At 62.0% G+C, this 41,904-nt stretch carries 37 protein-coding genes; 7 read left to right on the top strand and 30 right to left on the bottom strand.

Translation table 11 applies throughout. The annotated features are described in order from the left end of the window. The first annotated feature begins 407 nt into the window (after positions 1-407). From QT386_RS22280 to hxsA, 5 genes are all read left to right on the top strand, one after another. A complete protein-coding gene (locus QT386_RS22280) occupies positions 408-1,787 on the top strand; it encodes a DEAD/DEAH box helicase (protein WP_289275954.1) in 1,380 nt (459 codons plus the stop codon). A gap of 138 nt (positions 1,788-1,925) precedes the next feature. Next, positions 1,926-2,243 (top strand): His-Xaa-Ser system protein HxsD, encoded by a 318-nt coding sequence (hxsD, locus tag QT386_RS22275; protein ID WP_289275953.1) that lies wholly within the window; start codon positions 1,926-1,928, stop codon positions 2,241-2,243. Further along, positions 2,243-3,721 carry a His-Xaa-Ser system radical SAM maturase HxsB gene (gene hxsB / locus QT386_RS22270; RefSeq protein WP_289275952.1) on the top strand — a complete coding sequence of 493 codons (1,479 nt, stop codon included), beginning with the start codon at positions 2,243-2,245 and terminating at the stop codon, positions 3,719-3,721. Before hxsD ends, hxsB begins: the two co-directional genes overlap by 1 nt. A 3-nt stretch (positions 3,722-3,724) precedes the next feature. After that, on the top strand, positions 3,725-4,912 hold the full coding sequence (gene hxsC, locus QT386_RS22265; protein WP_289275951.1) for a His-Xaa-Ser system radical SAM maturase HxsC: 1,188 nt from the start codon (positions 3,725-3,727) through the stop codon (positions 4,910-4,912). After that, complete coding sequence (hxsA, locus tag QT386_RS22260) at positions 4,909-5,556, top strand: His-Xaa-Ser repeat protein HxsA (protein ID WP_289275950.1); 648 nt, start codon at positions 4,909-4,911, stop codon at positions 5,554-5,556. Before hxsC ends, hxsA begins: the two co-directional genes overlap by 4 nt. Positions 5,557-6,191: 635 nt before the next feature. Here the strand turns inward: hxsA and QT386_RS22255 are convergent. Continuing rightward, complete coding sequence (locus QT386_RS22255; RefSeq protein WP_289275949.1) at positions 6,192-6,842, bottom strand: hypothetical protein; 651 nt, start codon at positions 6,840-6,842, stop codon at positions 6,192-6,194. Positions 6,843-7,507: 665 nt separating this feature from the next. Here QT386_RS22255 and QT386_RS22250 point away from each other — a divergent pair. Continuing rightward, complete coding sequence (locus tag QT386_RS22250; RefSeq protein WP_289275948.1) at positions 7,508-8,086, top strand: lipopolysaccharide assembly protein LapB; 579 nt, start codon at positions 7,508-7,510, stop codon at positions 8,084-8,086. A gap of 19 nt (positions 8,087-8,105) precedes the next feature. After that, on the top strand, positions 8,106-8,483 hold the full coding sequence (locus QT386_RS22245) for a hypothetical protein (RefSeq protein ID WP_289275947.1): 378 nt from the start codon (positions 8,106-8,108) through the stop codon (positions 8,481-8,483). 1 nt (position 8,484) lies between these two features. On the opposite strand, the gene QT386_RS22240 is transcribed toward QT386_RS22245, so the two are convergent. From QT386_RS22240 to QT386_RS22100, 29 genes are all read right to left on the bottom strand, one after another. Beyond that, positions 8,485-9,237, bottom strand: coding sequence for a sigma-70 family RNA polymerase sigma factor (locus tag QT386_RS22240; protein ID WP_289275946.1), 753 nt, complete (start codon positions 9,235-9,237; stop codon positions 8,485-8,487). A 15-nt stretch (positions 9,238-9,252) separates the two neighbouring features. Then, the gene (fliP, locus tag QT386_RS22235; protein WP_289275945.1) at positions 9,253-10,035 is read right to left on the bottom strand and encodes a flagellar type III secretion system pore protein FliP; all 783 of its coding nucleotides are present in this window, start codon (positions 10,033-10,035) and stop codon (positions 9,253-9,255) included. Continuing rightward, positions 10,032-10,379 (bottom strand): hypothetical protein, encoded by a 348-nt coding sequence (locus QT386_RS22230; RefSeq protein ID WP_289275944.1) that lies wholly within the window; start codon positions 10,377-10,379, stop codon positions 10,032-10,034. The genes fliP and QT386_RS22230 overlap by 4 nt, the downstream gene beginning before the upstream one ends. Before the next feature lie 36 nt (positions 10,380-10,415). Beyond that, complete coding sequence (locus QT386_RS22225; RefSeq protein ID WP_289275943.1) at positions 10,416-10,748, bottom strand: FliM/FliN family flagellar motor switch protein; 333 nt, start codon at positions 10,746-10,748, stop codon at positions 10,416-10,418. 27 nt (positions 10,749-10,775) lie between these two features. Continuing rightward, positions 10,776-11,516 carry a FliM/FliN family flagellar motor C-terminal domain-containing protein gene (locus QT386_RS22220; RefSeq protein ID WP_289275942.1) on the bottom strand — a complete coding sequence of 247 codons (741 nt, stop codon included), beginning with the start codon at positions 11,514-11,516 and terminating at the stop codon, positions 10,776-10,778. After that, the gene (gene flgF, locus QT386_RS22215) at positions 11,516-12,751 is read right to left on the bottom strand and encodes a flagellar basal-body rod protein FlgF (protein ID WP_289275941.1); all 1,236 of its coding nucleotides are present in this window, start codon (positions 12,749-12,751) and stop codon (positions 11,516-11,518) included. The genes QT386_RS22220 and flgF overlap by 1 nt, the downstream gene beginning before the upstream one ends. 13 nt (positions 12,752-12,764) lie before the next feature. Further along, positions 12,765-13,175, bottom strand: coding sequence for a flagellar hook assembly protein FlgD (locus QT386_RS22210; protein ID WP_289275940.1), 411 nt, complete (start codon positions 13,173-13,175; stop codon positions 12,765-12,767). Between the two features lie 34 nt (positions 13,176-13,209). Further along, a complete protein-coding gene (locus QT386_RS22205) occupies positions 13,210-13,809 on the bottom strand; it encodes a hypothetical protein (protein WP_289275939.1) in 600 nt (199 codons plus the stop codon). Continuing rightward, on the bottom strand, positions 13,806-14,237 hold the full coding sequence (locus tag QT386_RS22200) for a hypothetical protein (RefSeq protein ID WP_289275938.1): 432 nt from the start codon (positions 14,235-14,237) through the stop codon (positions 13,806-13,808). Before QT386_RS22200 ends, QT386_RS22205 begins: the two co-directional genes overlap by 4 nt. After that, positions 14,234-15,553: a FliI/YscN family ATPase gene (locus tag QT386_RS22195; protein ID WP_289275937.1), complete on the bottom strand. Its 1,320-nt coding sequence runs from the start codon at positions 15,551-15,553 to the stop codon at positions 14,234-14,236. Before QT386_RS22195 ends, QT386_RS22200 begins: the two co-directional genes overlap by 4 nt. Positions 15,554-15,556: 3 nt before the next feature. Continuing rightward, the gene (locus QT386_RS22190; RefSeq protein ID WP_289275936.1) at positions 15,557-16,312 is read right to left on the bottom strand and encodes a FliH/SctL family protein; all 756 of its coding nucleotides are present in this window, start codon (positions 16,310-16,312) and stop codon (positions 15,557-15,559) included. Further along, positions 16,309-16,794 carry a hypothetical protein gene (locus QT386_RS22185; protein ID WP_289275935.1) on the bottom strand — a complete coding sequence of 162 codons (486 nt, stop codon included), beginning with the start codon at positions 16,792-16,794 and terminating at the stop codon, positions 16,309-16,311. Before QT386_RS22185 ends, QT386_RS22190 begins: the two co-directional genes overlap by 4 nt. Continuing rightward, positions 16,791-18,203, bottom strand: coding sequence for a flagellar basal-body MS-ring/collar protein FliF (gene fliF / locus QT386_RS22180; RefSeq protein ID WP_289275934.1), 1,413 nt, complete (start codon positions 18,201-18,203; stop codon positions 16,791-16,793). Before fliF ends, QT386_RS22185 begins: the two co-directional genes overlap by 4 nt. Positions 18,204-18,206: 3 nt before the next feature. After that, positions 18,207-18,515 carry a flagellar hook-basal body complex protein FliE gene (gene fliE, locus QT386_RS22175; protein ID WP_289275933.1) on the bottom strand — a complete coding sequence of 103 codons (309 nt, stop codon included), beginning with the start codon at positions 18,513-18,515 and terminating at the stop codon, positions 18,207-18,209. Further along, a complete protein-coding gene (gene flgC, locus QT386_RS22170; RefSeq protein WP_289275932.1) occupies positions 18,515-18,952 on the bottom strand; it encodes a flagellar basal body rod protein FlgC in 438 nt (145 codons plus the stop codon). Before flgC ends, fliE begins: the two co-directional genes overlap by 1 nt. Then, positions 18,952-19,329 carry a hypothetical protein gene (locus QT386_RS22165; RefSeq protein ID WP_289275931.1) on the bottom strand — a complete coding sequence of 126 codons (378 nt, stop codon included), beginning with the start codon at positions 19,327-19,329 and terminating at the stop codon, positions 18,952-18,954. The genes flgC and QT386_RS22165 overlap by 1 nt, the downstream gene beginning before the upstream one ends. 18 nt (positions 19,330-19,347) lie before the next feature. Then, positions 19,348-20,487 (bottom strand): flagellar basal body P-ring protein FlgI, encoded by a 1,140-nt coding sequence (locus tag QT386_RS22160; RefSeq protein WP_289275930.1) that lies wholly within the window; start codon positions 20,485-20,487, stop codon positions 19,348-19,350. A 2-nt stretch (positions 20,488-20,489) separates the two neighbouring features. Then, positions 20,490-21,059, bottom strand: a complete 570-nt coding sequence (locus QT386_RS22155) for a flagellar basal body L-ring protein FlgH (RefSeq protein ID WP_289275929.1) — start codon at positions 21,057-21,059, stop codon at positions 20,490-20,492. 11 nt (positions 21,060-21,070) lie between these two features. Then, on the bottom strand, positions 21,071-21,778 hold the full coding sequence (gene flgA / locus QT386_RS22150; protein WP_289275928.1) for a flagellar basal body P-ring formation chaperone FlgA: 708 nt from the start codon (positions 21,776-21,778) through the stop codon (positions 21,071-21,073). 2 nt (positions 21,779-21,780) lie between these two features. Beyond that, entirely contained in the window at positions 21,781-22,560 is a 780-nt protein-coding gene (gene flgG, locus QT386_RS22145; protein WP_289275927.1) for a flagellar basal-body rod protein FlgG, read from the bottom strand. 24 nt (positions 22,561-22,584) lie between these two features. Then, positions 22,585-23,298: a flagellar hook-basal body protein gene (locus QT386_RS22140; protein ID WP_289275926.1), complete on the bottom strand. Its 714-nt coding sequence runs from the start codon at positions 23,296-23,298 to the stop codon at positions 22,585-22,587. 10 nt (positions 23,299-23,308) lie between these two features. Continuing rightward, positions 23,309-25,363, bottom strand: a complete 2,055-nt coding sequence (flhA, locus tag QT386_RS22135) for a flagellar biosynthesis protein FlhA (protein WP_289275925.1) — start codon at positions 25,361-25,363, stop codon at positions 23,309-23,311. Next, a complete protein-coding gene (locus QT386_RS22130) occupies positions 25,360-26,436 on the bottom strand; it encodes a flagellar biosynthesis protein FlhB (RefSeq protein WP_289275924.1) in 1,077 nt (358 codons plus the stop codon). The genes flhA and QT386_RS22130 overlap by 4 nt, the downstream gene beginning before the upstream one ends. Before the next feature lie 2 nt (positions 26,437-26,438). Next, the gene (locus QT386_RS22125; protein ID WP_289275923.1) at positions 26,439-27,209 is read right to left on the bottom strand and encodes a flagellar biosynthetic protein FliR; all 771 of its coding nucleotides are present in this window, start codon (positions 27,207-27,209) and stop codon (positions 26,439-26,441) included. Positions 27,210-27,216: 7 nt separating this feature from the next. Beyond that, entirely contained in the window at positions 27,217-27,486 is a 270-nt protein-coding gene (gene fliQ, locus QT386_RS22120) for a flagellar biosynthesis protein FliQ (RefSeq protein WP_289275922.1), read from the bottom strand. Then, positions 27,483-28,676 (bottom strand): tetratricopeptide repeat protein, encoded by a 1,194-nt coding sequence (locus QT386_RS22115; protein WP_289275921.1) that lies wholly within the window; start codon positions 28,674-28,676, stop codon positions 27,483-27,485. Before QT386_RS22115 ends, fliQ begins: the two co-directional genes overlap by 4 nt. Before the next feature lie 9 nt (positions 28,677-28,685). Next, positions 28,686-29,228 (bottom strand): lipopolysaccharide assembly protein LapB, encoded by a 543-nt coding sequence (locus QT386_RS22110; protein WP_289275920.1) that lies wholly within the window; start codon positions 29,226-29,228, stop codon positions 28,686-28,688. A gap of 1,151 nt (positions 29,229-30,379) precedes the next feature. Next, positions 30,380-30,832 (bottom strand): SMI1/KNR4 family protein, encoded by a 453-nt coding sequence (locus QT386_RS22105; protein ID WP_289275956.1) that lies wholly within the window; start codon positions 30,830-30,832, stop codon positions 30,380-30,382. A gap of 2 nt (positions 30,833-30,834) precedes the next feature. Next, complete coding sequence (locus QT386_RS22100; protein WP_289275955.1) at positions 30,835-41,877, bottom strand: PA14 domain-containing protein; 11,043 nt, start codon at positions 41,875-41,877, stop codon at positions 30,835-30,837. Positions 41,878-41,904: the final 27 nt, after the last annotated feature.

Here is a 41,904-nt window from a genome sequence, read left to right as displayed (position 1 = left end):
GACCCAAGAAAGCACTCGGCGGGCTGGCGCCCGCCGTCTACGCCAAGCAGCTTGCTGCAAAGGCTATTACCATCAACCCAGGGCTCTAAACCAAACCGCTACTCAAGGCGGGGTAACGTCGTCTGGTCTCCGGTCAGACCGATAGGCACGCCTTCCAGATTTTCACTGATCGGGGGATCGTCACGCAGAAGAACCCCCAGCTTCAGGCTCGGGTGTACGCTCTCGAAGTCGCGGTCACCCTGGAACGCGACCCTGCCCTCCGGAACCCTTCCGGGCACCGCTATGCCGGTAAGCTGGTCATGCCCTACGGTTGGGGTACGGTGCTCACAAACATTACTCGCGCGCAGCTGCAGGCCTCAGGACTAGAGGAAGCACTAGAGCCTGGGCGGGTCATCTGCAGGGACGAAATGCTGGAAAGCGTCACTCCTGAGGCCTTTCAGGCTCGGCTGTGGGGCATGTTCGCCCACCCCTTCCCCTGCAAGCTGACGCTGCCCCAGCTCGACCGTATCCGCTGGCACCTGTTCCCCGAAGTCCGGATCAACACCAGCGTCAATCAGTTCGGTCTATTCGATGAGCCTGGGCAAGGTAACCCGCAAATCCAGATTCCCGACATGGTCAAGGTCATGGATCTCAACCAGGAGCTGCTCGCTCGGTCTATGGGAGATGGCCACCGGGTGATCCATGGGGTTGCAGGCTCCGGCAAGACAATGATCCTGGGCTATCGGTGCATGCACCTGGCCAAGACCCTGGCTAAGCCGATCCTGGTCCTGTGCTTCAACGTTACCTTGGCGGCCCGACTCCGCGAAGTCATCGACGGCCAGGGTCTCACCGCGCAGGTCGTCGTCCATCATTTCCACGACTGGTGCAAGGACATGCTCGGCGCCTTCCATGTCGACAAGCCCAAGTGGAACAAGGACATCAACGCGTATTCGGCTGAGCTGGTTGCCCGGACGATCGCCGGCGTCGACCAGGGCCTGATCCCCAGGGGTCAATACGGCGCGGTCATGATTGACGAGGGCCATGACTTCGAACCAGAGTGGTTCAAGCTGGTGGTCCAGATGGTCGATCCGGAAAGCAATTCCATGCTCGTGCTGTACGACGACGCCCAGGCGATCTATACCAAGCGGGAGCGCCGCAAATTCAGCTTCGCCAGCGTCGGGATCAAGGCCCAGGGACGGACCACGATCCTCAAGCTCAACTACCGAAACACCCTGGAAGTCCTGGCCGTCGCTCGAGCATTTGCCGAAGATTTGCTGAACGAGCGCCCGGAGGATGACGAGGGCATTCCCCTGGTTTCGCCAGAGAGCGCAGGCCGGCGAGGCCCCATGCCAATGCTGGTGCGGGCAACGTCGCCTAAGAGTGAGGCAACCCTGATCGCAGAGCAGGTTCTGGATGCCAGGAACCAAGGACGCTCACTGTCGGATTTGGCAGTCATCTATCGTCGCGATTATCAGCTTGCCAGCATTCAGGAACAGCTAAAGCAGCGCGGGATCGAGTTCAAAACCGCCAATGACCAGGCCAGCAAGCGCGCCTTGTTCACCGGAGAGCCATCGGTGAAGCTGGTGAGCATGCACAGCAGCAAGGGCCTGGAGTTCCACACCGTTTTCATCCCGAACCTTGGCGGACTACCGCTGCCGAAAGAGCCGGAAGAGGATGAGGCACGCCTGCTCTACGTTGCGATGACCCGAGCAACCGACCGCCTGGTGATGACTTACTACACCGACTCCAAGTTTTCGCAGCGCGTAGCGGACTCTGTCCAGACCGTGCAGGCAAAGCTTGCCGCATAGATCACCAACAGAACCGCCTCGTTACTGTTCAGCCGCGCCCGTGCACCTTTAAGATCAGACAGGCGCGGCCAGATTCAAAAAGACCCGACCTTACAAAAGGCCGCCGGATACATAGTCCGCACTTGCGGGGGAGAGACTATGGAAACGCAGTTCGATGACACCACCAACATTTCCGTTGATGGCTCCATGTACTCTCTTGCAGCCATCCAGCGCACGGCCCACCGGTTCACCGGCCAGTTCTGGATCGAGATATCCCGACGGGATGACGGCTTCGCGGTGGCCCTTAAGCCCCGAGCCCAGGCGACGAACACCGACTCCTTAAGGCAGGAGTTTTTTACCGCCCTCTTGGACGAGTCGCTTCGGGAACAGATCCTCGATCAGACCCGCGAGATTCGCGACACTTTGGTCCGAAAGGCCTTCATGGGCGCCCAGCCGGCCCGGCAGGCTGAGAAATAATGACCCTCTTCCGGCCGCGGGAAGCCTTTCAGGGCGAAGCTGGGTACGCCCTGCTCCCCTTCCAGTTCCGGCGCCTGGCTGACGACAGTCCGGTTCTGCTAACCAACGACGCCGGCGAACACCTCTGGCTCGAATCGGATGACTTCCTGGCATTCGCGCAACGCCGCCTGAGCCCTGTCCACCCCTCGTTCTGGGACCTCGAGAGCCGCCACTTCCTGGCTCGGAAAGGACAACCACTACCACTGGAGGCCATGGCGGTACAGCTGCGTTCTCGCAAGGCCTTTCTGTTCCAGGGCCCTGCCCTGCATATCTTCGTGGTCAGCCTGCGCTGCAATCATTCCTGCCGCTACTGCCAGGTCTCCCGAGAGGCCGACGGCCCGGATGCGCACCAGTTCGACATGTCCCTGGCCGATGCGAGCCGCGCCGCTGACCTGGTGCTGGAGGCTCCCGCTCCATCGGTGACGGTCGAGTTCCAGGGCGGAGAGCCCCTCCTGGCCTTTGCCGTGATCCGCCATGTCGTGGAGCACCTGGAAGCGCGCAAAGCAGAGCGTGGCAAGCAGATCAAATACGTCATCACCTCCGTCCTGCACCACCTTGATGAGGACAAGCTGGCCTTCATGGCCGCTCATCACATCGAGTTGTCGACATCCCTGGATGGTCCCGCGGAGATCCACAACCGCAATCGCCCGCTGCCGTCCCGCGACAGCCATGCCCGTACCCTCGCCGGTATTGCCCAGGCCCGGGAAGTACTTGGCCCTCATGCGGTCGCCGCGCTGACCACGATCACCAAAGAGAGCCTGGCTGTCCCGGAAGCCATCATCGACGCCTATCGGAACGCGGGCTTCCATTCCATCTTCCTGCGACCAATCAGCCCCTACGGGTTTGCGGCCCGCTCGAAGCGGACGGACTACTCCGTCGCCGAATTCATGGGGTTCTACCGGCGGGCGCTGGTTCACCTCATCCGGGTCAACCTCGATGGCTATCCCATGGACGAGGCCTATGCCGCGTTACTCCTGCGCAGCATCCTGACACCCTTCGGGCATGGCTATGTGGATTTGAGGTCTCCCGCCGGCGCCGGCTTCGGGGCCTGGGTCTACAACTACGATGGCAGGGTCTACGCGTCGGATGAGTCCCGCATGCTGGCGGCCATGGGAGACGAAACCTTCTGCATGGGCTCGGTCCAGGACAGTTACGAGGCACTTCTGACCTCCCCGGCGATGCAGCTGATCGCCTCGGCCGCCGTGGCGGAATCCATCCCGGGCTGCTCTACCTGTGCTTACCTGCCATTCTGCGGGTCGGATCCGATCGATTCGTATCGCCGTCAGGGTGATGTCATCGGCCACCGCCCCAGCAGTGACTTCTGCCAGCGCCAGACGGCCATGCTCGATCTGCTGTTCGGCATGCTGCGCCGCGGCAATCCAGACGAAATGGCCGTCTTCCAGTCCTGGGTTCGTCGCCAGTCTTTAGCCGCGGACTAGCCCATGGCCCTGCCCCTGGTCCTGAAGACCGAGACTTTCTCGCTGCTGGGGCCCATGACCCTCAAGGCGGTCGATGGCGAGGAGTTCGTGCGGCATGGCTGGCCTCCGGGGCGTTCGGTCCTGCTGCTGGATGCCGTTCCGGAAGACCAGCGCTCAAGTCTCCTCCAGGTGCCTTGGGGAGCCGTTATGAGCTCCAAACCCAGTGAGGTCTCCACTGCCGCACCGGTACTGCGCCATCCCGACCCGCACCAGGGCGTGCGCCCAGGCGACATCATCGAGGTCAACCCAGACCGCCCCATGCTCCGTGTCCTGTATCGCCGAGGCGACAATGGCAACGTCATCTTTGCTACCGAGCGTTGCAACAGCTTCTGCCTGATGTGCTCGCAGCCGCCCAGAGAGGAGGCGGACGAATGGCGGGTTCGGCAAAACATCGAGCTGGTGGACCTCATCGACCGGGACGAGCCGAGTCTGGCGATCACCGGCGGTGAACCGACCCTATTGGGCGAGGGCCTGGTGGACATCATCAGGGCCTGCGGGCGTGCCCTGCCCGACACCGACCTGCAGGTTCTATCGAACGGCAGGGGCTTTGCCGACTCTGATCTGGCCCTTCGCGTTCGAGCGGTGTCCCATCCGAAGCTTCAGTGGAATATCCCCCTGTACGCCGATGTCTCGGCCATACATGACTACGTCGTCCAGTCCGCGAGTGCCTTTGATCAGACGATCCGGGGGCTCTACAAGCTGGCTGAAGCAGGGCAACGCATCGAAATTCGGGTGGTGCTGCACCGCCCTACAGTTGCCCGGCTCGCTGGCTTGGCCCGCTTCATTTACCGCAACCTGAGCTTTGTCAGGCATGTGGCCCTGATGGGGATAGAGCCCATCGGGTTTGCCCGAGCCAACCATGCGGCCCTCTGGATCGACCCGGTGGACTACCAGGGGGAGTTGTCCGAGGCGGTGACCTTCCTGCATGGCAACGGCATCCCGGTTTCGCTCTATAACCTGCCGCTATGCGTCCTCCGCCAAGACCTTCGGGCCTTTGCCGCCCGGAGCATCTCCAACTGGAAGAACGTTTACCTGCCAGCTTGTGGGGCCTGCAGCTTGCAGAAGCGGTGCGCTGGCTTTTTCGCGTCCATCGATAAAAAATGGACCAGCCATGGGGTGACGGCCGTGGTCTCTGAAGGGGAGGCACCATGAGTTCCAGCCTGAAACAGCAGTTGCAGCGCCTAGCAGGGTTGCTGATTCCAACCATGCTGACCGCATTGCCCTCGCAGGCCAGTGCGATGGCGGTTGCTGGGGCTGCCGCCGACCTGGGCTTGGATGGCATCGACCCTTTGATCCTTCAGGATCCGCTAAACCAAGACTCCCAGAACCTGTTCGCCGGCCATCGCTCGCACAGCTCCCACCGGAGTCACAGCAGTCACCGGAGCCATAGCTCCAGCCGTGGCGGTGGATACTCCTACTCTCCGCCGCCGCCCCCTCCTCCGCCGGAGCCCGTAATTGAGCCGGTGCCGGCGGCCCCAGCGAGCAGCTTCTACTCTGCACCCCAAACTCCCGCGGCGACGGCGTTGCCCAAAGCTTCGGCCCCAGCTCGAACTCCTGTTGTCCGCAAGCCGGAAACGGCCCCCAGGAATCCGCCCAAACAGCCAGAGGAGCTGCAACTCCTCATCATGCGCGTACAAGCCGCACTCTTGCGCCTGGGCTATGACCCCGGCGCAATCGACGGCTCCATGACGTCCGCAACCAGCACGGCGCTCTGGGCCTTCCAGACTGACAAGGGACTGGACGCTACAGGCACCATGACGACGGAAACACTCAATGCCCTCGGCGTGAAACTCTAGGCGTCGTTCAACTGCTCTCGGGCAACCCGGCGTCTGACACCCGCTCTCACCATAGGCGAGACAGGCGTTGGCCCGAACCAGGAATTTAGGGTGTGGGGCGGCGCCCCACGGCCAATACCCCCTGAAAAGCACCACTACGATGACACCAGCAACCCTACTCATCAACGGCGCTACGAGTGTCGCCTCGGCAAACTCGAAAATTAACCGACTCAACCACAACTTCACCGCTACGCCCTGTCAGCAACACGATGGCAGCCACCAGGGACGCCTTAACGGGTCAATTCCGAAACGCTTGAAGTTTAATCGTCGGCTCGCCCGCTCTGCCCAAGCTTGGTGGACTTCGCCTGTCTCAGCCGCCTCTCTATTCCCGACTTGGCCGCCCGACGGCAGATCGCAGGCCGTTAATCCACCCCGGTGCCCACCAACGAGACCTAGTCGACGGCTTATGTCTTCGACCAGATCACCCCTGTCCGGGCGTTCGAATGTCTGGCGATTGTCGATGACGCCTGCACGACGCAGTGCCGGTCATTCCTGAGTACAGCATCATCTGCAACCACTTGGTACCCGGCCGTAAGAGCTTGGTCGGATCGGGGAACTCCTGAGGCAGCCGGCTTCCTTACGGCATTGAAGCGGGATTATGCTTCCTTGCGGCACAGTTTCGAGAAGCGAAACTCGTCGTCCTGGGGATAAGACCCCAGCATGACTCGTGGTCTGGCCTTGTCAAAGTCGACAGAGACCTGCCGGGTGCGGAAGGTATAAGCCACTTTACCAAACCATTCTGCAAAGCTCTGATATGGAGCGAGAGTGCCCACTGGAATCGGCACAGAAACAACGCCTCGGCTGGGAGAAAGCACGTCAAACACAAGTATTAGCTGGTACTTCTGTTGCTGATTGGCGGCGGCTCGGTATTCGGGTTTATCTAATGCGAATTTGGTGACATACCGGACGTATGCGGCTTTGCCGGGCTCAAGGACGACCGGATGGAAGCAGTGATCCTGCTGCCAATTCATCGTATTCTCATAGCCCTCGACTGTCTGTCCAAGCATCGATTTCGCGTCGGCGATCACCTCGTGGTATCCGCCGTTGTTGTAAAAGGCCACGCCATACTCCGCAACATCGCCGTCGATGTTCAAGTCGGAAACTTGAATCGCCAGATCATGGCTCTTGGGCCATAACCCCTCGTATAGCGCATTGATCCCGAGGAGTGTTGATGCAGTGGCTGCGTAAACCGCTGCAATTCTCGCACGGCGCTGCTTCTTGAAAGAAGCGTCCTGACGCTCGCGCATCCTCCTGCGGAATTCAGGTATTCTTTTCATTGGTGAGGTGTGTTAAGACTTCGGAACGTACGCCGAGATATTCGCAGCAGCGCAATTCATGCTACATCAAGTGTTCCGCCCATGATCTTTGAGGCAGCAACCTCAAAAAGAATGAGCTAAGCGTCTACGAAAGATTGGGCGATCCACACCAAAGTCGTTGAGCGTCTTGGTCCGGGATAAACCGACAAGGGCTCACCTTTCACCATACCTTAGAATTCCCCACCCGACGGGGGATCGAACATTTCACCCCCCCTGCGGCGCAAGACGCGTTTGACGCTACCGCGTTTGATTCCAGTCCAAAACGAGATTTGAGCGAGCGACCAAACGCCAATGCAACGCCCGTAGTGCACTCTGAGGAGTTGCGGAGCTAGGGGGGCAGATTTGTACTCGGCGCCGGCTCGCATAGCCAGGGGATATACCGACGTCCCGAGCAAAAAAATTAATAAATGCATTAATAACAATGTCTTGCGAAATATCTCTATACGCTTTAGGGCTTTTTGCGGAGTATTTAACAAGTTAGGCGAATTCGTCGTAGGCGCGACGGAGTAAACGTCCGATAATGACCTTTGCCGCAACGCCAGCCTCCTTTGGCTTTCACTGGTAGCGGTCTCATTTATTCCATCTGGCTTTCCATAATGGATTCTCTCGAATCGCTCGACACCGAAGAACTCTTTCGTTTAGCTCTGCTCGATGTCCAAACAGGCCGGCATGACGCCGCCATCATCAAGCTAAAGCAAGTGGTTTTTCGTGAGCCAAAAGATGCCCGCGCCCACTTTATGCTGGCAGCTGAACATGCTGAGTTGGGCTTGTATGACCGCGCCGAAGAAGGCATGCGTCGCGCGATCGATTTGGATGGCAGCCTTCATACCGCTCGATTCCAACTGGGGCTCTTGCAGTACTCGCGGGGAGACGCCACATCCGCCGCTGATACCTGGATTGAGCTTGAGAAGTTGGGTGACCGAGACCCACTGAATCTGTTCAAGAGTGCTCTGGTATACATTCAGGGCGGCTCGTTCGCTCAAGCCATTCAGGAACTGGAGAGCGCGCTCGAGGCGTCCGACGCGAACCCCGCGCTGAAAAATGATATCGCCAAGGTACTGACCAACGTACGTGGCAAGCTGGCGGATGAGCAGGCAGCTCCCGCTGCGACCACCGAAACCGGCGGCTCTGCCGGGGCAGGCCTCTTGCGTCGTTACGGAGACCTGGATTCATAGCGCCAGCCACAACTAGCGAATGAGCGGCATCGACCCAACGCAACGCCTTCTGGCTCAAATCCGGGCGGCCCTTTCTGCTCGGACTGATAAGCAGCGTAGTGCCTCGCCTTCGAGCGCAAAGTCGCCCCCCTCAAAGGCGGAGGGGAAAGACTTCTCGGATCAGCTGTCACACGACATTCGTGCCGCGATAAGAGAAATCCATCTCGACGGAGAGGATGGCAGGCGACGCGGTCGCAAGGCCTTTGTGGAAGTCGTGCTGCTGGATGAGTTTGGCATTGCATTGGCCAACGACCAGCGGTTTCCACAGATTGTAGAGAAGGTGGAAGCAGTGATCGTCGACGAAAACGAGCTGAGAACAGAGCTGGACCGCCTCCTACTGAAGCTTGCTTCGAGATGATTCAACCACGCTCATCAATCTGACCAACAAGCTTCAGGCGCCGACGGATTTCAAGCAAGGCTTTACCGTGAATTTGTGAGATTCTGGCTTTAGTGAGGCGAAGGACCGCACCAATTTCGGAGAAGCTGAGTTCCTTGAAGTAGTGCAACTCGACCACCTTTCTCTGCGACTCGGGCAGCTCGGTCACAACTAGTCTTAGTTGCCCCTGAAGAACGGCAAGCTCATTCACGTCGTACGGTGTGTCGATCCGGTCTGGCGACGACACATACATGCCGCTATCTTCCAGCATGAACCCAATGGCCAATCCCACGGTGACTTCAGCCAGGCGGAGAAGGCTGTCCCCTTCCGATGAGTTTGCCGAGGTGATGGATTCCGCGCGTTCCTTGCCCATCCGGTGCAACCAAGAGTTCTGCGCTCGATACTCAGAGCTCTGTTCCAAGCCGTTTAGAACGGCCCCCTGCACACGCTTTCTGGCGTAGGCCGAAAACGGAACTCCCATACTTGGATCGTACCGATCGACCGACTCGATAAGTCCTACCGTCGCCAATTGAACCAGATCGCGGAGGTCTAAATCTGCGGTGAATGATCGCTCCTGCAGGACACGCGCCGCAACGGCCTTGGCAAGCCAAAGATGGCGAAGCACGAGATCTTCTCGCGCTTGCCGGGACTCTTCGACATCGACACTTCTCAGGCGCTCCCAGAGTGGGGCCTCGTCCGATTGTGTCAATTCAGCGGGTGCCTGATGGTCTTGCATGGAGCTGCCGCAACCTCAGGATGGGACGAAGCTCCGGATCAGGGCGGCCGACAGCAATCCCCATCCATCGATCAGCACGAAAAGCAGAATCTTCAAGGGCAACGAGAACGCCAGTGGCGGAACCATGATCATGCCCAGGGACATCAGCACGCTGGCCACGATGATGTCGATCACCACAAAGGGCAGAAAAATAATGAACCCAATCTCGAAGGCCTTGCGCAACTCACTGATCATGAATGCTGGAATCAACTGCAACAACTTGATTTCGGTTACCTGCGCCGGCGCCTTGGAACCAGACAGCTCGATCATCAGCGCCAAGTCCTTCTCGCGCGTTTGCGCCAGCATGAACTCCCGCAACGGCTTAGATCCCGTCTCCAACAACTCCTTCTCTGCGATCGCGCCATTCATGTAGGGCGTCAGCGCCTGCTGGTCCACCTGCTCCCATACCGGCAGCATGGTAAATATCGTGAGAAACAGAGCCAGGCTGATCAGCACGGTATTGGGCGGCGTCTCCGGCATCCCTAGCGCGTGCCGCAGCATCGCCAGGACGACGATGATGCGGGTAAAGGAGGTCAGCACGATCAGCAACGACGGCACCAGGCTTAGGACCGTCAGCATCAACACCAATCGCAGCGGCGTGCTCAGGGCCTTTCCCGACTGAGTCGTGAAGTCGACCGACCCGCCGGGGAACGTGATGTCCGCGGCGGTGGACAAGCCAGGCAGCACCAGCAGCGCCAGCATTACAGATAACTGCAGCGCAACCCGTAACCATTGGGTATCTGACCTGCGATGGCTCATGCGGAAGGCTCCGCGATCGGATGAATCGCAACCGCTGTACCCGAGCAGACAATGACGTAGGAATGCCCCTTGATGTCGGCCAGCACGATCGAGGTCGACGGTGATACGCGGCGAGTCTCCACGACATTGATCTGCCGCGTCCGGACAAAGCTTCCAGAGGTACTAACCTGGCGAGTCTTCCACCAGCGCACGCCAAAAAACGCCAGCATGCCAAGCAAGCCCAGGTAGCCGAAGATGGTCAGAACCTGCCATCCCGCCACCGAAGGAGCCTCGGCTGCCCCTGGGGCTGCGAACGCCACGTCGCCAATGCTCGCCAGGATCGCAGCGGGCAGCAGTCTTGTCATGTTTGGTAGCACGGAGGAACTCGCCTTGACCCAGCCTTAGAACTTGCCCGGGTCGAGAATTTCGGTAATCCGCAGGCCGAAGCGATCACCGGCCGCCACCAGTTGCCCACGGGCAATCAGATTACCTTCCAGCGTGATGTCCACCGGAGCATCCGTTTCGCGATCCAGAGTCACCACATCCCCTTCGCGCAGGGCGAACAGCGAAGCGATGGTCAATTCAGCGCTGCCCATGCTGGCGCGAACAGTAACCTTGATGTCGCGCACCAAGTCGAGCTGCCTTTCCAACCAGGGCTGACCGCGACCCGCACCTGCCCCCAGTTCCCCCAACTTGAGCGGCTGGATTTCGGGCTGTTCATTAACCTGAGTCATGTGTCCTGCTTCCTGTAATAAAGTGAGCTACTTGCTGAGTTCGACGCTGAGGCGACCGCCTCGGATTCCGGGATAAGCGGAGCCCGCGGGTTTGCCGCCCAAGCGCAGCGTCAACGGTGCTTCGAGCGAGTGATCGAGCATCAGAACATCGCCGACCGCGATCTCGCGCAAGTCCTTAATCGTCAGTGACGTGTCGTTAAGCGTTGCCGACAGCTGCAGCCGCGCCGGCAGTACCGCCGCGGCGCGAGGCCCGAGAGTGGCGGTTGGTGCCAGCGATGACGTAGCAGCCACTACACCCATGCGCTGCAACAAAGTCAGGGGCAGTAGCAGGGCACCGAGGGAGCGATCCCCCATCCGACAGCTGAGCAATGCCGTACCGCTGCCGCGCACCGGCGCCGCCACCCCGCCGGTCGACGGCCGCCACTCGCCGAGGCCGGTAAGTTCGGCCAGATGATCGGCCAGGCACAGCAGGGATAATTCCCGCGCCACCAGATGGTCGGACCCCTGCCCTCCCTGGCCTAGGGCCATGCCCGCCAGGATTCCATCGGCCTCGGCTGGAAGATTTACAGCCGCCTGAAGTCCTTCGCCGCAGTCGATGGCATGGTGCCGGCCGGAGGCGGCCTTCGATTCCCCCGCGTCCACCGCCGACCAAGTCAGCGGCGTGTCAGCGCGCAGGGCCCAGCGGTCAGACCATTTCGCACCGGCCTGCTCAGCCCTGGATTCGAGCTGGCGCAGTTCGGAAGCCTTCAGCAATCGAAAGGGCTTCATCAGCCGCGTCCCGAAACGCTGTTATAGATGTCCTCGATCATTTTGCTGGTGACGTTAAGAACCTGTGAGCTGGCCTGGAAGCCGCGCTGCAGAATCAGGATGTCTGCGAATTCCCGGGCCAGTTCCACGTTTGCGAGTTCCAGGCTGCGCGGCCGAATCGAACCAAACCCGTCCTCATCGGCCATACCCAGGCGGAACTCCGTGCCCTCCGGCGCAATGAACAGGCCGCCGTCGCTGGTCTCAAGTACCTGGGGATCGGAGAAGGTCGCCAGCGCCAGGCGCTGTCCGTCCTCCTTCTGGCCGTTCGAATACTGCAAGGTCACCTTGCCCTTCTCGTCGAAGCTGAAGCTGGACAGGCGGCCCAGGGCGTAGCCGTCACTCTTGGAAACCGTCAGCGACGAGGTTGTCCCAGCGGAGAAGGAGTTCGCGTTCTTGAAGTCCAGGGTCACCTCGGATTCCACCCCCGTGCTGGTCTTCACCTTGAAAGTGAGGGAGGAGAACCCCGTGGTGGGATTCCCCGATCCATCAAAACGGATCTCCTTGTTCGTGCCCAGGAGTTCCAGGCCGGCGGTGTCCTTCACCGATACGGTCCAGGCATTGATGCCATTGCTCGCCGCGCGGGTGAACTCCATTTTCAGCGTCTGCTGCGTGCCAGAGGCGTCAAACACCTTGACCGCATCCAGCGTGAACCGCTGCGCCGCGTCTGTACCGGTGCCGGTCGAAGCCTGCCCCACCGACAGCACACCGCTGAACTCCACCGTCTTCGTAGCCGATGCCGGGTTGGTCTTGTCACTGTCGATGACGACGTTCTGAAGCACGCCGTTGACCAGAGCCTGCACATTGCGCGTGCCGGAGGCGTCCTGGAGATTGCCGTCCTCGTCCAGCTGGAACTGACCATTGCGGGTGTACAGGTAGCGATCACCGTCGTTCAGTACAAAAAAGCCGTCACCGTTTATGGCGACGTGTGTGGCGGTGCCGGTTTCGCGTAACTCACCAGGAGTGAAGCGCCGCCGGGTCCCGCTCACGACCGCACCACCACCCGGCATCTCGGATTCCGCTGCCGGCCGGCTGTCATTTTGTGACCCTTCCGGCGGCGGCAGGCTTTCGAACAGCAAATCGGTGGCCTTGAAGCCGACCGTATTCAGGTTGGCCACGTTGTCGCCGATGATGTCGAGCGCGCGCGAAAAGGCGATCAGGCCGGTAAGGCTCGTATAGGCGCTGGTCAATGCGGTCATGGCTAGACTCCTCTTAGCGAACGATCAGGACTTGGGACGGGCTGACGTCCGGCAGGATGTTGCCGTTGGTCTGGGTGATCGTCAGCAGCGGTTTTCCCGAGCGGTAATTCAATGTCGTGACCTGCCCGATCGCGGAGCCGGATTCGGTCGCGACTTCCACGGTTCGGCCGAGCAGGCCCAGAGCCTGGCCGGAGGCCTGCACACCGAGTAATGCGTCGATGTTCTCGCCCAGAGTGCGCAACTGCTCTACCGAGCTGAACTGGGCGAGCTGCGCCAGGAACTCGCGGTTGTCCACTGGCTCAAGCGGATCCTGGAAATTGAGCTGGGTCAGGAACAGCCGGATGAAATCTTCCTGCGAAACGCCGGAGCGTGTCAGTTCGCCCAACCCTGTTCCTACCGAACCGCCAATCGCATCGACCGCCATGAATCACCTCCGCTACTAATCGCCGCGCCTTGACTCAGGCCTCAGCATTGATGCCGTTGATTTTGAGCTTCGTCAGCCCGATTCCCATTTCCCGAAGCGCTTGCCTCAGGACGTCTACCGTTTCGCGATCAGCACCCAGCGCCCCATCACGGACCGTCAGGTTGAGTTCGCCATCACGCAAACAAGCTGTTAATGCCGTGCGGCTCCACTGACAAAGTGCCGGCTCCAGCGTGGCGCGCGCAGGCGCCCGGCCCGCGGCGCTGCCTTCCGGCACATTCATCAGTCGCACCAAACTGCCAGGTGCAACGAGGGGGCCGCCACCAGCAGCGCCGCCCGATGATGTTGCTATCGGCAGTGATGACCGCATGCTCAGGGTTGGAGCTGGTTCCTCAGCAATGGAGCGCGGTGCGGCCAACGCCCCTGTCACCGGTGGTTCCGCGGCTACCGGGTCAGCGACGTCCGCAGCCTGAGGCACATCGGCTGCCTTACCCGCCAGAGCCGCGAAGTGCACATCGGAATCGAATAGGTCGGCGAAGGCCGAGCGCTCCATGCTCGTGCGAAGACCCGAGGCGGAGTTGGCTGCTCGCGCCACACCACTCCAGGCGACCAGCACATCGTCCAGTCCGTAGTTCATGCCTGCCCCTTCCGCTGCGACCAGAGCTCGTCCATCTCTCGTAGCCACTGCTGATCTTCGAGGCGCTGCTCAGTCTGGCGACGGGTGCTCATGACCTGTTGCAGTGTCTTGTTGCGACGCTCCAAGCCAAAGCACTCGCGAACGGACACATCCAAAGCAGCCTCATCGGCCTCCAGGCGCCTGCCGAGCAGCGCACGGTTATCCAGCGCGACCTGGAAACGGTCAGATTCAGCCCGGAAGTCCTCAGCCTGCAGAGGGCCGTCGGCAGTCAGGCGCCGTCCGACATAGTCCAGGTAGCCGTCCTGACGTTCGCACAGCGCCGTGCTGGCAGTAACCGCCAAGCGCTTCTGCGCAGCCTCGACACGGCGTTCCACCAGCTGCAGCTCATTGAGCCTGTGCAATACCCGCAGGGCCTGCCGCTGCCTCATTTGCGTGTCTCCCCGAGGATCGCCGTAAGCTGCCGCAGGCTGTCCTCGCGGCTGATCGACTCATCGATGCGCTGGGCGAAGAAGCGCTTCAATTCCGGCATCAGGCGGATGGCGCGATCCAGCTCCGGGTTAAGGCCAGGCTTGTAGGCACCATAGTCGACCATATCCTTGGAGTTCTCGTAGGCCTCCCAGATCTGCATGCTGGCGTCCGCCAGACGCACGTCCTCGGGCCGAGACACCTGGCGCGACACGCGGCTGATGCTTTGCGCAAGATCGATCGCGGGATAGCGACCCTGATGTGCCAGGGCCCGCGACAGCACGATGTGGCCGTCCAGGATTGCACGCGCATGATCGGCAACCGGCTCGGACAGGTCGTCGCCCTCGACCAATACGGTGAGAAAGCCGGTGATGGCACCTTTGCCCTCCGTCCCGCAGCCGATACGCTCCAGCAAAGCAGGCAGCACGGCGAAAGCCGAGGGGGTATAGCCACGTACCGTCGGCGGCTCGCCTGCGGCAAGGCCGATTTCGCGCTGCGCCATCGACAGGCGGGTCAGCGAGTCCATCATCAGGGCGACCTTGCGCCCCCTGTCACGGAAATACTCGGCCAGCACCACGGCGCCATAGGCCGCGCGGGTGCGGGCCAGCGCCGGCTGATCGGAAGTAGCGACAATGACCACCGACCTGCGCAGCGCTGTGCCCAGGTGTTCCTCGATGAAGTCCCGAACCTCGCGGCCTCGCTCGCCGATCAGGGCGATGACGTTCACATCGGCGGCACTGTGGCGGGCAATCATGCCCATCAGCGTGCTCTTGCCGACACCGCTGCCGGAAAAGATGCCGATGCGCTGGCCACAACCTACCGTCAGGCAGCCATCGATCATCTTCACGCCGGTCTCGAAGACGTCGCGGATGCGGCTTCGCTGCACCGGGTTGGGTGCCTTGGCGAGCAGGCTCACAGCCTCATTACGGTCGATGGGACCTTTGTCATCAATCGGCATGCCGAAGCCGTCGATCACCCGACCCAGCAGCAGCTCGCCAACCGGCATGGAGGGACTGCGCCCTGAAGCCAACACTTCGCAGCCGGGACGGATGCCGCGCGTGTCTCCATAAGGCATCAACAGAACCGAGGACTGCCGGAAGCCGATCACCTCCGCGTGAATGGGCTGGAAGCCCGGCGCGGCGTAAATCTCGCACAACTCACCGAGGAAGGCGCTGGGGCCTGCCGATTCAATCGTATTGCCCTGGCAGGCGACCACACGACCGGTCCTGGCGACCAGGTCGACGTTGCGCACTGCAGAGGCATACCGATCGAAGAGCATGACTTATTCGCCCGAGCGCCGGGCGTCGAGCAGGGCCTGCTTGAGCCGTTCCATCTGGAACTCCAGGCGGGCGTCGAGGCTGCCGGAGGGCATATCGATCAGGCAGCCGCCAGGGTGCAGCCGCTCGTCGGCCTCGAACTGGATATCGGCTCGCAGGCCGCTGCGGATCGCGGCTATGCCGGCTTCCCCGAGCAGTTCCAGATCAGCGGGTGCGACGCGGATCGCCAGGGTCTTCTGGCCGGCGGCATGCTGGTCGATGACCTCGCGCACGGCCGCCGCAACACCTGCGGAACCCGCCAGAGCACGGCCAAGCAGCCGCGCCAGGGATTCGAACACAATCTCGACAGCGCCATCCTCAAGCCGGCCCACAAAACGGTTGCGTTCTGCTTCCAGCGACTCGGTCAGAGCACGCAGGCGCTGCAGCTCTTCCTTGCGCTGACGCTCGGACTCTACGTCGGCCTTCTGCAAGCCGCGTTCATAGCCCTCCCTTTCGGCGCGCTCCTGGCGGCGAGCCAGGTCCTGGCGCTCGGCCTCGCGCTGGGCTGCGTCCGGGGGCGGTGTCAACGCGGGCGCCAGTTGCGGCACCTGCGCCAAGGCCTCGGCAGCAACACGCGCCTCGACCCGCGGCGCAACGCCCCCAGCTGGAGAAACGTGAACAGATTCGCGCTGCGGCGGGCGACGCTCGGCGCCCTGGCGCGGAGAACGCTCCAGTGACAGCGGCGTCTGGGAAATCCGGGCGGTCTTGATGACTGTGCTCATCGCAGGGCCTCCAGCGGCGCCTCGCGCTCCAGCACTGCGAGCACTGACTCGAGCAGCCGGCGGCGCACCAGCAACGGCCTTTGCCCGCCGGCCGACGCAGCCATGCGCGACGTGGGCAGCAGCGAGCGCAGCGCCGCGCTGTAGCGCCAGGGATGTACCGCAAGGAAGGCTTGCAGCAGCCAGGGGGCGCTGCCCTGCCACAAGGCCATCATGCGCGATTCATCCGCCCGGTCGATCCGATCGATCAGGGGCTGCAGCTCATGAACTTCTTCGGAGGGCGCGGCCTTGCGCTCCGCGAGCGCGGTGGGCGACGAGACGCGAGCAGCCTCACGGCGCCGGGTAGCTCGAGGCAGGCGCAGCACGGCCTGAAGCTCGGAACCGATTCTCTGCTGCTGCGCCGGGTCCAGCTGTGACAGCAGCCAGCGCCGGTCGCCGGCGTGCAATTGTGCCAGTAGCAAGGCCACGGAACGGACGCTGTTCACGGCACGGCTCTCCCGGCTGGCGCATCCATGCGCTCCAGCAGGCCACGGACATCCTTGAGCAGTTGCTCGCGCTCGGTCTGGGACAGCTGCCCCCCGCTGCGCATCCAGGAGTAGACGGCGAGCAGCAATGCCAAGACGGCCAAGACGGTAGCGACCAGCAGAGCGGTCTTCTTCCAGTCGATTACGGTACTTGTGGCCGCCGGCATGGGTTCCAGCTTCTCGGCCATGCGGAGGGTGCGCGCGGCGGCGCCCAACTCCTGCACGGTGATGGAGTCGCCGCGGGACCTCGTATCCAGACCGATGGCATTGGCGATGGTGTCGGCGATGCGCTGGCGCTCCTCGGGCAGGGTACCCACCGGCACGAGCACACCGACCGTCATGCGGCGGATGGCTCCGGCCGTCACGTCGATTTTCTCTTCCTGCCGGCCCACTTCGTACTTCACCTCGGCGGTGGCATTGCGCGGGGCCAGATCGGAGATCTCCTCACCCTCGCCGTCTGCTCCGGGACTACCGCGCAGTGAACGCAGGCCGGTCACCGCACCCGTCACACCCTCCCGCACCGGCAGGACCTCGGAACGCGTCAACTGCTTGCGATCATGATCGACCTCGACATCCACCATCACAGCCGCGGCGCCGACACCGAAACTGCGGTCGAGTACATCCTGAGCCTTGCGGGACAAGTAAGCCTCGTAACTGCGCTTTGCCTCCAGGCGCGCTGCCACGATTCCCCCAGACAGCGGATCGGCTGTGGCGGTCGACAGTGGGGAGCCGAAGTTGTCGTGGATGGCGACACGCTCGGAAACCAGTCCCGGCACGGCCGAGGCGATCAGGTTCTGGATGCCTTGCACGCTGCGTTGACTCAGGGTGGCACCCGGCTTGAGCGACAAGGTCAGCGAAGCCTTTGGCACCTCGTCCTGTCGCTTGAACAGGCTGACCTCGGGGATCACCAGGTGCAAGCGCGCATGGTCGACCTCGTCCAGGGCCATGATCGTGCGGGTCAGCTCCCCCTCCAGTGCACGCTGGTAGTTGATGCGCTGATTGAAGTCGGTCATGCCGAAATCGGACTCATCGAACAGCTCGAATCCGACCGGCTGATTCTGCGGCAGACCACGCTCCATCACATACATCCGCGCCAGGTCCAGGTCCGCCTCATCGACCATCAGGCGACCGTTCTTCTCGTCCAGACGGTAACGGATCTTCTCCAGGGCCAACTGGTTGGCGATGTTGGCAGCATCCTCGGCGCTGAGATTGGACAGCAGGAGACGGTACTGCGGCATCAGCGCCCAGGCCACGGCGGCGGCGAAGAAGACCAGGATCACGCCTACTGCCGAGGCGATCACCAACTGATCGCGCCCAGACCTGCCCGACCACCAGTTCGCCCACGATTTGTTGTCAGAAACCTTGTCCATGGTTTAGATCTGCATCCGCATGACTTCCTGGTACGACTCCAGGAGACGATTTCGGACCTGGACAATCAAGCTCATCGAGAGCTTGGCCTTCTCCAGGTCAAGCATTACCCCGTGCAGGTCCTCGATCTCGCCAGCCGCCAACTGGCGTACCGACTCACCCGCCGCATGGATGCGCTGGTCCGTAGTGGCGATCTGGTCGCTGACAGCCGCGAACAGGGTCGAGGGCTCACGCAGGGGCGCGAGGCTTGCCGCCGGCAGCGTGCCGGTCAGGGCTTCTGTGCCGCTGACCGCGGCGATTGCTTCGATAGCCATCAGCGTTCTCCGATTTCCAGCGCGCGCGTCATCATCGACTTGGCGGCGCTGACGACCTTGACGTTCGCCTCATAGGCGCGCACGGCAGTAATGATCTCGCTCATCTCGACCGCTGGATCGACCGTCGGCATCTCGATGAAGCCGTCCTTGTCCGCATAAGGATGATCCGGCTGGTGCAGGCGGCGCGGGGCCACGTCGGCCTCGATCACTTCGGCGGAGGGCAGCTCCGCCAGATCATCGGCATCCATGTGCTCCGCAAAGCCCGTGCTAAGGGCCGCTGCAGCCGTTGAGACGACGCGCTGCGGACGGTACAGGCTGCCATCCGGTGCCTTCACGGACTGTGCATTGGCCAGGTTAAGTGCAGCCACCTCCAGACGCATGCGCTCCGTGCGCATGCCTGCTGCGCTGACGTCGAGGATTCCCAGATAATCGCTCATCACACTGCTCCGTCAATCGCAATCTTGTTGAGGGCGCCGAGCTTGCCAAGCCCGGTCAACACCGCGTTGTAGTGCAGGGTGTTGGCCAGCAGCTGGTTCATCTCGTCGTCGAGCTGCACGGTCTGACCGCCCTGGACCTCGACCGGAAGGTTCTCCACGAGGCGGCGGAGCTGCTCTCTCACCTCCGCCTGGGAGGCACCTGATTCGATGGAGGCGTTTATCGCCGTCAGTTGGCTTTCAAAATCGAGCCGCTGAGGCTCATACCCGGCCGTCTTGTGGTTGGCGATGTTGGCGGCAATCAGCCGGTGGCGGGCCATACTGAGATCCAGTGAGGCTACCGCCAGGTCGAAGGTCACGCTGCTAAGGGGGTCGCTCATAAAGGGGGCTCCGGAACGCTACTGGATGATGAACTCGGCACGCAGCGCGCCGGCGCGGTGCAAGGCCTGGAAGATGGTGATGACATCACGTGGCGTGGCCGAAATCCGATTCAGGGCCACGGCCAGATCGGTGACCGTCGCCCCAGCTCCGACGCTGACAGTGTGCGAGGACGACTCCGTGGCGGTGATCGTCGTGTCGGGTACTATCGCCGTGCGCACGCCACCTCCGGTGCGGGAAACAAAACCGGGCTGCGACACCAAATAGTCAGTCTCGATGTTCACCCTCAGATCACCATGGGTAATCGAGGCCGCGGCCAGTCTGACGTCGCCCCCGCTCACAATGGTGCCGGTGCGCTCGTTGACCACGACGCGGGCCACCAGATCCGGTACCACGGTAAGCGCCTCGATCCGGCGCAGCACATCGACCATCTGCATCTGCTCATAGTCGGCAAGACGAACCAGGATACGGTCCGGTCCGGCGGCGAGAATGTCCCTGCCCTGGCGCTTGTTCCCGAACTCACCAAGCAAGGCATCAACGATGCGTCCAGCGGTGGTGAAATCCGGCTCCCTCAGGATCAGGTGCAACGTGCCCTCCTCGGTGAGTACCGTGGTGGTCATGCGCTTTTCCACCGTAGCGCCAGCGCTGACCACCCCGACCGTGGGGTGGTTCTTCTGTACCAGGTTGCCGAAAGCGTCGTAACGGAAACCACCGACCGTCACGGGACCTTGTGCGAGCGCATAAATCACGTCGTTAGGTCCCTGCAGCGGTGTCATCAATAGCGTGCCGCCGGCAATGCTGCGGGCGTCCCCCAGCGAGGACACGTTGATATCGAGCGTATCCCCAACGTTGGCGAAGGGTGGCAGCGAGGCGGTGACCAGGACCGCTGCCGTATTGCGGCTGTTGAGCAGGGCCGGGTCGACATTCAGACCCAGGCGATTCAGGGTATTGGCGATGGACTGCGTGGTGGCGCGGCTTCGGCTACTGTCGCCGGTCCCAGCCAGGCCCGTCACCAGACCATAGCCGACGAGCGGATTCGAGCGTGCATTGTCGATCCGCACGAGGTCCTTCAGGCGCACCGGCGCGGAAGTTTCAACTGCCGCGGAGGGGCCGGCGAGCAGCAGGGCGATCAGCGCGGAGAGAGCAAGATATATGCGCATGATCAAAAGCCCATGAAAATCAGGAGTCGGCGGAAGATGCCCGGGCGCTGAGACCGTGATACCCAGCCCTTGCCTTTGTACTCAATGCGCGCGTCCATGATGCGCGAGGACAGCACGACGTTGGCACCAGCGATGTCGACCGGCCGAACCACCCCTTCCAGGCGGATTTCCTGTTCCTCGCCATTGACACGAATCATCTGGTGGCCCCGGATGAACAGGTCACCATTGTCCAGCCTCTTCTCCACACGCGCCGAAATCTGAGCCCGCAGATTGCCGCCGCGCGTGGTGCGGGCCGCGCCATCGCTGCTGGACTCCACGTCCAGACCCACCGAGGACGGACCGGACGCATCTTTGACGCCGGCATCAAACGAGAAACCTGAGTCCTCGGAAGAATTGGCGCGGCTTTCCGCCGATGAAGTCTCCACGATGAGCACTGTCAGGGAGTCGCCGACCTCACGGGCGCGCACGTCGCCGGCCAGGGGACGGAAGCTTCTTTCGTCGTAAAGATTGTCGGCCTGAAGGGGCGAGGCCTGGAGCATCAACAGACCCAGGGCTGGCAGCAGGCGACGCATCGATCGTTTATTCACGGCAACAACTCCACACTATTACTTCCTGTCACCCGCGCAGGCATCGATTTGCCGTCCTGCCCTCGCTTCACCCGGATACGCTCGCCCGGTGCTCCCTCCCCCATGGCGATAGCATCCAGACGCAGGCTGACCTTACCCTGCACCAGCGCCGCCTCGACCCGTGCGCCGGACTCGACGGCGGCAGAGCTCCGCAGGTACCGGGCGTGCAATACATCACCGGCACGCAGGGGGCGCACCAGCCGCTTGCTGCCGGCGGTCCATCCATCGGCGCTCCAGCCGTCACCCGGCAGGGGTTGCATGCGTTCCACCCATTCGAAATCACTCGGCTCTACAGACGTGCCGCTGACCAGCGGCCGGCGAGCCCGCGGCGTGAGCCGCGGAGCGGCAACCTGGAACCACAGCGGGAGGCTGCGCACCGTGCCATCGGCACAGCGCAGGCTCGCGCGGGCTGCCACTCGACCTTCATTCGGCGCGCCGGCCGCTCCAATTGAGATATCCGCGACCGCACCAGTGCAAACCTGTTCCGGCAAGCTGCCCAGCGCGCAGACCTCACAACGCTCCCCGAACTGCCCGCGCAGTTGCGCAGCGGCCTGCCGAAGCAAGGGCTCTTCGCTGCACCCCTGCATCGACCATGCGGCCGGCTGCACACCGGCCAGGGCCAGTGCAAGGCAGGACAGCCAGTAGCGAGGCAAGGGCATTTTCATGATCAGCGGCGCAGGCTGTTGATCTCGGCCAGCACTTCGTCCGCCGCCTGAAGGGCACGGGCATTGAGCTGATAGGCGCGCTGCGCCACGACCAGCTCGGAGAGCTCTTCGATGAAATCGACGTTCGACATTTCCAGGAAACCTTGGCGCAGCTTGCCCAGACCGACTTCACCGGGCTTGCCGTAGAAGGGATCGCCGGATTCGGAGGTGGCAGCATAGAGGCCGCTACCCATGGACTTGAGGCCGGTGGCATTGACGAAGCCGACGAGCTCAAGCTGACCGATCTCCTCGGGGTCCTTCTCGCCCGGCAAGGTGGCCAGGATACGGCCGTCCTGGTCGATGACCAGTTGCGTGGCTTCGGCGGGCACTCGTACGTCGCCGGAAACCCGCAGGCCATCGGTGGTGACTAGTTCCCCGGTCTCGTTCAGGCGCAGCGAGCCGAGGCGCGTATAGGCGAAGCTGCCATCGGCCAGCTGTACCTCCATGAAGCCCTGCCCGAAGATGGCCATATCCAGCGGGCGCTGGGTCTGGCGCAGGTCACCTTGGCTGAAGATCGCCTCGGTGCTGGCCACGGCGGTCCCCAGGCCAACCTGGCGCGGCTTGTCCGCCGCCTCGGAATCTGCCGCCGCGGCTTCCACCGGGCGGTACATGAGATCGGCAAAGTTGACACGCGCCTTCTTGAAGCCTGGCGTGTTGACGTTGGCCAGGTTATTGGACAAGGCATCGAGCCGCAGCTGATGGGCCTGCAGACCGGAGATACTGGCGTAGATCGCGTCGAGCATGGAAATCTTCCCCTGGGAATCGTCTTAGAAATCGCCGCTTCTGTTGATCGCGGCATCCAGCATCTGGTCGTACGCGCGCAGCGCCTGGGCGCTACTGCCGAAATGGCGCACGGTCTGCATCATCGCCACCATTTCCTGCAGCGGATCCACATTGCCGCGCTCGATTGCGCCTTGGCGGATGGAGGCGGTGCCCGCCTCGGGAGCTGCTATCGGAAGCTCCCCGGCCGCGGCATAAAGCCCTTCACCCACGTAGACGAGTTGCGTATCCTCATCCGCCTGCGCCAACAGGATGCGGTCCAGCACGCCGCTGCCGACGCGAACCGCGCCCTGTGCATCGATCTCAAAATCCATGTTGGGCAGGCTCAGCGGCGCACTGCCGGCAAGCAACGGCAGGCCCTGGGCGGTTTGCACGCGACCAGAGGGGTCCATTTCGAAGTCGCCTCGTCGGGTGTAGCGCACACCTTCCGGCGCCTGTACGCGGAACCAGCCCTCGCCCTCGATCGCCAGATCCAGCTTGCGCCCGGTCTGCTGGATCGCGCCCTGACGCTGGCTGCGATGCGCTTCCACCGCGGAGCCCGGCTGCGATCCATCGATCAGCGAGGCGAAGGCGCCGGTACCAACCGGTATTTCTGCCCGATAGGCCGGCGTGGAGGCATTGGCGAGGTTCTGCGCGATGATGCGCAGCCGCTCCTGGTCGTTGGCCAGGGTCGCGGTGACAAGTGCGGCGATATCGGTCATGCGGCTTCCCCTAGTTGACGCCGGCGGTGGCGTGAACGCGAACAGACAAGGTGCTGTTCAGTTCCGAAGTTGAAATGACGTTGAGATGCGGCAGGGAGGCCTCGGTCGCACGGCGCAGGAAGCGCCGCACAGAGGGGGCGCAGATCAGCACCGGCACGATGTTCTGCGCCAGCATCTCCTCGACGTGGCGCGACAACGCCCGCACCAGGCGATCCATCCAGCCCGGGTCCATCGAGGTAGTTCCGCCCTCACTCTGGCGGATGGCGTCGCGCAGGACCTTGTCGGTGGCGGCTTCCAGCGTCAGCACGTGCAGAGAGCCGTCCTTGCTGGCAAAGCGCTGGGTGATCGCCAGGCCCAGCTTCTCGCGTACCCGTTCGGTCAGGGAGTCGTGGTCTTTGACCTGACGGCCGGCCTCAAGCAGGGCCTCCAGGACGAAGTCCATGTTGCGGATAGGGACGCGTTCCTTGAGCAGTGCCTTGAGCACCTTCTGCACGTCGCTCAGCGACAGCACGCCGGGGATCAGCTCCTCCACCAGGCTGGGCTGAGCCTCACGCACCGTACCTACCAAGCGCTCGGTCTCCTGGCGTGTGACCAAGTGGTGGCCCTGATTACGTATCACCTCGGAGAAATGCGTGACCAGCACCGTGAGCGGCTCCACCACGGTGAATCCAGCGGCACGGGCGGCAGCGGCATCGCCGGGAGCGATCCACAATGCCGGCAGGCCAAAGGTGGGGTCACGCGTCTTCTCGCCCTTGATGGCCGTGCCAGCGTTGCCAGGATTGATCGCCAGCACCGAGTCAGGCCGCATTTCGCCCTCTGCGACCGTGGCGCCGAAGAAGCGGATCGCGTAGCTCTGGGGTGAACGGCGCGCTTCCTCGCGCAGGCGCAGGCTGGGGATGATGAGGCCACTCTCCGTCGCATGCTGCCGTCGGAAGGCCTTGACGCGCTTCATGAACAGGCTGTCATCCTGCCCAACCAGCGGCCGCAACGCGGCGCCCAACTCCATCTCCAGGGGCTCTACCGCCAGCGCGGCATAGGACACCCCCTCCTCTCCCGTCGCTGTGGCATCTTCGGCGGACGGCTCGGCCACTTGCTCGCGCGCGCTGGCCCGGTAGGCGACCACGGCAGATGCCACCACCAGCACCAGGATGGCCAGCACCGGCAGCACCGGCATGCCCGGAAGGAATAGTGTGGCGAACAGCGCTCCCCCGAGGATCACGAGGGACTTGGGGTAGCGAGTAACCTGCGACAGCATCTCCTTGGTCAGGTCCGCATCGGTGGCGGCGCGGGTAACCAGGATGCCGGTAGCGGTGGCAATGACCAGCGCCGGAATTTGAGTGACGATACCGTCGCCCACCGTCAGGAGGGTGTAGGTGGCCAGCGCCTCCGACCACTCCATCCCCTTTTGCACCAAACCGATGGCCAGGCCACCGATGATGTTGATCAAGATGATGATAATGCCGGCGATGGCATCGCCCTTGACGAACTTGCTGGCGCCGTCCATCGCGCCGTAGAAGTTGGCCTCGCGCTCGATTTCCTTGCGGCGCTCGCGGGCCTCGACCTCGGTGATCAGGCCCATGTTGAGATCGGCGTCGATGCTCATCTGCTTGCCGGGCATGGCATCCAGCGTGAAGCGCGCGGCGACCTCGGCGACGCGTTGCGCGCCGTTGGTCACGACCACAAACTGCACCACGATCAAGATCAGGAACACCACCAGCCCGATTACGTAGTTGCCCGCTACCACGTGCGAGCCGATCGCCTCGATGACGCGGCCAGCGTAGGCGTCCGTGAGGATCAACCGCGTTGCGGCGACGTTGAGCGACAGACGCAGCAGCGTCGCGATTAGCAGGATCGACGGGAAGGTCGAGAAGGTCAGCGGCTTGTCGGTATAGAACGTCAGTAGCAGGATCAGCGCCGCCAAACAGAAGTTGCTGATCAGCAGGAAGTCCAGCAGGCCCGGCGGTATCGGCGAGAAAAGCACCACCAGGATACCAACCACCGCGGCGATCACGAACAGCTCGGAGCGGGTTCCAAGCATCTGGCGCGACAGGCTGGCGGCGCTCAAGACGGACGCTCCTGCGAGGGCTTGCGCACACTGCGCAGCACCAGGGCTACGTCGCGATAGCTATCCTCCGGGATGTACTGCTCCAGATCGGTGCTGCGATAGAGCGAACGGGCCAGGGGCGGATTCTCCACCACGGGGATGCCGTGACGAAACGCCGCCCGGCGCAGTTTCAGGGCGGCATCGCCCGCGCCCTTGCTGATCAGCTTCGGCGCCGGCATGTCCTCACGGCTGTACTGCAGCGCCACGGCAACATGCGTGGGGTTGGTGATCAAGACGTCAGCATCCTTGATGCGGCCAGCTGAGGCTGCCTTCTTGCGCATTGCACGCTGGATTTCGCGGCGCTTGGATCGGATTTGGGGATCACCCTCACGGCGCTTGACCTCGTCCTTGAGCTCCCGTCGGCTCATGCGCATCTTCTTCATGAACTCCCAGCGGGTGAAGCTCAGGTCCATCAAGGCCAGGCCGAGCAAGCCGAGCAGCAGCACGAATAAGACGAAGCTGGCATGTTCGATCAGCAGATCCGGGTAGGCACCCAGCGGCTGGCGCGTGAGCATCAGCAGATCGGGCAGCAAACTCCAGATCATCCAGAACAGCACGGCCGCCAGCAGGCCCAGCTTGAGCATGGACTTGAAGCCCTCGTAGACCGATCGCATGGAGAACAGGCGCTTCAGCCCCGTGGCGGGGTTCAGACGGGTGAAGTCCGGCTTGAGCGGCGTGAAGGAGAACACCGGCCCGGTCTGCAGGAAGTTGGCGACCACGCCGGCCGCCATCACCAGCAGGAGGAAGGGCAGCAGCAGGAACAGGACGCTCGTGGACAAGCTGCTCATCAGTTCCGTCACCATAGGAATCGTGAGTTCAGTGCGGCCTGCCTCGCGCAGCAGCCCCTGCGTTAAGGTGAAGGTCTTGCGCATGGCCGATTCGGAGAAGGCGATGGTCGCTGCCAGAGCCACCGACAGCACGGCCAGTGAGTTCAGTTCCACGCTCTTGAACACCTGCCCGCGCTTGCGTGCCTCCTCCAGCTTGAAGGGGGTTGCGGTCTCTGACTTGTCCTGGTCTGCGCCCTGGTCGGCCATGATTATCTCGCGACGAGGACCTGCTGCCAGTAGAGAAAGATTTTTTCGAACAGGCTCTGCACGATGCCGCCAGAGAAGCGAAGGGAGATCGCGGTAACCAGCAGGCCGACGAAAGCCTTGGCCGGCAGCGCCACGAAATAGGCGTTGACTTGCGGCATGACACGCGCGGCGAAGCCAATAACCAGGTCCATCAGGATCAGCGCAAAGACCACCGGCGCCACCAGGATGAATCCGTAAACGAACATCAAACCGAACTGCCCCATCACCAACTGAATCGGCAATACCAACGGCGATCCCGCTGGCACGGACTGGAAGGAGAACGCGAAGCCGCGAATCAGTGTGTGGTGCGCATCCAGCGCCAGGAAGATGGTGGCGCCGAGCATGGTGAACACCGCCCCCATCAACGAGCCGTGACCGCGGGTGGAGGGGTCGAACAGGGTGGCGATGCCGAAGCCCATCTGGTAGTCCAGCAGGCGGCCGCCCACCGCGAGCGCCCCGAAGGCGGCGAGGATGCCGAAGCCCAGCAAAGCCCCTAGCAAGACCTCCCGCCCCATGGCCAGGATGAGGCCCATCAGTGTCTGCGGCGCTGCGGGCAGCGCGCCGCCGGCCGCCAGCCCAGCCGTCATCAGCGCCAGCGCCAAGATCAGGAATAGCCGGATGTTCGTCGGCAGCGTGGCGAAGCCCAGCACAGGGGCAAAGGCCAAGGCGCCGGCAATGCGGGCAGCCGCCATCAATAACATGACAATCCACTCGGCTTGCACCACCAGATTCATGTGGTGCTCACCGAACGTAGACGGGTATGTTGGTGAACAGCGTGACGCCGAACTGCACCAGGGTGGCCAGCATCCAGGGCCCCAAAGCGACCAGCACGAAGAAGATGGCCAGCATCTTGGGGATGAAGGTCAGCGTCATCTCCTGAATCTGAGTCACCACCTGGAAGATGCTGACGATCAGGCCCACGATCATGCTGATGCCGACCACCGGCCCGGCCACCAGCATTGCCGTCCACAGCATCTCTTGCGAGAGCTTGAGGGCGAGGTCGGCCGTCATGAGTGCGGCCCCTCGGCCTTGGCTGCGTCACGCTGGCGGCGTTCCAACAGGGCCGCGGTCAGCTCACCCGCGCTGAGACCCCCTTCGACGACGGAGCTTGCCAGCAGCTTCCTCACAACTTCGCTGGCCTGTTCGCGCTCGCCAAAGCGAGCCAGCAGCAGGCTCTCGGCGTAGCGGGCGGAGAAACTCTGCGGATTCAAGCCGCGGCCTCGTCGCGCCATGAGCTTGGCCTCGTCGGTGCGGCCCTGCAAGGCGGCGATCACCGCCATGCTGCCGTGGGTGTCACCGAAATTGCGATCCAGCGCCATGGCCTTGTCCAGGCTCTGCTGCGCGCCGGCCAGGTCATTGTTCATGATCCGCAACCAGGCGAGGCCATGCCAGGTGCCGATGTGGTCCGGCATGTGCTCCACGGCCTTGAGAAAGGCCTCTTGCGCCGGCGTAAAATCCAGGTTCAGCATGTGGGCAAAGGCGCGCCCCGACCAGGCGCGGCCGTTCTGCGGCTGCTGCCGCAGCACCGCATCGAAGGACTCCGCCGCCTGCCGGTGATCCTGCCGCTCCAGCGCGAGGCCGCCCTGTGCCAACAGCGCATGCGGCTCGTCCGGGCGACGCTGCAGCGTCGCCTGGATACGCTGCTCTGCTTCCTCGGCCAGGTTGTCATCGAACAGGGCCAGCGCCAGCAGGCCATGGGCCTCGGCGTCGTCGTCCTTCACTGCCAGGTATTTTTGCAGGTGCAAGATGGTCCGCTGCAAGCCTTCGTCGTCCACGTAGTGCGCGGCCTGCGCAAACAATTTGTGCGCCTGCGGCAACTGCGCCCAGTCGGCGTCGGAAAAATCCGCGAGGGCGTCGATGGCAGCCTGGGGAAAGCCAGCGTAGAACTGCGCGAAAGCCAGGTTATAGCGGATGGCCGGATGCTCATGTCCCGCGGCCAGCAGGGTATCGAAGCAGATGGCCGCGTTGCGGAAATCGCGGCGCTCCAGCGCGTTGACGCCCAGCGTATGCCCTAGAGCGGCGTCTTCCGGATGATGGGCAAGGCCCGAGCCTAGAATCTCCCGCTCAGCGTCCAGGTCACGCAGATCGCGCGCCACGGCGGCGGCATCCTGCACCAGGCGCAGGTTGCCCGGGTCCGCCTGCAGGAACCCGCGCAGGCGCTGCAGCCGTGTGGCTGCGTCGGCATTGCCAGTCAGTGTCACACTCCGCTCCTAGTGCTGGGTGCGGTAGGCGTCAGCGGCATTCAGCGCAACCGGCTCCGCCTTGCCGGAGCGTTCAGCGGCGTTCATAGAGGCCAGCAGATCGCGCGAGCGGGTGAAGTAGAGATTGTCCGCGGGGATGACATCAAGGGCACTGCGCAGCTGGGCCCTGGCCTCACTCCCCTGCCCGCGCCGCGCCGCAGCAACGGCGCGGAAGTACAAGGCCGGCGGATACTGCGCAGACTGCTGCAGCACCCGCTCCCATATGGCCAGCGCCGCATCGGTGTCGCCATCTTCAAAGCGCGTCATGCCGAGCTGGAAGCTGGCGTCGATGTCGCCTGGCTGCGTCTGGAGATAGGCCTCGAACTGCGCGCGGGCCTTGCCGCGCAGGCCCAGCTGCGCATAAACGCGGGCCAGTTCCAGCCGCACCGCCGGCGGGCAATCGCCCAGGGCAGCCGCCTGCTTCAGCTTGGCAAGCCCCTGCTCCACAACGCCTTTTTCAAGATCCATGCGCGCAAGGACCAACAGCTCCTCGCCGTCGAAGACATTCTGCATCTGAACTTCCCCAAGTGATACAACAAACCACTACCGCACCTGCGCGATCGGAGGCCGTCGCGCCATCTATTTATCTAACCCCGGGGCCATTGCGGCAGTGCCGCACCCCATGGCCATCGCATTTGAATCCAAAGCGCGACGATAAACAATCGACAAACTGCACGATGTCACCTGAACTGGGGACAAAGTCTCAGATTCACCCTGGAGATTATTTGGGGTCTCAACAAGGCGGATCGAGCGCGGCCAGCATTTGAATCGAGTCCAGGCGCGGGCGCAACCTGAACCGACTGTCAGGTTTGAGGGGCAATGGGCGGCGCAAACGAGGACTCGTTTGAAAGTCGGCTTAAAGGGGAGGAGTAAATTAACTCTCAGCCGGAAGCCCTTTCATCGGCCTTCCTCTTTTGTAGCTGACCCGCAGCTTCAAACGATGCTCGATTGACTCTTGAATTGGTCGCCGCCCACCGGAACACATAGGTTGATGCCAGTGCTCGGGGCTTCAAAATCTGGTGCGTCCAGACGCTCCTGAAACTTTTCTCGATACGCCTGCTGTCTCGTTCTGCGTCGCCGCTTCCTAATGACATGTAGACATCGTGGCGAAGGGCTGCGGCGCCATCCCTGCCGTGAGCGTTGGCGGCATAGCTCGATCAGGGATAGTCGTTAGGGCGCAGGACCATGCCTGCCGCACGGGATTGAGTTCGATGCGCCGGTAGCAACTCATCAGGTAGTGCTCGGTATCGATCAGGCTGCCCTTGTGGCGTCCTTCCCACAGAGTGCCGCTGCGGCGGTAGCTGATGTTGACGTGCTGCACGTATGGCAGGCCTACCGACTGTAGCAACGGGCGATCGATTTTACTTTCCCCAATTCTATCGGCCGGAAAATACGATTGGTCATCAGAACGTTAGTATGGACCGCGGCTTCAGGCGACAGGCAGGCTTCACGCAGACACTGCAGGTAGTACCGGGGCTCTTCGGGCGCCTAGAAGCAAAGTCGTGATTGTGACCGCGCCGGATCACATAACAAGGAATTCCGGCCAATTAGTAAAGGCACCTGCGCGGCATCTTCCTACCCCTTTAGGCCTGCCGCATGAAGTTCCTCGATTATTTTGAAATTAGAGCGAAATATTCAAGGGTTGCCCTGTCAGCACTACTCTTTTACTCATCCTCTGGTTCTTGAAGACGGTCTAAAAAAGCAGAGAATGAACTAGCCAGAGGCACCAGCGCAAAGTCACCACTTCTCTCGTGTAAAAAGTAAACAACTCCCGGCAAATCTGAACCTCGAAAATCTAGACATACGTAGTCGCCCGAACCAGATCCCACGACAGGGATCACTTTGTCCGGCAATTGTCCGGAAAGATTTTCCAGCGTCGCAAATACCGAAAATTCATCCTCCGCAGACAGACTAAGAAGCACTCCGAAATTCCCAACCCTTTTCTTCCCCTGATCCAAGTACTCAAATACCGACTCATCCGGATTGCTGCCCCCTGAATTGACAAGAACAAATTCGACGTAGTCACGCGGCAGCTTGACACCGAATCCTTCTTCGGCCGCTTCAATTTCGTTAACTTCCAAGGGCGAGCCGGGCTCAAACCAGTTTAAGTCTCTCATTTTCACCTAAACCACATTTCGTGGCCACCAACATGGCCAGTTTTTTCGTGTATTTTCGTAGGAACCAACTGCATACGCCCTAAATCTTGATGGTGGTGCCAAGTAAGGCCAGGAATGTTCGCTTTTCCGCCCTGAATGGCTCTGAGTTGCTGTGCATTGTATCCAGCTGAATCCACCTCTCCGCGTGCGAGGGCGCCCCGCAGATCCCTCGTGGCGGCACGCATATGCGCCGCGCTATCGTCGACGGAGAAGTATTTTTTTGCAATGCGCGTGTCAAAGGCGGAGACATCGTCAAAGATAGGGAACCCTCTCTCATCGAATACAATCTTGGTCACTGGATGTCTTTTTCCAGCCAATGCGACGTTTTTCTCTGTTATAGAGGGCAACGTGCGCGAACTTACTTGACCTGGATATTTTGCCTCCAACGCGTCACCAATGCTGCGCGCATCATATACGTCGTCGCTGCGCTCCGCGGCGCGCCCAGCTTGAGCTGCTTCATCCGCCCCGCCAGCCACCTTGGATAACTTTCCAACCTTGGTTGCCTTACCACCAGGAACGAAGTCAAGCAATCCCTCAGGTAGCAACGCCTCCGACATTCCATACAACACGCCGCCGACATGCAGTAGCACTTCATTATCCGTGCGCGCGGCGTATGCACCCAGGTCGTCCAACTGGCCCTTCACGCCATTCTTGAGGGCAACCAGAGGTTTAATCTCAGTAGCCTTGGCAATCTTCCCCAAACCTTCGGCCGCGTCTCCCAAAATCTTCTTGAACTTGCCGCCAGAGTATTCGAGGCCTCCAGCCTGAACGTCGTCCTCCATGCGTGAGAACAGTTCCAGTGCTGCCAGCGTGCCGTGTCCCAGGCCGTACTCGAACTGTCCGACATTGCCATCCACGTTCAGAGAGAATCCGATGCTGCCGATACCTGCATTCTTGGCGCTGAGCAGGTTCTCAGTCATGAGCGCCGCGGCGATTTCCGCTCCCTCATCTCCGGAAAAGTCGGTGATGCCCAGTTCGCGCTCCACAATGGAGGCAACCTGATGGCCTGTTTCCTCTAGGGCGACGCTATGCAGTTTCGCCTGAGCCATTGGATCACCAGCGCGAGCGGCCGCAAGCAGTTCACTATCGACGAAGCGTTGGCCTGTCTCCTTATTGAAGGCTCCATCGCCACCTAGATTGTCGACGCTTTGGAAGGAGGAGAACTGGCCAGTCTCGATTGCAAGCTTAGCCTTGGCATATGCCTCAGGTGAAAGCTTCCTCTGCTCGGCTAGAGCATCCAGTGCCCGCAACCGGGTCTTCTGCTCCTCTCTCGCTGCCATACGCTGGGCGTCGGAGCGTTGCATCTCTCCAACGACAGCATTGCCAAGCGCGTTGCCGAACGCATCCGCCGCAATCTGCTTGATGTCGACCTTGCCTCCCCCTTGCAAGGCGATCTCAATCAATCGGCCACCCGCACCAGTCAGGGTGCGGTTTAAAGTTTCAGCCGCAATTTTGCCCCACGCCTTTTGACCGAAGGCACCCGCCAGCATGCCCGAACCATCCTTATAGGCCCCGGTGTTGCCGAAGCCCCCCATCACGGCCGCCGAGGCTACCTGGTTCCAAGAGAAGTGGTCCTGCATGCCCATGGCGATGCCAATCCCTTGGTTGGCCGCGGAATTCAGGGCACCTTGCAACAGGCCACGCTGCCAAGTCATGCCTTCCTTGGCGACCTTTAGCCAGCTGAATGAAGTGCCGGCATTGCCTATCGCATTCAGCCCCGCGCCCAGTCCAGCACCCGCGGCAGCCGTCAGCCCGCCCAAGGCAACACTGCGCCACGAGAAACCGTCCTGGACGCCCAGTGCCATGCCAGCGAGCTGGCTGGCAATGGAACCCACTGCCCCACCGATCGCAGCAGCACCCAAAGCAGCGCCCGTAGAAAGACCCGCCACCGCAGTGCCGCTGAGTACAGCTCCCCCCAAAGTCGCGGCCCCAGTGCCGGCGGCAACGCTACCAGCAGAGGCAAACACACCCGCGGCCGCACCTGCCGTATAGACCGTCACCACCACGGCAACGATGATGACAAGGACCGTGAGTAGCCCCCCGCACTTCTTGCCCTTGGGCTTCGGCGGCGGAGTGGCGGGCGTGGTGTCGCCCACGATCTTGCCCGGGTCAATGGGCTTGAAGGTGTCCGAGGTATTGTGGACGTTATCCACAAGGTTGGGGATCGTCAGCGTGCGGCCCGCGGTCAGGGTCTCGTTCTGGCTGAGGCCGTTGGCGTCCGCGATCAGGTACCAAAGCCTGGCGTCGCCGAACACGGCCTGCGCCACGCTGGTGGGCGTGTCGCCATCCATGGTGACGTAGCTACTCGGCGCGAGGCCGGGGTACTGCGCGCTGATGGGCTCGTAGTTGTAGTCAAAGTCGTGCTCGCCGCCCTTCTCGAACCAGCCCTTCTGCTCGCCGTTAGCGTAGAAATAGAATGCGCTGTCGTTGCCCTGGTTTTTGTGCAGGGTCTGGCCAGCGGCATTGACGGTAAACGTGCGGTCGTTGGCATTGACCCGTGAGTCGTCCACCGCGATGAGGGTGCTGTTGCCGTCGTAGGTCAGCGTCGTGGTTGTGGAGCCACCGCTGTTGACGACCGTCTCAGTGCTCTTGAGGTAAGTCTCGCGGCCGAGGTAGCCGATGCTGTAGGTGTTGAGGTAGTAGGACCCCTCCCAGTTCTCGAGGGTGTAGCGCAGCAGGTTGCCGGCATTGTCGTAGCTGTTGAGGCCACCGTCCGCGGCGACATGATCGTAGCGCAGGATCTGCAGGAACCGCAGGTCGCCCCTCATGTTGCGCTGGATGCGCGTACGGCCGTCCAGGTAGTAGTCATTTTGGCGGACACGGTCACGGGCACCGTTTTTGTAGTCCTCCGACCAAATGACGCGGCCTGCCAGGTCATATTGGCGCTTGTGTTCCATCACGCTGTTGCGCGTGATCTGCGTCAGGTGATTGAAATCGTCGTAGGCATAGGCGCGAACCGCAAAGGTGGTGGGGTTCTCGTAGCCGCGCTCCATTGTGCGGTTGCCCGCCAGGTCGTATCCCAGACCAATGCCTTGCGTCGTGCTGATGTCGATCGGTGTGCCGGTCGCACTCTTCACGCCCTGGCTCACCAGGATGCGGTTCATCGCATCGTAGGAGTAGTAGTAGTCGGCTGACTTGGAGCCGACGTAGTCAACCCAGTTCGTCTGTTGGCGCTTCTTGTTGTTCGACAAATCGTAGCTGTAGTCCTGGGACAACCGCAGGGTGCCGCCACGGTATTCGTCCATGCCCGACATGCGCCCCAGAGCGTCGTAGTCGATCTGCGCGCGGCGCGATTCCGTGGCACCCACAATCTCTAATTCGCGCACGCGCTGGCCGCGAATGTTATAGCGGTAGGTGATCGTCTCGATCGTCGGGTTCTTGGCGTCAGTGATGCCGGTCTGATGCCCGGCCTGGTCATATGTATAGGTGAGATCTTGCTTGAACCCACCGTTGGAGGTGGTCTTCTGCGTCTTCAGCTGGCCCAGATTGTCGTAGGTGTAGCCGAAGGTATTTCCGGCAATGTTGCGGTGATCGGTCATGCGGCCGTACTGGTCGTAGGACCAAGTCATCTGCATGCTGGCCTCGTCGAACTGATAGGCCTTCTTGCCGTTGGAGTAGTACCCGGTGTAGACGACGACGTCGCTGGCGTTGATATCCATCCTGACGCGTCCGCGTCCGTCCATCACCATCCTGTGGGTGGCATAGATCGGCTTGCCGTACGTCCAGCCCAAGAGCGTACGTTCGACGCTACGATTGCCATTGGCGTCATAGTCGTACTCGGTGCGCATGGAGTTGAGGCCCAGACCGGTGACGTTGGCCGTCATACGATCGGCGGCGTCATACTCGAAGTATGAGCCGCGCCCCATCGCGTCCTGACGCACCGTCTCTCGGCCAAAGCGATCGTACCCATGGAAGATCGACCCGCCGTCGGCTGCCAGATCGTAGATCACCTGTCCGACGGCATTGTAGGTCTTAGCGTTGACATAGCCACGAGCGTCTACGGTCGAGATCTGCCGGCCCATGTTGTCGTAGCTGTAGTAGGAGACAGCCTTGACACTCGACCCCAGCATATTGCCGCGCTCGTCCATGTTCGGCGTGCTGGTCAGATTGCGCGATCGGATCATCCGGTTGCGCGAGTCGTAATCCATCGCCTGCTCGAGGCCTTCAGTATCGGTCGTGCTGGTGCCGCCCACGCCCTTGCTCCAGACTACGTTGCCCCAGCGGTCGAAGCGCTGGAAGACTATCGGGGTCTTGTAGACGACGGTATCGTTCAGCGAGTTGCCGACGTCGAAGGACGGTTGCTGCTGCTGGACCAGACGGCCGAGGCTGTCATAGAAGTTCTCGATTTTCTGGATGCGCTTGGATGCCGTGTTGGAGAGCGTATGCGCCGACTGCACGGAGGTGGCATTGATGATGTTGGCAGTGTCGCTCTTGTATTCCGCCGTCATCCGTCCCTGCAGGTCATAGGCGTAGATGTGAGTGACGCCGTTCGCGTCGGTCACCTTCCAGGCGCGGCCCGCCTGATCGTATGCATAAGACTCCTGCCGTCCCGTTCCCCAACCGACGATGCCCTTGGCACTTTCCTGCCCAAAGGCGTTGTAGTCGGTCTGCTCGATCGTCCAGTCCGGCTTGGCGTAGCCGTCAATCTGCTTTTCTTCTATCGTCTGGCCGGCGGCATCGTACTTGTAAACGGTGGCACTCAAACGCTCTTCGCCGATTGCGGTGGTAAATGGCGTCCAAGTCTTGCGAATGTTTCCGTAAGCGTCGTAGCTGAAGAAGGTCTTGTTGCCGACGGCGTCCGTTTCCTGGATCAACCGCCCCCAGGTATCGTAGCGCTTGAAGGCCGTGGGATCACTATCCGGGAAGCGCGTGGTGGTAAAGCCGGCATTATCGGCTGTGGTGGCGCCGTAGATGCGGCGAGTCTCCTGCACCACGTTACCCTGGGCATCGTACTGATACTCAGCCAGGGGGCGGAAGTTCGCAGGAGCACCGTCGGTGGGGCGTGCAGCGCCGACGGAAGCAATGCGCCGTCCGAGTGCATCGTAGTAGTTATAGCTGATTGCCCCCTGAGCATCCGTGGCGCTGATAGCGTTGCCCACGGCATCATAGGTCGTGGTGCTGGCCAGGTCGCTCTTCCTCAGCTTGAAGTCAAGGAAATCTGTGCCCTGAACGGCGAAGTCGTAGTACTCCACACCGAGCTGCGCCTGCCGGATATCGCGGCCCAAACGGTCCTTCTCGACGACATAGCGGCGATCGGCGTCATAACGCTGCTTGGTCAGCACCGTATGGTCGTAGTCACGCATGTTCGATTGCGCTTCGGCCGGGGCAACATAGCCGTCGTAGGAATTCCCAGCGTCCCTTGGCGGGCGGGTATAACCCGCGGCGCTGTAGCCGGTCGCCGAGGTTGCATACTCGAGGCTGTACTGCACCGCGCCGCGATTCTCGTAGGTCCACTCGGTGAGATAGCCACCGGAGTCGATCTGGGCCGTCTTGCGGCCACCCCGATCGTAGTAGTGGAAGGTCTCGGCCCAGCTGGGCGTACCTTGGCTGCTCTGCAGCTGGCCCTCGCGAATCACCGCGCCGAAGGCGTCGTAGTCGCGTACGACGGTGGGGGCAGCGCTGAAGAACTGCTGTCCCGCCGCACCCGAGGTGTAGTAGGTGTAGACCGACGACTGCTCCACCTTCTTGGATTGTCCGAGTCGGTCGTAGGTGGTGGTGACGGTGCGGTCTTCGGTCGGCGTCGCCTGGAGTGCGCCGGAGATGTCCTGCTCGGTATAGCTCGTGGCCTGTGGCAGGGTTACCGGACTTGCGTAGCGCTTCACCACCGTCTGATCGCCGAAGGCGTTGTAAGAGTACTCGGTGACGTATCGCCGTGCGTCGATCTCGTACTTCAGGCGCCCCAGCGCGTCGTAGACCTTATCGCTGCGCGCGCCGCCCACATCAAGGTTGGAGACGGCCTCGCCGTAGGCGTTGTAGGTGACCTGCGAAGCCAGGCTCTTCAGCGTCTCCGTGCGCAGCTTGGAGCTTCCATCAACGTCAGTGACGTCGTCGTAAACCATCGCGTCGTAGCGCGTCTCGGTCTGTCGACCGAGAGCGTCGTAGACATACTCCGTTACGCGCTGCTGGACGGTGCCCTTTGCCTCGGTGCGCTTGCGCAGGTTGCCGAGGCCGTCATGCTCGTATTCGGTGACCAGCGCCCGTTCCTCGGGCGTGGGTTCTGCGGAAACGAGCTGTGGGGTCACATAGGCATAGCGCTCATCCGACTGGAACAGGGAGGCAGTGGGAACGAACTCGTACGCCGTGGTACCCGGCCGCAGCCACTTGAGCCAGACATTGGCGTTGCCGGTGTTCTGGAAGTACCGCAACTGGATGGTATAGCGACGTCCCGCTTCCAACTCGATGCCGTCACGGCGCTCGGAAGTACCGTGGTCGTCGTCCCAGCTCACGCCGAGCTGCTGGCCATCGACCCAGAGCGAGTAGCCGTCGTCGGCTCGCACCGAGAAGATGTAGAAACCGCTGACGTCGACCTCAATGCCGCCCTTCCAGTCCACGCCGTAGACCGTAGAACCCAGGCCGGGAAGTGGCTCCACACCGTTCCAGTTGAAGTTGATGGTCGAGTCGACTCGGGTCTGCGAAGCCCCCGTGAGTTCGATGTTGTTGTAGTAGGTTCCGATCAGGCCGTTGGCCGGAGCGTCGCCGCCCAAGCTTGCATTGGCCTTGTACTCCACCATGTTGCGAACGCCGCTGGCGGCGCCGAGTGCGGTGCTTCCGCCCTTGCCGGAAGCTTCGAAGCGGGCATCATCGATACGGGCCTGCTGGCGGTAGACGAAGCCATCCGTGCGCAGGGAGCCCTTCCTGTAAACGTACATGACCGTTTCGTTCTTACCGGCCATGATCTCGACTACGTAGCCGTAGAGATCGTCCCAGTCATTGGCGCTGTCATTGACGGTGCCGAGGTACGTCGAGGCGCCATTGTAGTACGCATAGAGATCGCGCCCCACGAATGATGCCTGCATGCCCGATGTAGCGGTCTGGCCCCTCACGCCCACCCGAATGTCACCGCTTGGCGCCTGCATCGACGGAATTTCGACTTCGCTGCGGAAAACGACGTACTCGCCCGCAGCAAGAGTGCTGGTGGTGTAAACGCGCTGGCCGGTGACGGTGCCACGAGTACTGGCGTTGGTGAACATCAGCAGGCCGGCGGCCGAATCCACACTCAGGCTGCCGGAGGTGTCCAGGCCTTCGCTGGGCAGTGTGCTCGCGGGCTTATCGAAGTTCTGGCCCCAACGCAGGGCACCCTTGAGGCTAGGATCCGGCAGCACAAAGTCGTAGGGGACACCGGCCGGGACGCTCGGCAGGACCATCTTGGTCGACGGCGCGATTTCGCGTTCTACGCGGCCGGCGCCATCGTATTCGTACTGCCAGGTGTGCGCCGTTACCCAAGCCGAATCGGCGGGTTTCTGGTTGCCGGTCTTGTTGATCAGCGTCTTTCGGTTACCAATGTTGTCATAGCCATAGCTCTCGGTGCCGCCCTCCGCGTCAGTCGAGCTGGATAGGCGGCCAGCGCCATCGTAGGCATAGGAAGTGCGGCTGCCGAAGTCATAGACTTCGGACATCGACGTGATATCAATGGTTGCAGTCGGCGCGCTGGGCGCTCCGGTAGCCTGGACGAAGCTGCGAGCCTTGTTCCAGATGAAGCCGTAGGTGTAACGGTATCCGCTCTGGCGCGAGGTACCCTTCTTGTAGACATAGAGCGTGCTGCTACGCCCGACCATCTCTGCCTCGACGATGTACGTGGCGCCGGCGTCAATGGCCCCCAGCTCGATGGGGCCAGTGGACGCTGCGATGTCCGCATACACCTTGCCGTCGATGAAGCTCGCGCCAAGCCGCTGGTAGGCATTTCCGACACCGTCGTTCTCGGCGCCAATCACCAGGCGCCGCCCGGTGGTAACGGAAGACAGGGTCAATTCGCTGCGGAAGACCAGCGGAACACCGCTGACCTCATACAGGCGGTCGCCGCGAGCGGTGGGAGTGATGGTGCCACCGGCATTGGCTTTGCTGGTCACCCTCAGGATGCCAGGCCCGACGCGTGCGATGTAACCCGCCTGGCTTGGCAGGGTCAGGCCCTGCGTGTTCGTAACGAAGTCCTGGCTCCAAAGCGTCGCGGTCGGCGGCAGGCGGTCCGCCACCCACTTGGCGTTCAGCGTGGTCTGGCCCAGCGCCCCGATGTCGAGCGGCTGGTCGTATTCGATGGATTCGAGCAGCTTGCCGGCGGCGTCGTAGCGGTATCCGGTTACTTGGCCCAAAGCGTCAATGTCGTAGACCTTGCGCCCAGCGCCGTCGTAGACGGTGCGCTGGCCGCGCTCCCCATAACCGATCGTCTCGCTCAGGTTGTCGATGGTGGTGCTGGTGGTCACGCCGCCGCCATTGCGCCCCGCCGTCTTGATGACGGTTCTCGCCTGTGACCAGGCCGTAGCGAATTCGAAGCTGAAGCCCCCTTCGGCGGTCTGGCCCTTCTTGTAAATCCTCAGAACGGTGCGATTGGCACTCAGCGTCCATTCCAGAACGTAGGTTCCGTCACTGGGCAATATTCCCAGGAATGCGGAGTTGCCAAGCGCGGGACCTTTGACATAGACGGTCCGCTGCGATGAGAACGATGCGGTGGTGCGACCGCCGGAACCGTCCTCAATGCCGACCTCCAGGTCTTCGACCGTGGGGGTGATGTCCACTTCGGAACGGAAGACGATTGCGCCGCCGACGGGCAGAGTCCGCATTTGGCCGGTGGCCTCCGGGGAGATGGCCCCCGCAGCATCGTTGCGGCTCTTAACCTCGAGCTTGCCCCCAACGACCTGCATGTAGCCGCTCTCAGTCGGCAGCGTCAGGCCCGAAGCGTCGGTGGAGAAATCCTGGGTCCAGACCGCCCCCAGCGTCGGCAGCTTGGCGTTGACATCGGCCACCGTCGGGGTGGCTGAAAGCTGCGTGGTGTCGATGCTATTGGCATAGCGCGTCGACTCGATGACACGGCCAGCTTTGTCGTAAGCAGAACGGCTGACGTAACCGCCGGCGTCGATCTCGAAGACGCGGCGCCCAGCGGCATCGTAGATGTATCTCGAGCGGCGCGTGTCGGCTTGATCAGCGGTTGGCGCGGTGTAGCGGACTTCCTTGACATTATCGACATAGGCCAACTCGCCAGTGGCACCCGCAGGTCCGGCGACCTCGATATAGCTGCGGATAGTGCTCCAGCCACCCTGCGCGACGTCTGTGGCGATAAGATTGCCGCCGTCATACACGTATAGTTGGCTGCCCTGCGCGTAGGCGGATACTTCAATCGTGTAGACCTTGTTGGCCACAACTGTGATGCCCAGGTCCACCAGCACCGGCGCCGTGCTGCCTACGTAGTGAGCACTGTAAAGCTTATTGCCGACGATCAGGGCGCCATGACGGCGGTATGCGGCGCTGGTTGTTGCCTGGTTGTTGTACGCCCCAAAGAAATACTGGCCGTTGCCGACGGTCTCCACCTGGAGCTCGCCGCGAACGGTGAAAGTATTAGCCCCGGTTGCGCGATTGGTCCCGATCGCCGCCACCATGCTGCTACCAGCCGTGCTGGTCAGGCGCAGGCGGCCGCCGGCCGCATCGTGGACGAGACTTGTCTGATTCGCGGGAATGTTGACGCCCGTTGGGCCGGCGTCGAAGTTGGCGTTGAGCAGCTCCGCGGTAGCCGTGGCGCGTAGTTTCTGGATGTCGATACGCTGCGGGAGATCGGGCAGCGCGGCAAGATTGAGCGGCAGCGCGTGACGAGCTGTCTGGATAACGCGGCCGGCCTTGTCGTAGCGGGTTTCGTCGAGGTAGCCCAGCGCATCCAGCGTATAGGTGAGGCGGCCATCGGCATCATAGACATAACGCGTGGCGCGGCTGGACACCGCAAAGCCAGGCTGGCCCACGGCGGCGCGCAGCTGGCCCAGGGCAGCACCTGAAATTCCGTCAGGATCCGAAACCGAGGCAGCGAGCGGGTTGAGGTAACGCACCTCCTTCACCATGCGCCCGGCCTTGTCATAAGTCCTGGCTGTTACCTGGTTCTTGGGATCTACACTGAAAGCCTCGCGATTGAGTTCGTCGTAGACGTAGACCCAATCCTTGAGGTTGGCGTCGCGTTTGCGAACCAGGTTGCCGTTTTTGTCGTAGACGTAGCGGGTGGTCAACGCCTCGCCAGCCGGATCGACTATCTCCGTGACACGACGACCAGCCTTGTCATATTCGTAGTGCGTGGTACGCGTTGCCGCGCCGCTCACCGCCAGGCTGCCGGGCTCTCCGGTTGCTTGTACGCCTTCCTTGAGACGGAGGGTCCGCCCGTCAAGGTCGTATTCATAGACCGTCGCGAGCTTGAGCGGAGCATTTTGTCCCGGGCGCTGCGTGGTATCGACGACCACAGCTTGCACGCGACCTTTTCGATCGAAGAGCGTTTCGGTGACCGCGCCTTCCGTATCGGTCACCCGGATAGCCGCGCCGAAACTGTCGTAGCCGTAGCTGGTGCTCAGATTCAGGCGAGGCTGCCCTGTAACTGGGCTGTTGTCGCTGCCAAAGTCGACCGTACGCGTAAGCACGCGGCCGGCGGCATCGTACGTATAGCGCGTAACGCTATCTTCTTGGTTGATAGTGCGGCTCAGCTGACCGGCGGCATTGTATTCGCTGGTGAAGAAGAACCCATTGGCATCGGTCTCCTTGACCAAGCGACCGTCTTGGTCATAGAGCCACTCGGAGGCCTCCGTAACGCCGTTGTTGTCCAGGCTGACGCGCAGACGACTGCCGAATTCGTCATAGGTAACGCTGGTGACCACTCCCTCGGGCGTTGTGGTCTCGACCTTGCGGCGTCCCTGGTTATCGAGGACATAGCTGTAAAGGGTGACGAGACCCAGCTTGTCCGTCTGCGTCAGCACCTGGCTGAAGGCGTCGTAGGCGGTGACCGTCCCCTGGTTCAGCGGATCGGTGGTCGTAACCAACCTGCCCAGCTTGTCGTAGGAGGTCTTCCAGTTGCG

Source organism: Solimonas sp. SE-A11 (assembly GCF_030345715.1).
GTDB lineage: Bacteria > Pseudomonadota > Gammaproteobacteria > Nevskiales > Nevskiaceae > Solimonas_A.
Note: the sequence above shows the minus strand (reverse complement) of the source record. Positions and strands in the feature narration are given on the sequence as shown.

Bases quoted from the DNA above. Each gene is read 5' to 3' on its own strand.
- QT386_RS22280 (WP_289275954.1), top strand. From the start codon at position 408: ATGCTGGAAAGCGTCACTCCTGAGGCCTTTCAGGCTCGGCTGTGGGGC.
- hxsD (WP_289275953.1), top strand. From the start codon at position 1,926: ATGGAAACGCAGTTCGATGACACCACCAACATTTCCGTTGATGGCTCC.
- hxsB (WP_289275952.1), top strand. From the start codon at position 2,243: ATGACCCTCTTCCGGCCGCGGGAAGCCTTTCAGGGCGAAGCTGGGTAC.
- hxsC (WP_289275951.1), top strand. From the start codon at position 3,725: ATGGCCCTGCCCCTGGTCCTGAAGACCGAGACTTTCTCGCTGCTGGGG.
- hxsA (WP_289275950.1), top strand. From the start codon at position 4,909: ATGAGTTCCAGCCTGAAACAGCAGTTGCAGCGCCTAGCAGGGTTGCTG.
- QT386_RS22255 (WP_289275949.1), bottom strand. From the start codon at position 6,842: ATGCGCGAGCGTCAGGACGCTTCTTTCAAGAAGCAGCGCCGTGCGAGA.
- QT386_RS22250 (WP_289275948.1), top strand. From the start codon at position 7,508: ATGGATTCTCTCGAATCGCTCGACACCGAAGAACTCTTTCGTTTAGCT.
- QT386_RS22245 (WP_289275947.1), top strand. From the start codon at position 8,106: ATGAGCGGCATCGACCCAACGCAACGCCTTCTGGCTCAAATCCGGGCG.
- QT386_RS22240 (WP_289275946.1), bottom strand. From the start codon at position 9,237: ATGCAAGACCATCAGGCACCCGCTGAATTGACACAATCGGACGAGGCC.
- fliP (WP_289275945.1), bottom strand. From the start codon at position 10,035: ATGAGCCATCGCAGGTCAGATACCCAATGGTTACGGGTTGCGCTGCAG.
- QT386_RS22230 (WP_289275944.1), bottom strand. From the start codon at position 10,379: ATGACAAGACTGCTGCCCGCTGCGATCCTGGCGAGCATTGGCGACGTG.
- QT386_RS22225 (WP_289275943.1), bottom strand. From the start codon at position 10,748: ATGACTCAGGTTAATGAACAGCCCGAAATCCAGCCGCTCAAGTTGGGG.
- QT386_RS22220 (WP_289275942.1), bottom strand. From the start codon at position 11,516: ATGAAGCCCTTTCGATTGCTGAAGGCTTCCGAACTGCGCCAGCTCGAA.
- flgF (WP_289275941.1), bottom strand. From the start codon at position 12,751: ATGACCGCATTGACCAGCGCCTATACGAGCCTTACCGGCCTGATCGCC.
- QT386_RS22210 (WP_289275940.1), bottom strand. From the start codon at position 13,175: ATGGCGGTCGATGCGATTGGCGGTTCGGTAGGAACAGGGTTGGGCGAA.
- QT386_RS22205 (WP_289275939.1), bottom strand. From the start codon at position 13,809: ATGAACTACGGACTGGACGATGTGCTGGTCGCCTGGAGTGGTGTGGCG.
- QT386_RS22200 (WP_289275938.1), bottom strand. From the start codon at position 14,237: ATGAGGCAGCGGCAGGCCCTGCGGGTATTGCACAGGCTCAATGAGCTG.
- QT386_RS22195 (WP_289275937.1), bottom strand. From the start codon at position 15,553: ATGCTCTTCGATCGGTATGCCTCTGCAGTGCGCAACGTCGACCTGGTC.
- QT386_RS22190 (WP_289275936.1), bottom strand. From the start codon at position 16,312: ATGAGCACAGTCATCAAGACCGCCCGGATTTCCCAGACGCCGCTGTCA.
- fliF (WP_289275934.1), bottom strand. From the start codon at position 18,203: ATGGACAAGGTTTCTGACAACAAATCGTGGGCGAACTGGTGGTCGGGC.
- fliE (WP_289275933.1), bottom strand. From the start codon at position 18,515: ATGGCTATCGAAGCAATCGCCGCGGTCAGCGGCACAGAAGCCCTGACC.
- flgC (WP_289275932.1), bottom strand. From the start codon at position 18,952: ATGAGCGATTATCTGGGAATCCTCGACGTCAGCGCAGCAGGCATGCGC.
- QT386_RS22165 (WP_289275931.1), bottom strand. From the start codon at position 19,329: ATGAGCGACCCCCTTAGCAGCGTGACCTTCGACCTGGCGGTAGCCTCA.
- QT386_RS22160 (WP_289275930.1), bottom strand. From the start codon at position 20,487: ATGCGCATATATCTTGCTCTCTCCGCGCTGATCGCCCTGCTGCTCGCC.
- QT386_RS22155 (WP_289275929.1), bottom strand. From the start codon at position 21,059: ATGCGTCGCCTGCTGCCAGCCCTGGGTCTGTTGATGCTCCAGGCCTCG.
- flgA (WP_289275928.1), bottom strand. From the start codon at position 21,778: ATGAAAATGCCCTTGCCTCGCTACTGGCTGTCCTGCCTTGCACTGGCC.
- flgG (WP_289275927.1), bottom strand. From the start codon at position 22,560: ATGCTCGACGCGATCTACGCCAGTATCTCCGGTCTGCAGGCCCATCAG.
- QT386_RS22140 (WP_289275926.1), bottom strand. From the start codon at position 23,298: ATGACCGATATCGCCGCACTTGTCACCGCGACCCTGGCCAACGACCAG.
- QT386_RS22130 (WP_289275924.1), bottom strand. From the start codon at position 26,436: ATGGCCGACCAGGGCGCAGACCAGGACAAGTCAGAGACCGCAACCCCC.
- QT386_RS22125 (WP_289275923.1), bottom strand. From the start codon at position 27,209: ATGAATCTGGTGGTGCAAGCCGAGTGGATTGTCATGTTATTGATGGCG.
- fliQ (WP_289275922.1), bottom strand. From the start codon at position 27,486: ATGACGGCCGACCTCGCCCTCAAGCTCTCGCAAGAGATGCTGTGGACG.
- QT386_RS22110 (WP_289275920.1), bottom strand. From the start codon at position 29,228: ATGCAGAATGTCTTCGACGGCGAGGAGCTGTTGGTCCTTGCGCGCATG.
- QT386_RS22105 (WP_289275956.1), bottom strand. From the start codon at position 30,832: ATGAGAGACTTAAACTGGTTTGAGCCCGGCTCGCCCTTGGAAGTTAAC.